This is a genomic window from Pseudoalteromonas rubra (genome assembly GCF_004212645.1).
GTDB classification, from domain to species: Bacteria; Pseudomonadota; Gammaproteobacteria; order Enterobacterales; family Alteromonadaceae; genus Pseudoalteromonas; species Pseudoalteromonas rubra_G.
In genome coordinates this window covers 1-57,671 of sequence record NZ_PPUZ01000080.1, presented here as the reverse complement: position 1 = coordinate 57,671, position 57,671 = coordinate 1, and the positions used below count along the sequence as shown (strand labels likewise).

At 48.1% G+C, this 57,671-nt stretch carries 52 protein-coding genes (1 of these 52 running past the window's edge); 31 read left to right on the top strand and 21 right to left on the bottom strand.

Features of this window, described 5'->3' with window-relative positions; genetic code table 11:
- The 6 genes in view from lepA to pdxJ are tightly spaced (at most 11 nt apart) and all read left to right on the top strand, a layout consistent with a single transcriptional unit that may run on beyond the window.
- Positions 1 to 730, top strand: the final stretch of a protein-coding gene (gene lepA / locus C3B51_RS20970; RefSeq protein WP_125716355.1) for a translation elongation factor 4. It extends 1,058 nt beyond the left edge of the window; only the last 730 of its 1,788 coding nucleotides appear in the window; the start codon falls outside the window, past its left edge; its stop codon occupies positions 728 to 730.
- 11 nt (positions 731 to 741) lie between these two features.
- Complete coding sequence (gene lepB, locus C3B51_RS20965) at positions 742 to 1,677, top strand: signal peptidase I (protein WP_046006770.1); 936 nt, start codon at positions 742 to 744, stop codon at positions 1,675 to 1,677.
- Between the two features lies 1 nt (position 1,678).
- Positions 1,679 to 2,356, top strand: a complete 678-nt coding sequence (gene rnc, locus C3B51_RS20960) for a ribonuclease III (protein WP_046006769.1) — start codon at positions 1,679 to 1,681, stop codon at positions 2,354 to 2,356.
- A complete protein-coding gene (gene era / locus C3B51_RS20955; protein WP_130246289.1) occupies positions 2,346 to 3,248 on the top strand; it encodes a GTPase Era in 903 nt (300 codons plus the stop codon). Before rnc ends, era begins: the two co-directional genes overlap by 11 nt.
- Positions 3,249 to 3,956 (top strand): DNA repair protein RecO, encoded by a 708-nt coding sequence (gene recO / locus C3B51_RS20950; RefSeq protein ID WP_125716357.1) that lies wholly within the window; start codon positions 3,249 to 3,251, stop codon positions 3,954 to 3,956.
- Between the two features lie 5 nt (positions 3,957 to 3,961).
- The gene (gene pdxJ / locus C3B51_RS20945) at positions 3,962 to 4,693 is read left to right on the top strand and encodes a pyridoxine 5'-phosphate synthase (RefSeq protein WP_130246288.1); all 732 of its coding nucleotides are present in this window, start codon (positions 3,962 to 3,964) and stop codon (positions 4,691 to 4,693) included.
- Positions 4,694 to 4,744: 51 nt separating this feature from the next.
- On the opposite strand, the gene bcp is transcribed toward pdxJ, so the two are convergent.
- Both bcp and C3B51_RS20935 read right to left on the bottom strand, forming a co-directional pair.
- Positions 4,745 to 5,215 (bottom strand): thioredoxin-dependent thiol peroxidase, encoded by a 471-nt coding sequence (bcp, locus tag C3B51_RS20940; protein ID WP_125716359.1) that lies wholly within the window; start codon positions 5,213 to 5,215, stop codon positions 4,745 to 4,747.
- Between the two features lie 10 nt (positions 5,216 to 5,225).
- Positions 5,226 to 5,759 (bottom strand): glycine cleavage system protein R, encoded by a 534-nt coding sequence (locus C3B51_RS20935; RefSeq protein WP_046006764.1) that lies wholly within the window; start codon positions 5,757 to 5,759, stop codon positions 5,226 to 5,228.
- Positions 5,760 to 6,082: 323 nt separating this feature from the next.
- Between C3B51_RS20935 and bamC the strand changes: the two genes are divergently transcribed.
- Positions 6,083 to 7,150 (top strand): outer membrane protein assembly factor BamC, encoded by a 1,068-nt coding sequence (gene bamC, locus C3B51_RS20930; RefSeq protein ID WP_125716360.1) that lies wholly within the window; start codon positions 6,083 to 6,085, stop codon positions 7,148 to 7,150.
- A gap of 98 nt (positions 7,151 to 7,248) precedes the next feature.
- On the top strand, positions 7,249 to 8,619 hold the full coding sequence (locus C3B51_RS20925; RefSeq protein ID WP_130246300.1) for a YjiH family protein: 1,371 nt from the start codon (positions 7,249 to 7,251) through the stop codon (positions 8,617 to 8,619).
- A 33-nt stretch (positions 8,620 to 8,652) separates the two neighbouring features.
- Here the strand turns inward: C3B51_RS20925 and C3B51_RS20920 are convergent, their stop codons facing one another.
- Positions 8,653 to 8,829 carry a DUF2897 family protein gene (locus tag C3B51_RS20920; protein ID WP_125716361.1) on the bottom strand — a complete coding sequence of 59 codons (177 nt, stop codon included), beginning with the start codon at positions 8,827 to 8,829 and terminating at the stop codon, positions 8,653 to 8,655.
- Positions 8,830 to 9,196: 367 nt separating this feature from the next.
- Between C3B51_RS20920 and C3B51_RS20915 the strand changes: the two genes are divergently transcribed.
- Positions 9,197 to 10,534, top strand: coding sequence for an ankyrin repeat domain-containing protein (locus C3B51_RS20915; protein ID WP_130246287.1), 1,338 nt, complete (start codon positions 9,197 to 9,199; stop codon positions 10,532 to 10,534).
- A gap of 44 nt (positions 10,535 to 10,578) precedes the next feature.
- On the opposite strand, the gene C3B51_RS20910 is transcribed toward C3B51_RS20915, so the two are convergent.
- Positions 10,579 to 10,938 (bottom strand): outer membrane protein assembly factor BamE, encoded by a 360-nt coding sequence (locus C3B51_RS20910; protein WP_046006761.1) that lies wholly within the window; start codon positions 10,936 to 10,938, stop codon positions 10,579 to 10,581.
- Positions 10,939 to 11,068: 130 nt separating this feature from the next.
- On the opposite strand from C3B51_RS20910, the gene C3B51_RS20905 reads away from it, so the two are divergent.
- Complete coding sequence (locus C3B51_RS20905; RefSeq protein WP_125716363.1) at positions 11,069 to 11,377, top strand: GIY-YIG nuclease family protein; 309 nt, start codon at positions 11,069 to 11,071, stop codon at positions 11,375 to 11,377.
- Here the strand turns inward: C3B51_RS20905 and C3B51_RS20900 are convergent.
- The 4 genes from C3B51_RS20900 to ilvC form a co-directional block, all read right to left on the bottom strand.
- Positions 11,317 to 12,207 (bottom strand): M20/M25/M40 family metallo-hydrolase, encoded by an 891-nt coding sequence (locus C3B51_RS20900; RefSeq protein ID WP_165389214.1) that lies wholly within the window; start codon positions 12,205 to 12,207, stop codon positions 11,317 to 11,319. The two genes, C3B51_RS20905 and C3B51_RS20900, sit on opposite strands and share 61 nt — an antisense overlap.
- Positions 12,188 to 13,393, bottom strand: coding sequence for a tetratricopeptide repeat protein (locus C3B51_RS20895; RefSeq protein WP_130246285.1), 1,206 nt, complete (start codon positions 13,391 to 13,393; stop codon positions 12,188 to 12,190). The genes C3B51_RS20900 and C3B51_RS20895 overlap by 20 nt, the downstream gene beginning before the upstream one ends.
- A 201-nt stretch (positions 13,394 to 13,594) precedes the next feature.
- The gene (locus C3B51_RS20890) at positions 13,595 to 15,502 is read right to left on the bottom strand and encodes a methyl-accepting chemotaxis protein (RefSeq protein WP_125716366.1); all 1,908 of its coding nucleotides are present in this window, start codon (positions 15,500 to 15,502) and stop codon (positions 13,595 to 13,597) included.
- A gap of 219 nt (positions 15,503 to 15,721) precedes the next feature.
- Positions 15,722 to 17,194 (bottom strand): ketol-acid reductoisomerase, encoded by a 1,473-nt coding sequence (ilvC, locus tag C3B51_RS20885; protein WP_130246284.1) that lies wholly within the window; start codon positions 17,192 to 17,194, stop codon positions 15,722 to 15,724.
- Between the two features lie 126 nt (positions 17,195 to 17,320).
- On the opposite strand from ilvC, the gene ilvY reads away from it, so the two are divergent.
- The 6 genes from ilvY to C3B51_RS20855 all read left to right on the top strand — a co-directional run bounded on the left by ilvY (position 17,321) and on the right by C3B51_RS20855 (position 25,815).
- Positions 17,321 to 18,211: an HTH-type transcriptional activator IlvY gene (ilvY, locus tag C3B51_RS20880; RefSeq protein ID WP_046006758.1), complete on the top strand. Its 891-nt coding sequence runs from the start codon at positions 17,321 to 17,323 to the stop codon at positions 18,209 to 18,211.
- Positions 18,212 to 18,272: 61 nt separating this feature from the next.
- On the top strand, positions 18,273 to 18,983 hold the full coding sequence (locus tag C3B51_RS20875; protein WP_125716369.1) for a response regulator transcription factor: 711 nt from the start codon (positions 18,273 to 18,275) through the stop codon (positions 18,981 to 18,983).
- A gap of 321 nt (positions 18,984 to 19,304) precedes the next feature.
- Entirely contained in the window at positions 19,305 to 21,131 is a 1,827-nt protein-coding gene (locus C3B51_RS20870) for a DUF4856 domain-containing protein (RefSeq protein ID WP_130246283.1), read from the top strand.
- Positions 21,132 to 21,215: 84 nt separating this feature from the next.
- On the top strand, positions 21,216 to 22,490 hold the full coding sequence (locus C3B51_RS20865) for an imelysin family protein (protein WP_130246282.1): 1,275 nt from the start codon (positions 21,216 to 21,218) through the stop codon (positions 22,488 to 22,490).
- Positions 22,491 to 22,500: 10 nt separating this feature from the next.
- On the top strand, positions 22,501 to 24,729 hold the full coding sequence (locus C3B51_RS20860) for a TonB-dependent receptor family protein (protein ID WP_240701941.1): 2,229 nt from the start codon (positions 22,501 to 22,503) through the stop codon (positions 24,727 to 24,729).
- Between the two features lie 108 nt (positions 24,730 to 24,837).
- Positions 24,838 to 25,815 carry a sterol desaturase family protein gene (locus tag C3B51_RS20855; protein WP_125716373.1) on the top strand — a complete coding sequence of 326 codons (978 nt, stop codon included), beginning with the start codon at positions 24,838 to 24,840 and terminating at the stop codon, positions 25,813 to 25,815.
- A gap of 56 nt (positions 25,816 to 25,871) precedes the next feature.
- On the opposite strand, the gene C3B51_RS20850 is transcribed toward C3B51_RS20855, so the two are convergent.
- The gene (locus C3B51_RS20850; RefSeq protein WP_125716374.1) at positions 25,872 to 26,156 is read right to left on the bottom strand and encodes a hypothetical protein; all 285 of its coding nucleotides are present in this window, start codon (positions 26,154 to 26,156) and stop codon (positions 25,872 to 25,874) included.
- A gap of 284 nt (positions 26,157 to 26,440) precedes the next feature.
- Positions 26,441 to 28,012 (bottom strand): cation:proton antiporter family protein, encoded by a 1,572-nt coding sequence (locus tag C3B51_RS20845; protein ID WP_130246280.1) that lies wholly within the window; start codon positions 28,010 to 28,012, stop codon positions 26,441 to 26,443.
- A 214-nt stretch (positions 28,013 to 28,226) separates the two neighbouring features.
- Between C3B51_RS20845 and C3B51_RS20840 the strand changes: the two genes are divergently transcribed.
- Positions 28,227 to 28,970 (top strand): sporulation protein, encoded by a 744-nt coding sequence (locus tag C3B51_RS20840; protein ID WP_046006750.1) that lies wholly within the window; start codon positions 28,227 to 28,229, stop codon positions 28,968 to 28,970.
- 51 nt (positions 28,971 to 29,021) lie between these two features.
- Positions 29,022 to 29,456, top strand: coding sequence for a GNAT family N-acetyltransferase (locus C3B51_RS20835; RefSeq protein WP_130246279.1), 435 nt, complete (start codon positions 29,022 to 29,024; stop codon positions 29,454 to 29,456).
- 48 nt (positions 29,457 to 29,504) lie between these two features.
- Here the strand turns inward: C3B51_RS20835 and tpx are convergent, their stop codons facing one another.
- Complete coding sequence (tpx, locus tag C3B51_RS20830; RefSeq protein WP_130246278.1) at positions 29,505 to 30,092, bottom strand: thiol peroxidase; 588 nt, start codon at positions 30,090 to 30,092, stop codon at positions 29,505 to 29,507.
- A gap of 203 nt (positions 30,093 to 30,295) precedes the next feature.
- Here tpx and C3B51_RS20825 point away from each other — a divergent pair, with 203 nt between their 5' ends.
- Entirely contained in the window at positions 30,296 to 31,300 is a 1,005-nt protein-coding gene (locus C3B51_RS20825) for a response regulator (RefSeq protein WP_125716379.1), read from the top strand.
- 4 nt (positions 31,301 to 31,304) lie between these two features.
- The gene (locus C3B51_RS20820) at positions 31,305 to 32,276 is read left to right on the top strand and encodes a sensor domain-containing diguanylate cyclase (RefSeq protein WP_130246277.1); all 972 of its coding nucleotides are present in this window, start codon (positions 31,305 to 31,307) and stop codon (positions 32,274 to 32,276) included.
- Positions 32,277 to 32,332: 56 nt separating this feature from the next.
- Here C3B51_RS20820 and C3B51_RS20815 read toward each other — a convergent pair whose 3' ends face one another.
- The 4 genes from C3B51_RS20815 to C3B51_RS20800 all read right to left on the bottom strand — a co-directional run bounded on the left by C3B51_RS20815 (position 32,333) and on the right by C3B51_RS20800 (position 38,112).
- Positions 32,333 to 33,844: a SpoVR family protein gene (locus C3B51_RS20815; protein ID WP_130246276.1), complete on the bottom strand. Its 1,512-nt coding sequence runs from the start codon at positions 33,842 to 33,844 to the stop codon at positions 32,333 to 32,335.
- A 14-nt stretch (positions 33,845 to 33,858) separates the two neighbouring features.
- A complete protein-coding gene (locus C3B51_RS20810) occupies positions 33,859 to 35,139 on the bottom strand; it encodes a YeaH/YhbH family protein (protein ID WP_125716382.1) in 1,281 nt (426 codons plus the stop codon).
- A 24-nt stretch (positions 35,140 to 35,163) separates the two neighbouring features.
- Positions 35,164 to 37,086 carry a PrkA family serine protein kinase gene (locus C3B51_RS20805; protein ID WP_130246275.1) on the bottom strand — a complete coding sequence of 641 codons (1,923 nt, stop codon included), beginning with the start codon at positions 37,084 to 37,086 and terminating at the stop codon, positions 35,164 to 35,166.
- A gap of 444 nt (positions 37,087 to 37,530) precedes the next feature.
- Positions 37,531 to 38,112 carry a Fe-Mn family superoxide dismutase gene (locus tag C3B51_RS20800; protein ID WP_046006742.1) on the bottom strand — a complete coding sequence of 194 codons (582 nt, stop codon included), beginning with the start codon at positions 38,110 to 38,112 and terminating at the stop codon, positions 37,531 to 37,533.
- A gap of 273 nt (positions 38,113 to 38,385) precedes the next feature.
- Between C3B51_RS20800 and C3B51_RS20795 the strand changes: the two genes are divergently transcribed.
- The 3 genes from C3B51_RS20795 (at position 38,386) to C3B51_RS20785 (ending at position 45,145) form a co-directional block, all read left to right on the top strand.
- Positions 38,386 to 38,733: a Grx4 family monothiol glutaredoxin gene (locus tag C3B51_RS20795; RefSeq protein WP_046006741.1), complete on the top strand. Its 348-nt coding sequence runs from the start codon at positions 38,386 to 38,388 to the stop codon at positions 38,731 to 38,733.
- A gap of 527 nt (positions 38,734 to 39,260) precedes the next feature.
- The gene (gltB, locus tag C3B51_RS20790; protein ID WP_130246274.1) at positions 39,261 to 43,721 is read left to right on the top strand and encodes a glutamate synthase large subunit; all 4,461 of its coding nucleotides are present in this window, start codon (positions 39,261 to 39,263) and stop codon (positions 43,719 to 43,721) included.
- A gap of 8 nt (positions 43,722 to 43,729) precedes the next feature.
- Positions 43,730 to 45,145 (top strand): FAD-dependent oxidoreductase, encoded by a 1,416-nt coding sequence (locus C3B51_RS20785; protein WP_130246273.1) that lies wholly within the window; start codon positions 43,730 to 43,732, stop codon positions 45,143 to 45,145.
- 110 nt (positions 45,146 to 45,255) lie between these two features.
- On the opposite strand, the gene recN is transcribed toward C3B51_RS20785, so the two are convergent.
- From recN to nadK, 3 genes are all read right to left on the bottom strand, one after another.
- Complete coding sequence (gene recN / locus C3B51_RS20780; protein WP_125716386.1) at positions 45,256 to 46,932, bottom strand: DNA repair protein RecN; 1,677 nt, start codon at positions 46,930 to 46,932, stop codon at positions 45,256 to 45,258.
- A 91-nt stretch (positions 46,933 to 47,023) separates the two neighbouring features.
- Entirely contained in the window at positions 47,024 to 47,599 is a 576-nt protein-coding gene (locus C3B51_RS20775; RefSeq protein WP_125716387.1) for a hypothetical protein, read from the bottom strand.
- Positions 47,600 to 47,661: 62 nt separating this feature from the next.
- Positions 47,662 to 48,546: an NAD(+) kinase gene (gene nadK / locus C3B51_RS20770; protein ID WP_130246272.1), complete on the bottom strand. Its 885-nt coding sequence runs from the start codon at positions 48,544 to 48,546 to the stop codon at positions 47,662 to 47,664.
- A gap of 92 nt (positions 48,547 to 48,638) precedes the next feature.
- On the opposite strand from nadK, the gene C3B51_RS20765 reads away from it, so the two are divergent.
- The 3 genes from C3B51_RS20765 to C3B51_RS20755 all read left to right on the top strand — a co-directional run bounded on the left by C3B51_RS20765 (position 48,639) and on the right by C3B51_RS20755 (position 51,173).
- Positions 48,639 to 49,583 (top strand): HrcA family transcriptional regulator, encoded by a 945-nt coding sequence (locus tag C3B51_RS20765; RefSeq protein ID WP_235411461.1) that lies wholly within the window; start codon positions 48,639 to 48,641, stop codon positions 49,581 to 49,583.
- A gap of 58 nt (positions 49,584 to 49,641) precedes the next feature.
- Complete coding sequence (gene grpE, locus C3B51_RS20760) at positions 49,642 to 50,253, top strand: nucleotide exchange factor GrpE (RefSeq protein WP_125716389.1); 612 nt, start codon at positions 49,642 to 49,644, stop codon at positions 50,251 to 50,253.
- Between the two features lie 122 nt (positions 50,254 to 50,375).
- On the top strand, positions 50,376 to 51,173 hold the full coding sequence (locus tag C3B51_RS20755) for a M48 family metallopeptidase (protein WP_130246271.1): 798 nt from the start codon (positions 50,376 to 50,378) through the stop codon (positions 51,171 to 51,173).
- A gap of 4 nt (positions 51,174 to 51,177) precedes the next feature.
- Here C3B51_RS20755 and C3B51_RS20750 read toward each other — a convergent pair whose 3' ends face one another.
- Positions 51,178 to 51,699: a M48 metallopeptidase family protein gene (locus C3B51_RS20750; RefSeq protein ID WP_125716391.1), complete on the bottom strand. Its 522-nt coding sequence runs from the start codon at positions 51,697 to 51,699 to the stop codon at positions 51,178 to 51,180.
- Positions 51,700 to 51,770: 71 nt separating this feature from the next.
- Here C3B51_RS20750 and C3B51_RS20745 point away from each other — a divergent pair, with 71 nt between their 5' ends.
- A complete protein-coding gene (locus tag C3B51_RS20745; protein WP_130246270.1) occupies positions 51,771 to 52,178 on the top strand; it encodes a GFA family protein in 408 nt (135 codons plus the stop codon).
- 35 nt (positions 52,179 to 52,213) lie between these two features.
- Here C3B51_RS20745 and C3B51_RS23680 read toward each other — a convergent pair whose 3' ends face one another.
- Together C3B51_RS23680 and C3B51_RS20740 are read right to left on the bottom strand one after the other, a co-directional pair.
- Positions 52,214 to 52,378, bottom strand: a complete 165-nt coding sequence (locus C3B51_RS23680; protein WP_164519171.1) for a hypothetical protein — start codon at positions 52,376 to 52,378, stop codon at positions 52,214 to 52,216.
- Positions 52,379 to 52,445: 67 nt separating this feature from the next.
- Positions 52,446 to 53,294, bottom strand: coding sequence for a DUF72 domain-containing protein (locus C3B51_RS20740; RefSeq protein WP_125716393.1), 849 nt, complete (start codon positions 53,292 to 53,294; stop codon positions 52,446 to 52,448).
- Between the two features lie 178 nt (positions 53,295 to 53,472).
- On the opposite strand from C3B51_RS20740, the gene aspS reads away from it, so the two are divergent.
- From aspS to ruvB, 4 genes are all read left to right on the top strand, one after another.
- On the top strand, positions 53,473 to 55,248 hold the full coding sequence (gene aspS, locus C3B51_RS20735) for an aspartate--tRNA ligase (protein WP_125716394.1): 1,776 nt from the start codon (positions 53,473 to 53,475) through the stop codon (positions 55,246 to 55,248).
- 123 nt (positions 55,249 to 55,371) lie between these two features.
- Positions 55,372 to 55,893, top strand: coding sequence for a crossover junction endodeoxyribonuclease RuvC (ruvC, locus tag C3B51_RS20730; protein WP_046006729.1), 522 nt, complete (start codon positions 55,372 to 55,374; stop codon positions 55,891 to 55,893).
- Between the two features lie 2 nt (positions 55,894 to 55,895).
- Positions 55,896 to 56,513: a Holliday junction branch migration protein RuvA gene (ruvA, locus tag C3B51_RS20725; RefSeq protein WP_046006728.1), complete on the top strand. Its 618-nt coding sequence runs from the start codon at positions 55,896 to 55,898 to the stop codon at positions 56,511 to 56,513.
- 20 nt (positions 56,514 to 56,533) lie between these two features.
- Complete coding sequence (ruvB, locus tag C3B51_RS20720; protein ID WP_130246269.1) at positions 56,534 to 57,541, top strand: Holliday junction branch migration DNA helicase RuvB; 1,008 nt, start codon at positions 56,534 to 56,536, stop codon at positions 57,539 to 57,541.
- The last annotated feature ends 130 nt before the right edge of the window (positions 57,542 to 57,671 follow it).

Sequence of the window (57,671 nt, the reverse complement as noted above, 5' to 3'; positions counted from 1 at the left end):
ACGCCTTGAACGTGAATACGATATGGATCTGATCACAACGGCACCGACGGTAGTGTACGAAGTGGAAACCAAAGATGGTGTTATCCAGATTGATAACCCGTCTGATCTGCCACCGGTTAACGACATCATTGAAATTCGCGAGCCGATTGTAGAGGCCAATATTCTGGTGCCTCAGGAATACCTGGGCAATGTCATTACGTTGTGTGTTGAAAAGCGCGGCGTACAGACCAAAATGAGCTATCACGGTAAACAGGTTGCGGTCACTTATGAGTTGCCTATGGCCGAAGTAGTAATGGACTTCTTTGATAAACTGAAGTCAACCAGCCGTGGTTTTGCGTCACTAGATTACAACTTCAAACGTTTCCAGACGTCTGATATGGTCCGTGTGGATATCCTGATCAATGGCGATCGAGTCGATGCACTGGCCATTATTGCCCACCGTGACAACTCGCAAAGCCGCGGACGTCAGCTGGCTGAAGCACTGCGTGAACTGATCCCGCGTCAGATGTTTGATATCGCGATTCAGGCGGCGATCGGTAACCACGTGATTGCACGAAGCACTGTTAAACAGTTACGTAAAAACGTCATCGCGAAGTGTTATGGTGGTGACGTCAGTCGTAAGAAGAAACTACTGCAAAAGCAAAAAGAAGGTAAGAAGCGTATGAAGCAGCTGGGCAACGTTGAGGTGCCGCAGGATGCTTTCCTTGCGATTCTTAAAGTAGGTAAGTAACAGGAATTATTATGGCAGGTTATTTTTCAGTATTTTTGGTGTTATTGACGCTCGGCTCGGGCTTGATATGGCTAATCGATCATTTGCTTTACGCGCCTAAGCGTAAGGAGCGTATCGCATTAGCACAAGGCGCGTCTGAGCAGCCGCTTGATGAGGAAACCATTGAGCAGATAGCACCTGTGCCTGCCATCACTGAAAGCGCAAAATCCATCTTTCCGATGATTGCTGCGATCACAGTGTTCCGCTCATTTATTTTTGAACCCTTCCAGATACCCTCTGGTTCAATGATGCCAACGCTGCTTGACGGCGATTTTATCCTGGTACAAAAATACGCGTATGGCATCAAGGACCCGGTCTGGCGCAGCCAGTTGGTTGAAGTGGACGACCCGCAGCGAGGCGACATCGCAGTATTTAAGTTCCCGCTTGATGAGCGCATTGACTTCATCAAGCGCATCATCGGCCTGCCTGGCGACCGTATCGTGTATCGCGATCGTCAGCTTTATATAAAGCCACATTGCAATGAAGGTGAACAGCAGCGCGATGGACTGGCATGTGGAGAGTTTAATAAGATTAACCTCGATATCGTCAACCGTGATGAGTTTAAACAAGGTGCGATGCAAATGGTTCGGCTAACCGAAAGCCTGCCCGGTGTGACGCATGATGTACTGGTGACACCTCAGTTGCCTGAACTGACCGAGCGTTATTACCAGCAACCAGGCACTCGACGCGATGAGTGGGTGGTGCCTGAGGGCAGTTATTTTGCCATGGGTGACAACCGTAACAACAGCCAGGACAGCCGTATGTGGGGCTTCGTGCCGAAAGAAAACCTGGTTGGTAAAGCCGTATTTATTTGGATGAGTTTTGATTTTGAAAATGGCCCGGACAGCATTTTGCCTTCCTGGGTTCCAACAGGAGTTCGTTTTGAACGCCTAGGTAATATTCAGTAGCATGAAAAAAAACGTCACAGAATTATATAAGAAAATCGGTTACGAGTTCTCAGATCAAAGCCTGCTTGAGCAGGCTATGACACACCGTAGCCATAAGGGACAGCACAACGAACGCCTGGAGTTTTTAGGCGACTCGATCCTGAGCTTTGTTATTGCAAATGCCCTGTACAAGCAGTTTCCAAAAGCGCGTGAAGGCGATCTTAGCCGCATGCGTTCAACCCTGGTACGTGGTCAGACACTGGCCGAGTTTGGTGTTGAGTTTGGTTTGGGTGATTACCTGAGATTAGGTCCTGGCGAGTTGAAAAGTGGCGGTTATCGTCGCGAGTCAACTTTGGCAGACGCGGTTGAAGCGATTATTGGCGCGGTGTTTTTAGATTCAGACATCGAGACCTGTAAGACGTTGGTTTTAAAATGGTATGACACGCGTTTGGCGGCAATTTCTCCGGGACACAACCAGAAAGATCCGAAAACCTTGTTACAAGAGTACTTGCAGGCACGCAAGTTACCTTTACCCGGTTATACTGTAATTGATACTAAGGGACAGGCGCACAATCAGACCTTCACGGTTGAATGTATTGTGGAAGGGATGGAAAGTATTATCTCAGTAGGCAGCTCACGTCGTAAGGCGGAGCAAAAGGCCGCTGAAAAAGCACTAAAGATTTTAAAGAATGACTCCTAATACCCATTGTGGCATGGTCGCGATTGTCGGGCGGCCCAACGTTGGTAAATCAACGTTACTGAACAAGCTGGTTGAACAAAAGGTCAGCATTACGTCTCGCAAACCGCAAACAACCCGACACCGTATCATGGGGATCCATACCGAGGATAACTACCAGGCGGTGTACGTGGATACACCCGGATTGCATAGCGAAGAAAAACGCGCGATTAACCGTTTGATGAACAGGGCAGCCTCCAGCTCCATCGGTGATGTTGAGTTGGTGATTTTCGTCGTTGAGGGCACTTTGTGGACCAAAGACGATGAAATGGTACTGAACAAGGTCAAAGACAGCGGTCGTCCGGTTTTGGTGGTGATCAATAAAAGCGATCAGGTGAAAGACAAAAGCGAAGCGCTGATGCCGCACCTGCAATGGTTGTCAGGGCAGGGCGACTTTGTCGGGATCATTCCTATTTCGGCCAAACAAAACCGCAATGTGGATATGGTTAAAGCCGAAGTGCACAAGCATCTTCCTGCGTGCGAATTCTTCTTCCCGGATGACTATGTCACAGACCGCTCAATGCGCTTTTTGGCCGCTGAGATTGTGCGCGAGAAACTGATGCGTTTTATGGGCGACGAGTTGCCCTATTCCGTGACCGTTGAAATTGAGCAATTTAAGTGGCTCGACAACGGGGTGTGGCAGATCAATGCATTGATCCTGGTAGAGCGCGAGTCGCAAAAACGCATGGTGATCGGTAATAAGGGTGAAAAGCTCAAAGTCATTGGCCGTGAAGCACGCCGCGATCTCGAAGAGATGCTGGATAATAAAGTGTTCCTCGAATGCTGGGTCAAAGTGAAGTCCGGCTGGGCAGACGATGAGAGGGCACTGCGTAGTCTTGGCTACGGGGAAGACTAATTGAACAATGACTTTCGACAAGCGTATTTGTTGCATCGCCGAGCGCACAGCGACTCACAGGTGATGCTCAATATGCTGGTCGAAGGGGTGGGCCAGTTGATGATGCTGGCTCGCATCAAAGGGCGCCAGGCGCTCAGGCACAACGCACACCTGCAACCCTTCAGCCTGCTGTTAGTACGCTACAGTGGCCGCCACGATTTAAAATATCTGAACGACATCGAATTACATACCCAGCCTTTGGCATTAAAAGGACAGGTGCTCTATTGCGGCTTTTACCTCAATGAGCTGAGTGCGCGGGTTATTCCCGTCAATGAGCCACTCGAATCAATGTTCTCGCTTTACCACCAACATTTATCTCAGCTACACGCCCTTAGTGACAGCGTCAGTAGGCAGCAGTTTGAGCTGACCTTGCGCAGCTTTGAGTTTCAGCTATTAGAGCAGCTGGGGTTTGGCGTCGAATTTGACTGTGACGCCGATGGTGAGATGATTGTAGAAAATGCGTATTATCAATATACCCGAGAGCTGGGGTTTGTCCGCACGGATGACAGGCATATTGGCTTTTCGGGCCGGGTACTTCACCAGATTGCTCAGCATGATTTTTCTGACGATCAGGTCAGGCGTCAGGCGAAAGGCTTAAGCAGATACTTACTCAGGCCATTACTTGGCCATAAACCGCTGAAAAGCAGAGAGCTATTTCAATCAAGGTAATAACAATGAAAGAGATATTATTGGGCGTAAACGTCGACCATATTGCCACATTGCGCCAGGCAAGAGGCACCAGCTATCCGGATCCGGCCCATGCTGCGGCTGTGGCTGAACATGCCGGCGCTGATGGCATCACTATCCATTTGCGTGAAGATCGTCGTCACATTCAGGATCGGGATGTGTATGTGATGGCCAAAACCATTCAGACACGCATGAACCTGGAAATTGCAGTCACCGATGAAATGCTGGATATCGCCTGTGAGGTTAAGCCTGAATATGTTTGCCTGGTACCGGAGAAGCGTGAAGAGCTGACTACAGAAGGTGGTCTGGACGTGATTGCGAATAAAGATAAGATCACACAGGCTGTGACGCGTCTGGCCGATGCGGGCATTAAGGTATCTTTGTTCATCGACGCGGATCCTAAGCAAATTGACGCTGCGAAAGACACGGGCGCGCCGTATATCGAGATCCATACCGGTGCCTATGCTGACGCCGAGTCAGACGCAGACATGCATGCAGAGCTGGAGCGGATCCGCAGTGGTGTTAAATATGCGCATGGTTTGGGTATTGTTGTTAACGCAGGGCATGGTCTGCATTATCATAACGTCAAACCCATTGCTGAAATGCCAGAAATTTATGAACTGAACATTGGCCATGCGATCATTGCCAGAGCCGCCATTGACGGGCTTGAGAAAGCAGTAAGAGACATGAAACGTTTAATGCTGGATGCTCGCAGCTAACGTTTTGACGCGAAGAATGTAAAAAAGGGGCTCAATACAGCCCCTTTTTTGTTACTGGGCAGCCAGATAGTCAATCACGACCTGGTGATGCTCTTTGGTCTTAAACTTATTGAATACGTGTTTAACGGTGCCATCCTGGCCAATCAGAAAGCTGATGCGGTGGATCCCGTCATATTCTTTACCCATGAACTTTTTCAGTCCCCAGACACCAAAAGCATCGGCAATGGCGTGATCTTCATCAGACAACAAGTCAAAGTTCAGCTCTTTTTTGGTTTCGAAGTTTTTTAATTTCTTAACCGGATCCGGGCTGATTCCAACCGCCACAGTATTAAACTGGGCCAATTGTTCTTTATGGTCTCTGAGCTGTTCAGCCTGGACCGTACAACCCGGTGTCAGCGCTTTTGGATAGAAATACACCAGCACCTGGTTTGATTCCAGCAGTGTGCTGAGTGAAATGCTTTCACCATCTTGATTTTGTAGAGTAAATTGCGGGGCCTGAGCGCCTGCTTGTAGCGTATTCATAGGATGCTCCTTAACGAATGCGTCGAAAAATATAATCCAGATTTAGTGAGTTTGAGAGATGCTCGAACTGTATTTTAAATGCGTCGGCATCTACTTCAATGGGAATGTTAACCTCGATTTCACAGCGCATATGCAATGCGTCATTTTCTTCATAGGTATCAGATTTTAATGAACTAATACTGATATTTTGCTCTGCAAAAAAGCGTGTCACTTTACTCAGAGTACCAGGCGCATCGAGTCCATTGTACTCCAGGGTATAGCCGGCACTGAACTCGTTTTGTTGATGGCTGGCTGTACGCTTCATCATGGTCAGTAAGCCCAGCTCCATGCCTTTGGTCGGCAAGGTATGCTCAACACGGCTAATTGCCGCCATGTCGCCTGACAACAACATAATGAAAGTGAATTCGTTACCGAGTATCGCAATGCGGCTGTCGATAATGTTGCAATTACATTCACTGACCAGCTTAGTCAGTTCACTGACGATCCCCGAGCGATCTTCTCCGATTGCGGTCAAAACCAATTGTTGGTTGGCAAATGTGGTCATTTAAGAACACCTTATACGCTGAGAATAGGGTAATGCCTGATGGCAAGTTTTAGATGTATAGCCGTAAATACTAACATAACTTAGTAACTTGGGATACTGGCAGAGGGTTTTGGTGGCTCAGATATTGCGTCGCGCAGGCTCACATCTTGTGTTTACAGGGCGAGGCAAGTAACATAGGGCAAATTTTGCAAGTTGTTTAGGCTCGCCGGACGCAGATAAAAAGTTGTTCCGGCAGTGAACCAAATCGGCAATCCCCACTCATATAATGACGATATTCGTTTACCGTAAATAAATATAACAGGGTTTGCTAAGGAGTTTTATTCGTGCAGTATTGGGTTCCAAAAGCACTGACTTTAGGTGTTTTACTTGGTTTAACGGGATGTAGTGTATTTCCAAATGATGCACATCACAGCAAAAACTACCGCGTTAATGAAGGAATTAACGTGCCTAGCGGGCTTGAGCAGCCATATCAGGATCCGAAGTACAAGATGGCGGTAGCTGTTTATGACAACAACTCGGATAGTGACAATAAGCTGTACCGACCGCCTCAGCAAGTACTGACCCTGGCGCAGGGGAGTTGGGCTGAGAGCAAAGACAAAATCGCCCGAGTTTATTTTGATAAAAACGATGGCATCGAAGATTTATCTGCTTTTATCTGGGAGTCTGTGGATGGCGTGTTGGTTAATCATAATACCGGCATTGTTAAGGACGCCCGTCAGGAAGGTACAATAGAAACCGACTGGTACTCACTGATCAGAAAAGATGAGGGCTGGCTGTGGGAAGATATCGTTGAGGTTTCACGTCAACGTTTCGCCTTTACAGTGGAGCAAAAAGAGCACCAGCGTACCGCGTCTTTGAGCGCCAAACTGCTAGACTATCAAAGTGATGAACAGCCGCTGACCGACACTTTGAAACAGCAGTTAGAAGTGCGCGCGCTGAATGAAGTGATCGCAGAATTTGACTATCGCTACAGACTGCTGGCCGTTGAGTTACGTAAGCAACAGGGGCTATTGTCCTTGCAAGGTGGCTTTGATCAGGATGGTAATGCTGCCATGCTGACGCTGGTCGAAAAGAGTGCCGTGATGGATCGCCTGTCGAATTTCCTGGAGCGAGTTAACTTTACGGTTATTCGCTTAGACAGAGATCTCGATCAGGTGAAAATACGTTACGAAGCACCGGATCAAAGTGTCTGGGATTCTATCTGGGGCGAGGAAGCCACAGTACTGCCGTTAGCTGACGGTGATTATATCGTCAAAGTATCGACAACGGACGATGGTCAAACGGCATTGACCTGGTTGGACAGTGAGGAACAGGTGCTGGATGCACAGACTATGGAGCTGTTGTTGCAATCTCTATTAGAGGTGCTTCGCAGTCGAGGTCTGCAAATATAATATTTTAAATAAATCAAAATATTAAAATAAAAACAATGAGTTGAAGTAACATGAAAAAGAGCCTTACGCTCTTTTTCTTTTTAGTGGGTAATCATATGATGTCAGAATCTACGGGTTCAGCGTCGCCAAACTGGCGCACGCTATTTGCGTTTCTCGTGCCTTCCCTGATTGGGGTGTTTTTATTTATGACACCTGTGGCAATCGGTGAGGCAATGACCATTCCTATTGCGGTAATGGCCAAAACATTACAGAGCTGGATAGCCCCCTTTGCACATGCCATGATAGTAACCATAGTGTGTATCACCGGGGTGATGAGTGCATTTGTTGCACTGACGAAGCCCAGACAGCTGCTAAAGAATCATTTGTTCCGGCATTTATTTGCTGTGAGTCCCATCTGGCTGGCAACTCGCCTGGCAGGTATGCTGTTTATTCTGATGACTTACTTTAAGGTCGGTCCCGAAGCAATTCATTCCTCGGAGACGGGCGCACTGGTGCTGAATGATCTATTACCTGTGTTGTTTTCTGTGTTTGTCTTAGCCGGTCTGTTACTGCCTTTGTTACTTAACTTTGGTTTACTTGAGCTGGTTGGTACTTTGCTGACCAAAGTAATGCGGCCATTGTTCGGTGTACCCGGCCGAAGTGCTGTGAATTGCGTCGCGTCGTGGCTCGGAGACGGTAGCGTGGGTATCTTGATGACCTCTCGCCAATATGAAGACAAACACTACACGCAAAGAGAAGCGGCCATCATTGGCACGACTTTCTCGGCAGTGTCGATCACTTTCTGTCTGGTGGTGATTGGCCAGGTGAAACTGGAGCACTTGTTTGCCCCATTTTATTTGACCGTGTGCGCCGCGGGGATTGCCGCCGCCATTATCGTGCCACGTTTACCCCCGCTTCGCTGGAAGAAAGACTGCTATGTTGATGGCAGTGCTGCCAACCCAGGTGCCGAGCTGGTGCCAGAGGGAAAAACACTGTTTGGCCATGCGCTGGATGTAGCACTGGCAAAAGCAGAGAAAGCGCCAGGCGTTAGAGGAACATTGAAAGAAGGCGTGCACAATGCGTTGGATATGGTGTTTGCGGTATTGCCTGTGGTTATGGCAGTCGGCACGTTTGCACTGATAATCGCTGAACATACGCCGGTGTTCCAGTTCCTCGGTAAGCCGTTTGTTCCCTACCTTGAGTTGCTTCAGGTGCCAGAAGCGGCCAAAGCGGCTGAAACCATCGTGGTTGGATTCGCAGATATGTTTATTCCGTCTATTCTGGCGGCAGGAAACATTGAGAGTGACGTTACCCGTTTTATAGTGGCGGCGCTGAGTGTGACCCAATTGATTTATATGTCAGAAGTCGGTGCGTTACTACTGGGCAGTAAGATCCCTGTTAACTTGTTTGAGCTGTTCTGTATCTTTATCTTGCGTACTCTGGTGACATTGCCGGTGATTGCGCTGATGGCTCATTGGTTGGTGGGCTAACCAAACGGAGCGGGGCTGGTGTGAAAGCCAGCCCTACTTATCTTCTTTTTCTTCTTGTTCGGCTTCAGGTTCTGGCTTGGTTTGTTTATCGAGCTTGCCCTTCACATCAAAGCGGGTCATATATTTTAACAGCATAATATTACTGATGATGAACCCAAGCACCATCACAATAATCAGTATCACGTGCCAGGTTGGTAAAGTATTTTCCATCTTGACTTGCTCCCTATCACAGGGCCTTCATTGGACGTTCACTTCTATTGTATATCTTAAGTCTTCACTATCTCAAGTTTAGCGCTTTGTGAATTGCTGCATCGAAAAGTCTGGTCATTCAGAAAATGCTCAATTTTTGAATAAGAACAGAGAGATAAGAGGCCTCGAGGGAGTGATACCAGTCCACTACAATGCCGTGGTACGTTTGCGTGCCATGTTTTTGTATCTATATTGGTTAAATGAGATGGATTCTTGAGATCAGCAGCAGCTTTTTTAAGATGCAATTGGTATCATTCCGCTAACAGCACTGCGACACTATCAAGGGCACTTAGCGCGTGATATGACAAATAAGGTGGTTAATTCTTTAATGGAGCATGTTTTAATTTGGCCGGCTCAATATCCTCTGCTACTCAAAGGGTTGGTTGAACATAATGGGGCGTTTATCCTGGATGCACTCGAGTCTTGGCCAGAGTGCGAAACGGTCACAGATCAGCAGGGGGTACGCTCGTCGGTTCTACCTCCACTGATGTATATTTTGTGGCTTAAACCGCTTGAGCCATTTGAATCTTGTTGTTATCAGCATATTGACGACTATGACGAAGCACATCAGAGTTACTGTGATGAATTGTTGGCACATATTGCCGATGCAGGAATAAGCCAGGATGAGCTGATCGCTAAGCTGCTCGGGGTGTTTGCCCAGTATGCGGATATAAAAGCGCAGCTGGCTTATCACAGTGAGGTATCCCCTGCGACACTGCTGCTCAATAAGTCCTACACGTGTGCCATACAGGTACTTCTGCAGCATGGTTTAACACTCACAGCACAAGAAGCTTGTGATTTATGGTGCGCTGCGGATGAAGACACCCGCCAACACGTAAGTGCTTTACTCAAAGCGGCTTTACAAGATAGCGTCGCCACCTTGAATCTGGCGGTAGAGCGCCTGCAAAGTGATGAAGCCTATGTTGGGCTGTTGCAGCTTCTATGCGATGGTGATGAGGTTGAGCGTTTGCTGGATCAGGCATTGTTGGCGCATGTGATGTCCAAGACTGCCAAGCAATCTGTGGCCCTGAAGCTCATTGAACAAGGTGCGAGTGGGCAAAGTAAAGACAAGAATGGAAAGTCGGCGATGATGTGGCTGGTAGAGCAAGGCTTTGTCAGTGCTGTCCAGGCATTAAAAGAGCACCATGAACAACAACAGTCTCTTGATGATTTGGGGCGTAACCTGATGCATTATGCAGTGTGCTCTAATTCAACTGCCATGCTCGAATTAGTTGAATCGATGGAAGTTGACCCAAGACTTGCGGATGTGAATGGCATGACGCCTTATCGTCTGGCAAATCAGGCACAGGCGGTTGCGGCAAAGAAGTTTCTGGAAGCGCGAGGGATCATTGAACTATCGTTCGCTGCCAAGTACGAAAAAGTGGCCCGGGTGTATAGTCTATACGCTTTAGTGGCGCTTTTGATGCCCGTACAACTGAGCTTCTTTTTTAATGAGTCACACAGTAATAAGCTGTCTGCCACCATTATGATATCAAGCCTGACGCTGCTATTTTTTGCCCTGGCACGCTGGCAAAAGCGCAGCCCGCTATACCCTCAGGATGCATCTCCCTGGAGTCTGATCGGTGTGAATGTATTGGCGTGGCTGAGTATGTCACTGCAATTCTTGTTTAGTATTGTTGTTTTGATTGCGGTAGTGGGAAGCTAAAAAGCAGAGCTTTGGCTCTGCTTTTATGAGTCGGGTATTGCTGTTTATTCACTCAGCGGGGTGTTGAATTCTGCCGGCTTATCAAAGTCTCCTGAAATATCATTCAGTGTATCTTCTTTGAAATAAACCACCAATTCCCGGCGTTGCTCTGAGTCTCGGCCCAGATTGAACACATAAGAGTAATGCCAGATTTCGCTGTTAAACGCGTCTTTAGCAACAGGCGTGCCCAATACATATAAAACTTGCTCTTTTGTCATAGCAATTCTGAGCTTATCGACATCGGATTGCTCCAGGAAGTTACCCTGAGGCACATTTATCCGGTATACCCAGCTGGAACAGGCAGACAGTAATGTCGTCGCAAGAATAATACTAAGCCAAACAAAAAGGCGCTTTTTTAACTGCATGTATGTGTATCCTTATTTTTGGTTGTATGAATGATACAGAATGGATAAAGAAGGTAAAGTAGAATTATTGGTAAGTTTGGACTGTTCGCCGTTAAAATAGTTCCATCCATGGTAGTGAGTAGTCAAAGCGATGAGTAAAACTGAGCAACTCTGGCACTTGTATATAGTAGAAAACCGGTTTGGTCATTGGTATACCGGGATCACCAATGATGTCGCGCGTCGTTTCGCAGATCATACCGCCGGCAAAGGGGCCAAAAATTTGCGCGGCAAGGGGCCGCTCAAGCTCGTTTACACCCTGGCTGTGGGAGATAAGCGCGCGGCAGCACGGTTAGAGTGGCGCTTTAAGCGCTTATCCAAGTCGCGTAAAGTTGCCTTGGTTCAGGGCGCTGCGGCTACTGATAATGCGGATATAAAAGCATTAATATGCTCTGAAACCTGAGCGAGTTTAGGCAGGTCGACTTTATCAAATTGATCTTTGTGGGTGTGATGAAATGGGTCAATACCAATACCAAAATAGGCAAATGGGATCCCGACTTTGTGAAAAGCATAATGGTCGCTTGCTCTGAGCCAGTCTACTCTGGGTGTGTCCAAACGCCGTGCCATACTGGCGGCTGAGGTGTAGATAAAAGCACGGATCTGGTTGTCAAATGCCGGCCCGATAGCCTGAGTAAAGGCATTTGCCTGTTTGGAGGCAAGCACATAGAGCCGGTTTTTACCGCTCACCGCGAGCATATCCAGATTAATGTTAAGCGCTACCTGATCCGAGTTTAATGTGGCTGCGAAAAAGTGTGCCCCATACAGGCCTTTCTCTTCTGCATCGGTAGCGACAAAAATGATTTCACGATGTCGCTGCTGCGTGGCCAGGCGCTGTGCAATATCCAGCATGACCACCACGCCTGAGGCATTGTCGTTGGCACCTGGATAATAACGCGATCCCCGGCTGCCAAGGTGGTCGTAATGAGCGCTGATCACCAGCGATTTGTCGCAGACTTGTACATTACAGGGTAAAGTGGCGACAACATTGTGGCCATACCCCAGTTTTCCCAGACCCTGACGAAAGCGAAAAGATTGATAGTAAGTCTCAAGGCCAGCCTCAGTGAAGCGTGCGTGAATATAACGTGCGCTCGCGTTCAACTCTATATCACCGGATCCTCTGCCTGCATGTTCTGGGCTAGTCAGGACTTTAAGGTCGGTTGCCAGTTGCGTGCTAGCCTGTGCGACTGTGATTATAAAACACAGCCACACCAAGTTAATTTTTAGCCACAGCACTGAGCCACTCCAGTTTGTTACGGTAACGTTTTTTATCATGGTTGAAGCTGGCGTGACTCAGTGCCCGGTTAAGAAACGTTCTGCTCAGTTCCAGGTCGCCCTGAACATAGTAGACTTTAGCGAGGCCAAAATAACCCTCATGGATCGATGCTGATAACTTGTTTGCGGTACGATAATGCTTCAATGCTTTATCATAGTTTTCATTTTCAAACGCCTCATCCCCGAGCGCAATCTGATAATAGGGGTTATCCTTGCGCAGGGCATGAAGTTGCGTTCTGATCTCCTCAGCCTTTTCGGGCCGGTCTGTTAATTCATAGAGCAGCGCCAGATTGCCAAGCGCTGTTTTATTTTCATCGTTTATCAATAGCGCCTGTTGATACAGTGATTCGGCCTGCTGAGTGTGATCGTTAATACGATAGAGGACTGCCAGGTTACCCCAGGCTGCGGAGTAGAGCGGATCAATGTCTATGGCTGCCCTGAAGTAACTGTAGGCCATATCCATTTCCTGATTGATCATATGCATCGCGCCTTTATTACTGTAAAACATGGCGGTGATGCGCTCTTTACTGATCTTAGAGGTGGCGAACTTCTGCTGCCGACTGTTGGGGTCAAAGTCTATGACAACCCGTGCCGGGCGGGTATATAGCACCTCGCGATTATCGCTGTTTTTTCGGGCACCGGAATTGGTCTGAGTGACTACCAAATTCACATGTCCGGTCAGCAAGCTGTAGCCTTTGGTTTGTGCCCAGTACTCTGGAATATGTACACGCTGAAATTGACCTTTAAAACCGAGATAGTCCGATAAACTATAAGCGAGGATCGACAGCGACAGACAATTGGCATTGAGATCATAAAATGCCGCAGCGGCACTTAGGTTGGCACCTCGCATATAAGACAGGCTCGAATCGCCATTTTTGACTAGAAACTGGAGTAGCTGTTCTGCGACTTTAATATTGGAGCCGTTGTGCCGGTCCAGATAGCGGTCAAGCGTCGCCCGAATATTGGCATCCAGCGCAAAAATTTCGTCTTGTGTCTCAACGTTATGTTGGCTGAAAGGGGCATTGTCCAACAGTAACATGTTGACTTGTGGTTCTACCTTGGTTGATTCACAGCCGCTGAGTAACAAGGTTGAGATGGCCAGCAAAAGGCAGAAATAGCGACGGGCAAAACGAGCATAGGATAACATAAGGGCGTTCCTGAATTTTACAGCTTTCTTTCAGTGTAGCTATTTTGGCCTGTTAAGGAAGCAAAAATTGTTACAATCCGTTGCAATAAACGGGCGCTGAGGTAGGTCAGAAAGCTTGGCGAGCAGGGCGGCAGGAGGTGCGTATCAGGCTGATTTGAATATCAAAGTAAGCGGCCACATACGAGTGACCGCCCATGTAATCTAAAAGCTGGCAACCAGTTTGTCGAGCGCTTTGGCTGAATTAGCCAGCTGCTGGATTGCCTGTTCGGTGTCAAGCTGTTCACTCATAACGGCGTCACTGATCACGCTGATCTGCTCAATGCTGCGTCCCACATCGGCTACCACGTTGCTTTGCTGCTCCGTAGCAGTGGCAATCAAGGTTGTCATATCATTGATTTGATCGGCGGTTTCTGTGATGGTGTTCATTAACTCCACAGACGTTTGCATATTCGTGACACTCTGTTGTGCTTGATCGGATGACTGTGCAATCTGAGTCACAATGGAATCCGATGCCGCGGTAAGCTCCTGAATCGTCGCCTGAATTTCGTCCGTTGACTGAGACGTCCTGCTTGCCAGTGCCCTGACTTCGTCGGCAACCACGGCAAAGCCGCGACCATGCTCTCCTGCGCGGGCTGATTCAATGGCGGCGTTAAGTGCCAGCAGATTGGTTTGCTCAGAAATCCCCCGGATCACATCTAAAATACTGGCGATGGATTGAGTTTTACTGGCTAAAGTGGCCACCTGATCTGCCATTTGCTGAATATCTAATGCCAGCTGATGCAACGTTGACTGGCTTTGCTGCACGCAGCTGTGGCTGTGTTTGGTGTGCTCGCGGCTCTCGTCGGTGAGCTTGGCGGTATTATTGGCACTACCGGCAATCTCCTGCACGGTCGCGGCCATCTGATTTATCGCTGCGGCCACAGAGAGCGTCTGAGATTTTTGTTCATCCAGTGACAATGAGTTCTTCTTTGCCTGCGCAAAGACATGCTCGCTGGCAATACGTATGTCACTGCTTTCTTTGGCAACATTGCAGATGGCGGCTTCGATTTTTTCGATAAACTGATTAAAGCCCTGGCCCAGCGCCTGCAGCTCAGGTTGCTCCGCATTGGGCACCCGGTAATTAAGTTTTGCATCGCCATTGCCCAGCTGACGGAACACATCAGCCATTTTTAGCAAAGGTGCGCTAAGACTGCGCGCCATGAGCATACTGGCAATGCACACAGCCGCAACGACTGCCAATGACCAGATCACGATTTGCCATTGCAAAGAAGAAACCTGAGCGAATACTTCCGCTTTAGGGACCTGTGCAATGACCAGCAGATCGGTGCCTGCAATTGGGCTGGCGGCCACCAAAGAAGGGATGCCGTCGGCTTCAAGATCCAAAACAACAAAGTCGCGGCTAGTGCGCAGCTGGCTGGCCGCTTGTGAGCCATATAAATCAAGCAGCTTTGTTTTAGCTACTTTATTTGCATCAGGGTGAAGCTGGACAATCCCTTGTGCTTTTTCAACAACGAATACAAAGCCGCTTTGCTCAATAGTCATATTGGCCAGCATGGTTTGCATGGCATCAATACTTTTCGCCAGGCCCGCTAAGCCAATGCCATTCGTTTGTTGATGATTGACGAACATTTTCACGTCTCCAGGTGCTTCCTGGTAGATGCTGATTGAGTATTCCTCAGCGCTTTGCGTGAACTGGAAAAACCAGCCATCCTGTTGCTGATTGAGCACGCGCAAGAACCCGTTTTGGTTCCAGTATTGTCGTGTTTCTCTGTTTGCCCAGGAGGCGGTAACCAGGGCGTATTGATTTTGCACGCGTGCCAGCTCGCTGAGCAATACTTGCTCATCCAGCTGACCTTTGTTGACTGCATCGAGCAGAAATTGGTTGCTCGAAAGCTGTTTTGCAGCACTCTTTAACTGGCCAATTTGCTGACTAATCGATTTGTTGATGCTCTCAACCTTGCTGGGCAATTCAGAGCCCAGCATGCGGGTTTCGATCATAGACTTAGCCTGATAGGTTGAAATAAAGCCAATCAGACAAGCGACAACAACAGCGATTAGGCTGCCCAGTAGAGTAATTCGTTGTGTAATTGTTAAACCAGTGTTATGCATTAAACTCACTACTTCTAGATCCCGTGTGTCATAATTTTAGCATGGTCAATAATTAACACCTATAGGTATAAAGTCACTGTCATAATAGTGTCATGTTTTTAATAGTAAAAAAGCCCACTGCATAGCAGGTGGGCCTTGGTTTCTAACAAGCGAACTAAAATGGCAAAGAATGGAGAATAGCGAGTGCTCAACTGCGCTATCCTGCTATTTTTCAATTGCTTAGATTATTTTCTTCATGGCAGACATATAGCCACGCAGGGTATTGCCAACCACTTCAACCGGGTGATTACGGATAGCGGCATTGACGTTGATCAGTGCCTGGTTATCTACTTCATTAGAGCTGTCGGGTAACCCTTCACCAATGACATCTGTACCGATTTTTTCCATAAATGGCTTCAGTAACGGCAAACAGGCATGGTTGTACAAGTAGCAACCGTATTCCGCCGTGTCTGAAATAGTGCGGTTCATTTCAAATAGCTTTTTACGTGCTATGGTATTGGCAATCAAAGGCGTTTCATGCAAAGACTCATAGTAGGCGGATTCCTCAATGATGCCCGCGGCGGTCATGGTTTCAAACGCCAACTCTACACCTGCTTTGACCATGGCAACCATCAAAATGCCATTGTCAAAAAATTCCTGCTCGGCAATCTCTTGCTCACAGTTGGGCTGTTTTTCAAACGCGGTTTCAGCAGTTTCGGCACGCCAGCTAAGTAACTTAGCATCATCTTCATGCCAGTCGGCCATCATGCCCTGTGAAAACTCGCCACTGATGATGTCGTCCATATGCTTGTTGTAAAGCGGACGCATAATGGTCTTGAGCTCTTCGCTCAATTCAAATGCCTTGATTTTTGCCGGGTTAGACAGGCGGTCCATCATATTGGTGATACCACCATGCTTGAGTGCTTCGGTGATCACTTCCCAGCCATATTGGATCAGCTTGGAGGCATAACCCGGCTCTACGCCTTGTTCGACCATTTTATCGAAGCACAGTAATGAGCCGGTTTGTAACATGCCGCACAGTATGGTCTGCTCACCCATAAGATCAGATTTAACTTCGGCGATGAATGAAGAGTGAAGTACGCCGGCTCGGTGGCCACCCGTGCCTGCGGCATAGGCTTTTGCCTGTGCAAGACCATGGCCTTGCGGATCATTTTCGGGGTGTACCGCAATCAGCGTTGGTACGCCAAAACCGCGTTTGTACTCTTCGCGCACCTCAGTGCCCGGGCACTTAGGGGCAACCATGATGACGGTGATGTCCTCACGTACCTGCATGCCTTCTTCGACAATATTGAAGCCGTGTGAATAGGCCAGTGTCGCACCTTGTTTCATTAGCGGCATCACCGCTTCAACAACCGCCGAGTGTTGTTTATCTGGGGTCAGGTTCAGCACCAGATCAGCCTGCGGGATCAGGGTTTCGTAGGTGCCGACTTCAAAGCCATTGTCACTGGCATTCAAAAACGATTGGCGCTTCTCGTCAATGGCTGACTGACGCAGCGCATAGCTCACATCCAGGCCTGAATCACGTAAGTTCAGGCCCTGGTTCAGACCCTGAGCGCCACAGCCGATGATCACCAGCTTTTTACCAAGCAGGACGTTCACGCCGTCCGCAAATTCTTTAGGGTCCATGAAATGGCACTGAGCCAGCTGGGCCAGTTGCTCGCGCAGCGGCAATGAGTTGAAATAGTTCGCCATGATTTATCCTGTCTGATTGGTCTGAATAAGAGATAGGTTCTAGACTAGTGATAAGTTTAAGTTGCGTAAAATGATATATTTAAACTATTGTATTTCACATTATGAAATATACTGAGTAACTACAGGATGGACCACAAACAACTAAAGTACTTTCTGGCGCTGGCGGACACGCTGCATTTTTCTCGCGCCAGTGAGCGCTGCTACATTAGCCCGCCAACGCTAAGCCGTCAGATCAAGCAGCTGGAAGAGGAGGTCGGGGCGCCGCTATTTATTCGTGATAATCGCAGTGTCGCTCTGACACCACAAGGGCAGGCGTTTATTCAGTATGCACAGGCGACACTGGCAAGCTGGCGTCAGTTTAAAAGCGAGTGCCTGGATGAAGACAAGCCGCTGAGCGGCGAGCTGAGCCTGTTTTGCTCTGTCACCGCTTCCTATAGCTTTATTTATGACCTGTTTGCACGGTATCGTCAGGACTTTCCGCAGGTTGAACTGAATTTGTTGACCGGCGACCCAGCCAACTCTATCGCACAGGTGCAAGGAGAGGTGGTTGATGTGGCCGTGGCCGTTCGGCCTCGCAATCTGCCACAGGGTCTGGAGTATCTCAGTATTGGCCGCTCAAGGCTGCTGTTTATTGCCCCGACAATGAAATGCCCGTTGAGTGACTTACTGGCGCAGCATCGCGGCGAGTTGCCCTGGCACCAGGTGCCTTTTATTGTGCCGGAACATGGTGTTCTGAAAGAGCGCCTGGATGTGTTTTTCAAGAAAAAAGCGCTGCAACCCAAAATCTATGCGCATGTGTCGGGTCATGAAGCCATGGTGGCGCTGACCAGTTTGGGTTTTGGTGTTGCCTATGTCCCTGAAGTGGTGTTAGAGCAAAGTCCCTTTAGAAACCAGGTACAGACACTGGGGTTGCAAAGCGAAGAAATAGAAATTGGTCTGGTATGTAAGAAGAAGCGCCTTCAGGACCCTGTGGTCAGTGCTTTATTTCGGGTTGCCGCACGTTTGTTTGCTGCGTAAAGCGTTTGTTCAGCTAAGTCCACTAGACTAGCCGCATAAATAGTTCGAACGAGGCTTTTTCGTGTCAACGGTATTAATCGCACAAGATGAAAAAGGACACAGCATCGCACCTTTTGAGGCACTGCAACAGCATGGCTTTACCATGCGGTTTATCAATATTCATGAGGCAACCAGTAAAGAGTATCCGGCTCAGCAGGTAGATAGCATAATAATTGGTCAGGCGCTGGCAACCAGTGCTCAGTACGACACCATCAACACACTCAAAAGCTGCTTCGACGCGCCTCTGATGGTTTCTCTGGACGAGGACAATGAAGACCTGCAAAGTCTCATGCTGGAGCTGGGCGCCGATGATGTGATTCCAAGTATGGCTAAACCCCGGTTATGGCGAGCCCGGCTTGACGCTTTAGTACGTAAGCGCCCATCTCTTTTGGCAGCCAGGTCTGACAGCCCAACCGAGCTGCACTTTGGTCAGCTATACCTGAACCTGAACGAGCGCAGTGTGTCACTGGCCCAGCAACCGGTTAGTTTGACCAGTCATGAGTTTGAGTTGTTGTGGTTGCTGGCTTCGCGTGCGCCTGAGGTCGTCAGTCGCGAAGAAATCTACAAAAAGGTCGTCGGGCAGCATTATCAGGCTAACAGCCGCACCGTAGATGTGCGTGTTTCATGCTTGCGCAGAAAGCTGGGGGATACGGCAGTGGGCGCAGAAAAAATTAAAACGGTTTGGCGTAAAGGTTATTTGTTTGTAAAAGATGCCTGGTTAACCCTTGAGTAAAGTCACATATTGGCGAAATTTCCACAATGGATAGTTCCAATTATTCGAACTATCCATTCGTTCTCGATTGTACATAGCCAACTCCTGGCGGTGTCTGCTTATCCTTAAAGAGATATTATAGTTCATATATATCATATTGTTATGTGAATTTTTCCAACATCCAAGTCATATCCTGCCGTATCTCAAAGCGGATAAATCTGCGTATTCCTTGATCTAAATCGTGCATTTAGCAACGTAAATAGAATTGATTGCTATTTAAAGCGGTGTATACTTAACGCGACTAAGAATAATTTTTAACATTGCTTTATTAAGGAATGCTCAATGATTTTCAAAAAATCTCTGCTAGCTACTTCTATTTTAGTTGCCACTTTAGGTCTGACTGCCTGTGGCGGTTCAAGCTCAAATGACAACAATGTTCAGACCCCGGATCCGACCACACCAACCACACCCACGAATGCAGCGCCTACCGCTGTAACTTTGAAGAGTAAGGATGCAGACGCAACCGAAGTCACAGTGACTGAAAACATGGTTGCGGTGGAGATTGGCACTTTATCAGTGACTGACAGCGACGACGAGAAGCACACAATCACAGTTTCTGATGAGCGTTTCGAAATAAAAGAAGGCGGCATTCTTGCACTTAAAGCTGACCATTACCTGGATTATGAGCAAGAACAATCGGTAACTGTAACTGTAACTGTGACTGATAGCGGCGAAAATGAGAAGAGCTTTGACGTAACGTTTAAGGTTATTGATGTAGAAATGGACTACGACTTCATCAGCCGTTTTGAGGAAGGCAAATCGAGTGTTGCTTACTCAGGTCAGATTGCCCGCCATGTGTTGATCAAAGAGCTATTTAACTATATTAAGAGCGACGAGTTTGTGACTGTCTCGCAAAAAGGCAAAGATGCCATTTTAACAGAGCTCAATAAGTTTTATGCGGTTTCTGAAGAAAATTATGAAAGTGTTTGGGAAAGCCGCCCACTGACGGTTACCACTGCAGAACCAACTGCTAAGCAGACTACCTTGTACGCGATTTCATCTTCGCACAAAAACCTGAGCGGTAAAGTTGCGGGTAACGACGCAAAAGGCCAGTACAAAGGTACTTGGTCTAAGGCAGAAGACTTTGCAGGGTGGGACGTTGAAGTACCTGAAGGTAATACAACGCCGGTACCTGAGTTAGTCGTTGAACAATTGTTTGCAATGTTGGCCGAAAATGCCGCATTGGTCAATAATGGTGCAGCATTCGCGCCGGGTGAAGACCAAATCGATACAGTGTATGTCACACCAACCGGTGTTGATTTGAATCAGATGATCCAAAAGTTCTTGTACGGTGCTTTGGCTTTCTCTCAGTCGGCCGATGATTACCTAGATTACGATACAGAAGGTAAAGGCCTGCTGACCGACAATACGGTAGCGGTTGAAGGTAAAGCTTACACCAACCTTGAGCACCAGTGGGACGAAGGCTTCGGTTACTTTGGTGCAGCGCGTAACTACATGAGCTACTCGGATGACGAGATTGCCGGTAAAGGCGGCCGTGACGGTTTCAGTGCGGGCTATAACGACGCCAATGGCGATGGCAAAATCGACTTCAATTCAGAGTACAACTTTGGTAACTCGACCAACGCCGCCAAGCGTGACCGTGGTACTGTAGACAATGCTAAGCCAACTGACCTCACCAAAGAAGCATTTGAAGCATTCTACAACGGCCGTAAGTTGATTAACTCAACTGAGGGTGCACTGAGCGATGCGCAAATGGAAACGCTGAAAGGCCATGCGAAAGCGGCATTACTGGCGTGGGAAAAAGCCATTGCTGCTACGGTTGTACACTACATCAACGACACAACAAAAGACTTGCAAACACTGAAGGCAGGTGTGACTGCGGGTGAGTACAAAGCATCAGACTTCGCGACTCTGGCTAAGCACTGGTCAGAAATGAAAGGCTTTGCACTGAACTTCCAGTTTAACCGTCACTCGCCTTTCTACGCCGAGGGCAATGTCGGTCAGTTTGAAAAAATGCATGAGCTGATGGGTACACAACCTGTGATCGAGCCAAATGACGTTGATGCTTACATTGAGAAGCTGGATCAGGCGCGTGATATCCTTCAGGCTGTTTACGAATTTGATGCAGAGAATGTTGCTAACTGGTAAGTTATAACGATTCACCGAACTGTCAAAAGGTTAGCAATGTTTGCTAGCCTTTTGCGTATCTAGACTATTCATTTGAGGCAAATAATGAGAATACACCCCAGACCTATTTTACTGGCAACGGCCATTGGTTTGGCATTAAGCGGATGTGGCGAAAGTACCTCCAGCTCTGCGGGCCCGGGATATAATCAGGGGACGCCGGTGGTAGAGCCCACGACGTTCGATCAGAAAAAGCTGGTTGCTAACCTGACCGACAATGTGTTTACCCCCACGTTCCAGCAGTTTGCAGACAAAGCCAGCGCACAGCCGGCGATAGTGAAAGCCTATTGCGACCTCGAAAGTACATTTGATCCAACCTTGCAGGACGAAGCGGCCAAAGCGGCACGAGATGAAGCGAAGCTTGCTGCGCAAAATGGCTGGAAAGAAGCGATGGTGAGCTGGCAACATGCTGAACTAATGATTGTCGGTCCATTGCTGGCCGATGACAAAGCATTGCGCAAAGATATCTATTCCTGGCCGGATACCAACTACTGTAATGTCGATCAGGATGTGGCTTATTTTGCACAGGGCGACATCAATGGCGTGCCTTACGACATCAGCAAACGCAGCGATAAACGTCGTGGTTTGGATGCTCTGGAGTACTTGCTGTTCAATAACGATTTAAATCACAGCTGCTCAGCTGCGGCTAGTGGCGACATCCTGGCACGGTGGAATACGCTTGATGAGCAGCAACGACGCACAATGCGTTGTCAGTATGCGGTCGCGGTGTCGACTGATCTAAAAGAAACCTCAGAACGCTTGATGTTCGAGTGGGCGGGCGAGCAAGGCTATGCGGCTAAGCTTAAAAATGCCGGTGAGGCAGGCAGTGAATTTAGCACGGTCACCGAGGCCGTTAACCTGATCTCCGATGCCTTATTCTATATGACGGAAGAGCTGAAAGATTACAAACTGGCAACGCCACTGGGCTTGTTTGCGAACCAGTGCGGCACTGAGGTGTGCCCGCAGGCAGTCGAATCACAGTTTGCCAAACACTCTTTAGAGAATATCCAGGCTAACATTGCTGCCTTTGAGCAAATTTTCCTGGGCCAGGGCACAGACAGTGAAGACACCACCGGATTTGATGATTTCCTTGATGAACAGGATGCCAGCCAGACCAAAGAAATCATGTTGCAGGGGATAGCTGATGCCAAAGCTGCGACAGAGGCACTCAATGGCAGCTTGCAGCAAGCCTTGGAAGAGGACACTGCCGGGGTGACAAACACCCATGCTAAGGTCAAAGATGTGACCGATCAGCTTAAGAATGACTTTATCCAAAAACTGGCTCTGGAACTTCCAAAAACATCGGCAGGTGACAATGACTAAAGGGTTCATGATGAAACGATCTGTGTTGGCCATGGCTGTGGCGCTTGCTGCGCCTCAGTCACTGGCAAATGATGATGCAAAAAATGACGACATGGAGCACATTCAGATCCTGAGTCATTACGATAAACTACGTACTGAGGCAGGCTCTGCAACACTGCTTAGCGAAGAGCAGCTGGCTGAATTTGAGTACGACGATATTCACCGTATTTTAGCTTCTGTGCCGGGCGTCAATATCCGTGAGGAAGATGGCTATGGCCTTCGTCCTAACATTGGCTTTCGTGGTGTTACCCCGGAGCGGAGTAAGAAAATTACCATTATGGAAGATGGTGTACTGATTGGCCCGGCGCCTTATTCAGCACCCGCAGCCTATTATTTTCCGGTAACAACCCGTATGACGGCCGTTGAAGTATTCAAAGGGCCGGCGGCGATTAAGCATGGTCCTCAGTCTGTTGCCGGGGCGCTGAACCTGGTTACGCGTGCTGTCCCTGAGTTTTCTGAAGGTGCCATTGACTTGGCAACGGGCAGTGATGGCTACAGCAAAGCGCATGCTTACTTCGGCTCAGTGGTTAACAACGTTGGCTTCTTGCTCGAAGGCGTGAATCTGCAAGCGGATGGGTTTAAAGACCTGGATGGTGGTGCAGATACCGGGTTTGAGAAAAATGACTTGCTGGCCAAGTTTAACTACAAACTACAGCAAGGTGAGTTTGAGCACACCTTTGGGCTTAAGCTCAGTTATGCGGATGAGCTGTCCAATGAAACGTATCTGGGCCTGACTGATGCAGACTTCGATGCCACACCTTATCGTCGTTATGCCGCGTCTCAGCCCGACAATATGGACACTAAGCACACCCAGGTGATGTTTTCTCATCACCTCAAGTTTCAGGACGTAAGCCTGACTTCCCGGGTGTATCGTAATGACTATGAACGTGCCTGGCTCAAGCTTGATGGCTTGACCAACACGGATGCGACTTTATCTGAGATCCTGGCCAACCCGGAAGATGAGCAATATCAACGTCTGTATCAGGTGATCAGTGGCACGGCAGACTCTATTGCTGATAATGGTCGTCCGAACTATCTGTCGATGGGTACTAATGATCGTGAGTATTTCTCGCAAGGGATCCAGGTAGATGGCTCTGCGAAGTTTCAACTGGGAGGCCTCGACAATACCTTGTCGTTCGGCGTGCGCTTCCATGAAGATGAGATTGAGCGTAAGCACTTCAAAGAAACTTACGGGATGAGAGACGGCAGTGCCTTTAACCTTGGACTGGATAAGGTTTATACCTCTCAGAATACCGAAAATACCCAAGCCTGGTCTGTTTACCTTGAAGACAAGGTGACAATCGATGCCCTGACTTTGGGCCTGGGTGTGCGTGGCGAGCTGATGGACATGGCCTATCAGAATAATGCGAATGTGGATGACTGGCAGAATAAAACCACGCGCATCTGGCTACCTGGCATGAGTGGTTTTTATCAGTTATCGGAAGATTCAGGTATTTTATTCGGTGTTCATCAGGGGTTCTCTCCGGCATCGCCGCAGCAGTCCGTGGATATCGAAATCGAGAGAAGCACCAACTATGAATTTGGTGGACGCTTTAACGATGGGGTGACCCAGCTTGAAGTTGTCAGCTTCTTTAATGATTACAGCAATCTGAAAGAGAGCTGCGGCCAGTCTAACTGTGGTGCTCTGGAAGTGGGCAGAGAGTTTAACGGCGGTGAAGCACATGTGTACGGACTGGAAGCTCAGTTCAGTCAGCGCTACCCACTGAACCTGCAGATAGATATCCCTTATGGCTTTGTTTACACCTATACCAAAGGTGAATTCAAAAATGACCGATACACGAACTTTGCGCAATGGGGCCATGTGAAAAGCGGCGATGAGCTGCCTTATCTGCCAGAGCATCAGGCCAGCTTTAACATTGGTGTTTCGGCACCGGACTGGCGTGTATCGCTGGCGGTAAAGTATGTGGGTTCTATGTCGGAAGCGGCAGGGCGTAGCTGGGATAGCGGCACAGACGCGAATGCGCCGACTGGTAGCTACAACCTGGTACTTGAGGGCAAAGAAGTGTCGGCGATTACAACCGTTGATCTGTCAGCGGTTTATGAGCTGGGTAAATATGGCCAGGTGTACGCCAAGGTGGATAATCTGCTGGACGAAACGAAGATTGTCAGTCGTCGTCCTTACGGGGCTCGACCGGGCAAACCTCGCCAGTTTTCGCTGGGCTATAAGTATTCATTCTAACTCGAATGAGCCTGTGCCAGATGCACATTCAGCTGTGTATCTGGCATAATTGCGTATACTTACAGGGCCGCTAATCAGCGGCCTTTTTTACAGGAGTCTGTCCATTTTATGGTAGAAACGCTCTGGCAAAGCTTGTCTTCTTTGCCCGGTTACTTACTGGATGCAAATAAACGCATTTACTGGTTGTATTTACTCAGTGCCGTGTTGATGGCAGGCCTGGTCTACAGCAAATTGCACGGCCCTCGTTCACTGAAAGGGTTTTTGGGTTTTCTGTTTCCTCGCGATGTCTGGCTATCAGACAGTGCCAAACTGGACTACGGTTTATTTGTGGTTAACAAGCTGATCAAAGCACTGACCTTTGCGCCTATCGTCCTGACTATGGTGCCAGTTGCGATTGCTGTTTCAGATGCGCTGGAATGGTTATTTGGCGCCCCGTTACATTTGGCCTGGGATGAGTCTGTGGTCATTTTTCTGTTTACTCTGATGCTGTTTCTGGTCGATGATTTTACCCGCTACCTGTTGCATCTGGCGCTACATAAAATTCCATTTTTATGGGAATTCCATAAAGTACACCATTCGGCAAAAGTACTGACGCCGTTTACCATCTACCGCTCTCACCCGGTTGAAAGCTATCTGTATGCATGCAGGATGGCGCTGACTCAGGGAATTGTGGTTGGACTGGGCTATTTTGTCTTTGGCACCGCGCTGAGTATGTTTGATATTTTGGGGGCGAATGCATTTGTCTTTTTGTTTAACATCTGTGGCTCGAATCTGCGCCATTCACATATCTGGCTAAGCTGGGGAGACAAGGTAGAAAACTGGTTTATCAGCCCGGCACAACACCAGATCCACCACAGTGCCGATCCGGCGCATTTTGATACTAACTTAGGGTCAGCGCTGGCTATCTGGGACCGGCTGGGACGCTCACTGATCCGTGCCTCGCAAGTCAGGGACATTGAAATTGGTGTCGGTCGATACGATGCGGGCCATGATAGCTTGAGTGCAATCTATTTGAAGCCGCTGCGAGAAGCGTGGTTGAGTCTATTGCCAAAACGCGCGCATGGAGTAGTGAAGAGAGAGAAATAGGCTGGCGACGGGCATTGCCAGCCTATAAGGGAGAGTAGGCTCCCATAAATTGAAACTTAGTGTACCTGATTTGGTGAGGTGCGATAGAAACCCAACTCATTTAGTTGCTCAATAATGGCTGGGTCGTCTAAGCGGTCAGGCGTTGCCTGATCGCGTAAAAAGTGTTCTTTAGGTACTGCATGCATGTCTAGCATTTTATGAAAAAGTATGTCCCTAATTGTCAACGCTGTCATTCCTGAATCTTGAATAGCATCCAACTGCGCTTGCAATTTTGCGAGCGGGCCCGCGTTTACATCATCCACCGCTGCTGGAAAGTAAGAAGCCGATTTATTTTTTAACATGCGTGCCCTCCCGAATAATATCGTCCCCGCTCAATGTTCCTGATTGAGGGGTATAAGTACCAGATTTAAATTGAGAAAATAGATTAGTGCAACTAACCTACTGAGGTCAGTGTACTTCGAATTGAGGGGCAATTACCAACGATGATGTAAAGCTTTGTAAATCGTGTAGTTACAAAACACCCAGAGTTATGTGCCTGATTTTTAGACGTCTAGATGCAAGTGCATGATGCGGAATTAGAAATAATTCTCAGTACCGCTATTGATACTGAGAATTATTTTTTCGACTATGAAAATAATTTTTCTTTCACGTGTTCTGCGAAGCCGCTACCGGCCTCAAGATAGAAGTTGTAAGTTGAATGTACGCCCAAATCTTCAAGTTCTTTTTGTTGGTCCGGGTAGTTTGCGATGGCGGTGACCTGACCTGAGAAACCGGATGCTTTTAGCTGCTCAAGCGCGTAAATGTTTTGCATGTGCTTGGGCATGGCCAGCATGACCATATCAACATTGGAGTGGTTTACCCGCTGCCAGAAATCGGGGTCAGTTGCATCAGCGAGTAGCACACGGCGATCCAGGCTGATATGCTTTTCAACCACCTCAGGCTTGATGTCGACACCTGCCACGGAGCCAGGGTGGGTGGCGTGTATCGTCTCATAAGCACCGGTACCAATGCGGCCCATGCCAAAGATGACTATCCGCGTGTCGGTCAGGTTAACCGGCAGCTCTTCTTCTAGTCGCTTATCGCTTTCGAACTTGATCAGTAATGGTTCCAGTTTGACATAGATTTCATTCGCCTTTTTATTGAGCGGAGTGGCCAGAACAAATGTAACTGAAACTGCCAGCGCAACTACGGCAAGCCAGTCGGCCGTGATCATGCCACTGCTGGCGGCAACTGCACAGACGATCAGGCCAAACTCACTGTAGTTTGACAGTGTAAAGGCACTGAGCAGGGAGGTCCGGGCACGCAATCTGAACATGTTGGTATACAGATAGTAAATAAACACTTTGACGGGCAACACGACTGCCAGCAACACAGCGATCAGCACAGCTTCAAGAGAGATATTGGCATTGAGACCTATATTCAGGAAAAAACCAACCAATAGAATATCTTTGACGTTGAGCAAAGCCTTCGACAGCTCGCCCGCTTTTTTATGCGGCGCAAATAGCATACCGATGATCAGTGCGCCCAGATCGCCTTTCAGGCCCGCGAATTCGAACCCGTGATAGCCGAGCACCAGTGCAAAGAAAAAGCCAAATAACGGCAACAACTCGCCGTGTTTAGAGCGGTTCAATACCCAGAACAAAAGTGGCCGTAACAAGGGTAAGCCAACCAGCAGGGCAAGTGCCCACAGGTTCGGCGACTTACCTGTGCTGATGGCCAGGAATATGACCGCAAAAATATCCTGCATAACCAGGATCCCGATGGAAATTTTACCATGCAGGCTGGCCATTTCTCCGCGCTCTTCCAGTACTTTGACTGCAAATACGGTGCTGGAAAAACTAAATGCAAAGCCTACCAAGCAAGCACTTTGCCACGACAGGTCGACAAATAAAGGTAAGCCAAATGCGCCTAACATCAGTAATAAAGAGGCAAAAGAGGCAATACTAGTGACTAAGTGCAGGCTCGCGGGTGCCCAAACCTGAGGCTTAATCAGATTGGATACTTTCAGTTTTAAACCAATACTGAATAACAGTAGGGTCACACCTAAATCAGCCAGTTGAGTGAGCAAGTCGGTACTGCTGTGTCCCAACAGGTTAAGCACAAACCCCGCTAACAAAAAGCCAATCAGCGGCGGAAGTTTGAGTTGATAAACAGAAAAGCCACAGGCAAAGGCAACGGCAAAGTACAGTAATTCCATAGTGATTCAGTCAAGTCGTAGGTGATAGCAGTGTAACAAAACAAACTGATTTATAAATGAAAAATTAGTAACCTGAGTGACTAACAAGTGTCATAAAGTGGATGTTTTGTAGTTTATCGTCAACTATTTAACTGATTACCATAAATTTTCGCTGACAAAGCTGAAAAAATGTGGTTAAGATGCGGATAAGGGGACATCCTCGAGAGGAGATAAGATGTTTAAAAAGCTCTTGGCATCCGTAGGTATTGGTGCCGCGAAAGTAGATACAATTTTAGAAACAGAACACCTGCATCCTGGCCAGAAATTCCAGGCGCAGATCGTGGTTCTGGGTGGCGATGTAGAGCAAGAGATCAGTGGCTTAGAGTTAGCACTGATGACGAAAGTGAAGGTCGAGGGCGAAAATGGCGAATACTACGCAAGTCAGGTCATTGAAAAGTGGCGTGTTGGCAGTCAGTTCACCATAGCACCCGGTGAGAAAAAAGTGATCCCATTTGAAGCGCGGTTGCATTCTGAAACACCGATCACGGAAATTAATGCACCGTATAATCACAGTTATGTTTGGCTGGAAACTGGCTTAGATATTGACCTGGCGTTAGATCCAAGCGATAAGGATCTGCTTCATATATATCCCAATGAAGCGGTTAAAAACTGCTTACTGGCCATGGAGAAACTTGGCTTTAGGATGGTTAAAGCAGACGTTGAGCGTGGTTATTTGAAAGCGTCGAATTTTCAGTCAGTCTCTGGCTGTTATCAGGAAATTGAGTATCGTCCTGCCAGTACCTCTTTGTTTGGTCTGCAGGAAGTTGAATTGTCATTTGTCCCGGAAGCACACCGTACCCATGTACTGATTGAGCTCGACAGAGCTTTTCGTGGCGATGGTTATGTCGACCTGACCATTGAGCATGACCACGTTAACCTGTCTCAGTTGTGCGACCAGCTCGAAAGGCTATTCGCCTGATTTATTACTACGCCTCGTCAGAGGCGTACCTTACCCACAGTGATAAACCTCATGCAAGTTAAAACTTTTTATCAGCTGTCACACGACGAGCTCTTCGCTATTTTTCAGACTCGAGTTGCCGTGTTTGTGGTTGAGCAAGCCTGTGCCTACCAGGAAGTGGATGATATCGATAAGGCACCGGACACCCTCCATGTTTTCTCAGCACACGAAGGCGCGCTTCAGGCTTACGCACGTTGCTACAAACCAGACGCCGCTTCCTGCGCAATTGGGCGAGTACTGGTGTCGGCTGAAAGTCGGGGTAAGGGGGTTGCGCAAACCCTGATGACCCGGGCGATAGAGACCTGCCGTAGCCACTACGGACAGCTGCCTATTAAGATTGCCGCACAAACTTACCTTACCCAGTTTTATCAGTCTTTTGGCTTCGAGCCATGCGGTGAGGCGTATCTGGAAGATGGCATTGAACACATAGACATGATCTTGCCTTAGTGAGTTGGTGCAAAGCTTTACGTATTGACTTTGCACCCACTACGCTCGTTAGAGCTGCTTTAGAGCTTCGATGGCACCCTGATAGTCCGGCTCGCTGGCCAGATTGCTAACGAGTTGCTTATACACTACTTTGTGATCTTTATCTAAGATCAGAACTGCTCTGCTTAACAGCCCCATATCTTTGATATAGAGGCCATATTTAGCACCGAAATCACGCCATACCGAATCTGATAGCGTATCAATCTGGTCGATGTTTTCTGTTTTACAAAAGCGCTTTTGGGCAAATGGTAGATCGGCACTGATCGTCAGCATCGCAACACCGGCAAACTCTTTGGCCACTTTTTCGTTAAAGTACTTAGTTTGTAAGCTGCAGATCCCGGTATCCAGGCTTGGCACCACGCTGATCATGACCGGCTTACCCTGATAGTTCGCCAAAGTAACAGGTACAAAATTGCCATCGACCACCTTAAAATCAGGGGCTGTGTCACCCACTCGAATGCCCTGACCCAGCAGGGTTACAGGTTTACCCTGAGCACTGACTTTGCCTGCGTCAACCTGGTTTTCTGGCAGTTCGTTGGCATATGATGGATTAGCCAGCGTCAGTAACGAGGCAGCGAGCAAGGATATGATTCGCATAACGTATTCCCTTTTTAATTTTTTGCAATTCTCGCCAGTGTATTATACTGGAATTATATAACCAACCTTTGCAGTAAATTGGATTGTAAATCGGCCGAGCTTTGATTAACATGTAGTTCCAGTAAATGCTGCTATGTCATAACTATAATTAGAAATTTTTCGACTTCTTACAACAAGTTAGTCGATAAGCGAAGAGAGCTTTTATGTCAACACCTGTCCTGATATGCGATGATTCTAAATTGGCTCGCCGGCAACTGGCGCGGTCATTGCCGGACGACTGGGATATTAAAGTGGAATTTGCTGAGCATGGCCTGGATTGCATTGAAAAGATAAAAGCGGTCTCTCCCGAGATTCTGTTTTTAGACCTGAACATGCCTCACATGGATGGATATGAGGTTTTACAAGCAATAAACGAACAAGGATTGAATGTTTTGACAGTCGTCGTCTCTGGAGATATCCAGCCAAATGCGCACCAAAGAGTTATGGAACTGGGTGCAATAGATTTTATTCGAAAGCCTTGTGATGCGGCAAAACTCGAAGAGATAATCACGCATCATGGGATCAAAGACAAAGCCATTCGGGCTAACCTGGTACATAAGCTCGGTGAGCAACTTGAGCCTGAAATCCGTGATATTTACCAGGAGATCACCAATGTCGCTATGGGGCAGGCGGGTGACTTGCTGGCCCGGTTATTGAATGTCTTCGTAGAATTACCCATCCCCAATGTAAACGTCTTGGAAGTCAATGAGCTGCATATGGCACTGCAAGCCATCGATGCCAGCGCAACCACATCGGGCGTATGCCAGGGCTTTATTGGTGGTGGGGTGTCGGGCGAAGCGCTGCTGTTGCTCAACGACTCAAGTTTTAAAGAAATTGCCTCTTTGATGAGCTATCAGGGCGAGCTGAACCAAAAAGTTGAGCTTGAGTTGCTGATGGACATTAGCAACATTTTGATAGGTGCCATATTGACCGGTCTGTCAAAGCAGCTTGATATGCCATTTAGCCAGGGCCATCCCGTGGTACTGGGTCAGCACTGCGAAGTCTCTGAGCTGGTGAAAGCGAACAAAGCGCGTTGGCAACGTACCTTAGCCATTGAAATTAGTTATGGAATTGAAAATCACGACATCAACTGCGATTTAATGTTGTTGTTTACCGAAGACTCACTTAAAACACTCAAATACAAAGTTGAGTATCTGCTAGAAGATTAGAATTATGCCTGCATCTGATTTTGACATGAATGAGATCCATTGGTTAATGGATATGTTTAACACAGTGGATGTTGGCCTGGTCGTGCTGGACAGGAATTATCGAGTGTGTGTTTGGAATGGGTTTATGGAAAACCATTCAGGGTTATTACCAAGCGCTGTGAAAGACAAAGATGTCTTTGATTTATTTCCCAGCATTGATGAAGCCTGGTTTAAAAGTAAGTCTGAACCTGTTTTCGTGCTGAAAAACCGCTCGTTTACAATCTGGGAGCAGCAGCCCTACATTTTCCGCTTTAAGAATTATCGGCCGATAACAGGCAAAGCAGATTATATGTATCAGAACGCGACTTTTATTCCACTGACGACCGTGACCGGTGAAGTGGCACACATCTGTGTGATCATATACGACGTTACCGACGAAGCCATGAATAAGCTCGAGCTTGAAAAGGTTAATAAAAAGCTGGAAAAAATGAGCCGAACAGACAGCCTGACTAAGCTGGCCAATCGGGGGTACTGGGAGCAAAGCTTAAGAACGGAGTTTAAACGCTTACAGCGCAGTCATGGCAGCAGTAGCTTGCTGATGTTTGACATAGACTTCTTCAAGCGCATCAATGATGCCTATGGCCACAGTGGCGGTGATGAGGCCATTCGCCATATCTCAGATTTGCTGCAAAAGACCCTACGTGAGACAGACGTGGCAGGGCGCTATGGCGGCGAAGAATTTGCGGTCACTTTGGTCGACACTGACGCTGAGGGAGCCAAAGTGTTTGCAGAGAGATTGCGCAGCTTGATTGAAAACTCAGTCATTTATTATGACGACAAAGAGATAAAGCTCACCGTGAGTTTGGGGATTGCCTGTTGCGACGACAATTTCGAAAAGTACGAGCAATGGATAGAAGCAGCGGATATTGCACTGTATCACTCAAAGGAAAATGGCCGTAATGTCGTTACTGTTTACGACCCGTCAATGGCGCACTAGTCTTGACTGACACACACTTGCGTATGCTAAAAAGCCCTTGTTAAAAGGGCTTTTTGCTATAGTGAGTCTTCTTTGTTTTCCTGAGGGCACTGACCCAGCGTTGTGACTGTGCCATCGTCCTGAAGTTCTTCCAGCTTAACCGGGAAGCCCCATAAGCGATACAAATGTTTAAGGACCTCTTTTTTTGAATCAGCAAGGGGAACCTTGTTGTGCGGTACATACCTTAGAGTGAGTGAACGATCTCCTCTGATATCCACGTTGTAGACCTGAATATTTGGCTCATGATTACTGAGATTATAATGTGCCGACAAACTATTCCTGACTTTTTGATAGCCGGATTCATCGTGGATCGCACCGACTTCCAGGTGCGGAGACTTTTCCTCATCAATGATTGTAAAGAGCTTAAAATCACGCATGATCTTTGGCGATAAAAACTGGCTTACAAAACTCTCATCTTTAAAGTTCTCCATGGCAAAGTGCAAGGTATCCAGCCAGTCTTTACCTGCAAATTCAGGAAACCAGTATTTATCTTCTTCAGTGGGGCTTTCACAGATGCGGCGAATATCCACCATCATATTGAAGCCCAGCGCGTAAGGATTAATGCCCGAGTAGAACTTGCTGTTGTAAGGGGGTTGGTAAACGACATTGGTATGACTTTGTAAAAACTCCAGCATAAACGCATCGCTTAATTTACCTTCGTCATAGAGGTGATTCAGAATTGTATAGTGCCAGAATGTTGCCCATCCCTCGTTCATCACCTGGGTTTGTCGTTGGGGGTAAAAATACTGAGATACTTTGCGCACAATACGGATGATTTCACGCTGCCAGGACTCCAGCAGGGGGGCGTTTTTCTCAATAAAATAGAGAATATTTTCCTGAGGTTCAGACGGGAACTTAATGTCTTCACGTTCGTCCTGTTGTTTACCCTTGGGAATGGTCCGCCAAAGTTCGTTAACTTGAGATTGCAAGTAGTCCTCGCGCTCTTTCTGGCGCTTTTGTTCTTCATACATGGAAATCTGTTGCGGGCGTTTGTAACGATCAACACCATAGTTCATCAGCGCATGGCAAGAATCCAGCAGGTTCTCAACCTCGTCTATGCCATATTTTTGTTCACATTTTGCAACATAATTCTTCGCAAAGACCAGGTAATCGATAATTGATGAAGCATCAGTCCAGGCTTTGAACAGGTAATTGCCTTTAAAAAAGGAGTTATGACCGTAACATGCATGCGCCATCACCAACGCCTGCATAGGCATGGTATTTTCTTCCATTAAATAGGCAATACAGGGGTCTGAATTGATCACAATCTCATACGCCAGGCCCATTTGCCCACGTTTGTAGGTTTGCTCAGTCTGAATGAACTTTTTGCCATAAGACCAGTGCGCATAGCCAATGGGCATACCCACGCTGGAGTATGCATCCATCATTTGCTCGGCGGTGATCACTTCAATCTGATTCGGATAGGTATCCAGTCTGTAATGGGCCGCAACGCGGGCAATTTCAGCCTGATACTCTTCAAGCAGGTCGAATGTCCAATCCGGGCCATCATTAAGCGGGTTATATGTCATAGGCACTCCCCCTGTTAAGCTGCGTTTTGTTGTCGGTTTTTCTTAAACAACTCTCTGAATATCGGATAGATATCTTCGACCGACCTAATATGTTGCATGGCAAAGTTATCAAAGGTGTCTGCAATACCTTGGTATTCGCGCCACAAGCTCTGGTGCGCACGAGTGGTGATCTCGATATAGGCGTAGTAACGCACCACTTTCAATAGTTTGTTCGTTAATATGTCTGTGCAGTGTGGTGAATCATCCGCCCAGTTATCACCATCTGACGCTTGTGCAGCATAGATATTCCAGTCTCCCTGAGCATAACGATCGGCAATGATCTCATCCATTAATTTCAATGCACTCGACACTATGGTGCCACCCGTTTCCTGAGAGTAAAAAAACTCCTGCTCATCGACCTCTTTGGCCTGGGTGTGGTGTCGTATATAAACAACTTCGATGTCTTTGTAGGTGCGTGTTAAGAACTGATACAGCAAAATATAGAATCGCTTCGCCATATCTTTAGTCGCCTGATCCATAGAGCCTGACACATCCATCAAGCAAAACATGACGGCCTTGCTGGTGGGGTGCGGGCGCTTTTCGTAATTTCTGAAGCGCAAATCGTAGTTATCTATAAAGGGCACTGCGTCTATTTTACGCTTGAGGTCAGCTATCTCCTGTTCAAGTTGCTGTATCTGCGTTTGCTTAGGTACAGGCTCTTGTAACAGGAGCGCCAGACTTTCTTCCAACTCTTTAAGCTGCTTTCGTTTACTGGCTGTCATGGCAATTCGCCGCGCAACCGAGCCTTTTAAAGAGCGCACTATGTCCAGGTTACTGGGCATACCGTCATTACAAAAGCCGGCACGATGCGTTTTCATTTGTACCAGCTTATCGAGTTGGCTCTTTTGCAGGTTTGGTAATTCAAGATCCTCAAATAAGAGGTCAAGGTATTCATCTTTTGAAATAGAGAAGACAAAATCATCCTGACCTTCACCTTGATCACTTGCATTGCCTTCTCCTGCACCACCGCCCTGGCCAGAAGGCGGACGCTGTATTTTGTCACCCGTCGTGAACTGATCGTTACCAGGGTGAATATGTTCACGATTCCCGCCTTTGCCTTGATGAAAAATCGGCTCACTGATATCCCGCTGTGGTATAGAAATACTCTCTCCGCTGGATATATCAGTGACGCTCCTTTTGTTAATGGCGTCAGAAACGGCTTCCTTGATCTGTTTCTTGTAGCGTCTGATAAAGCGCTGACGATTCAGCGTACTTTTATTCTTGCCATTCAGTCGACGATCGATGAAATGTGCCATAGAAACACCCTCCAACCGCTAATGTTATTGAGATTTTCTCACCCGCAGATACCACTCAGACAGTAAGCGGACTTGTTTTTGGGTGTAGCCTTTTTCCATCATTCGATTGACAAAGTCTTCGTGTTTTTTCTGATCTTCAGCTGAAGTCTTCGCATTGAAAGAGATCACGGGCAGTAGCTCCTCAGTGTTAGAGAACATTTTTTTCTCGATCACGGTTCTGAGCTTTTCATAGCTGGTCCAGACAGGATTTGCACCATTATGATGAGCACGGGCTCTCAATACAAAGTTGACGATTTCATTACGAAAATCTTTGGGGTTCGAAATGCCCGCAGGCTTTTCTATCTTTTCGAGTTCCGCGTTGAGCGCTGCTCTGTCGAATAGTTGACCTGTATCTGGGTCTCGGTATTCCTGATCCTGAATCCAAAAATCGGCATAGGTGACATAGCGGTCGAAGATGTTTTGCCCATACTCTGAGTAGGACTCCAGGTAAGCTGTTTGTAGTTCTTTACCGATAAACTCAACATATTGCGGGATCAGGTAGCCCTTGAGGTGACTCAGGTAGCGCTCCTGCACCTCGGCACTGAATTGCTCGCGCTCAATTTGCTGCTCCAGCACATAAAATAAATGCACCGGGTTCGCTGCAACTTCGGTATGGTCAAAATTGAATACACGTGAGAGTATCTTAAAGGCAAACCGGGTCGACAGACCTGTCATGCCCTCATCGACACCTGCGTAGTCTCGATATTCCTGATACGACTTGGCTTTTGGATCTGTGTCTTTGAGGCTCTCGCCATCATAAACACGCATTTTTGAATAAATGCTGGAGTTTTCCGGCTCCTTAATACGTGACAGGGTTGAGAATTTCGCTAATGTCTCGAGCGTGCCCGGCGCACAAGGTGCCGATCTCAGCTCGCTGTTTTCGATAAGTTTTTTGTAGATTTTCACTTCTTCAGACACGCGCAAACAGTAAGGCACTTTGACAATAAAGACCCGATCTAAAAACGCTTCATTGTTTTTGTTATTCTTAAATGACTGCCACTCTGATTCGTTGGAGTGAGCCAGAATAATGCCATTGAAGGGCAGTGCTGAGATACCCTCAGTACCGTTATAATTTCCTTCCTGTGTGGCAGTTAACAGCGGGTGTAGCACCTTGATGGGTGCTTTAAACATTTCAACAAATTCCATTAACCCCTGGTTAGCCAGACACAACGCACCAGAATAAGAGTAGGCGTCCGGATCGTTTTGGGCATAATGTTCGAGCTTGCGAATGTCGACTTTACCAACCAGCGCCGAGATATCCTGGTTGTTTTCGTCGCCAGGCTCTGTCTTGGCTATCGCTGTTTGGTCCAGAATAGACGGATAACGTTTAACTACCCTAAATTTAGAAATGTCGCCATTATATTCGTGCAGACGCTTGGTTGCCCAAGGCGACATCACAGTTCTTAGATAACGGCTATTAATGCCGTACTCTTTATCCAGTAGCTCTCCATCTTCGAGCGGATTAAACAGACTGAGCGGGTGATCGTTAACCGGCGAGTCTTTAATGGCGTATATAGGCACCTGCTGCATCAGGTATTTGAGTTTTTCTGCAATCGATGACTTACCACCACCCACAGGGCCCAATAAATAGAGCACTTGTTTGTACTCTTCGAGGCCTTGTGCTGCATGTTTCAGATAAGACACGATTTGCTCAATAGCGTCTTCCATGCCATAAAACTCATGAAATGCCGGATAACGTGCAATCACCCGGTTCGAAAAAAGGCGGCTAAGTCGTGCATCTGTGGAAGTATCGACCATTTCGGGTTCACCAATTGCCATCAGCAGGCGCTCCGGCGCGCTCGCATAGGCTGCTTTGTCTTCTTTACATATATCCAAATATTCCGCGATGGTGAACTCTTCTTCTTGGGACGCTTCGTATCTGGACTGGTAATGCTCAAATATACTCATAATGAACTCCAATAACCTGTTGATGATGCGGTCTCTTAATGCAAGGCTACTTAAAGCTTAGTCGGGATATTCAAAAATTGCCTAAAAATTCCAGTAATTTAATGTCTGTTGAGTACAGTGCAATGGCGCACGAATTAGATACCGAATGAGGGTTACGGCGCTTTATTCGAATACTTGGGTAGAAATGGCTAAATTAGGCTGCTAAAGCCGCAAACTCACTATCAAATAGATACTCTACAAGGGAGGTTTTAGCCGTTGTAAATTGATACAAATGAGCAAAGAAATGGCGGGTATATGTGTGTGTTTTGTTGCGCTATCGGTTGCTCAGGATTTTATCAATACAGTAAAAGCCGAGTGAAACCCAGGCATTTCTCAGAGCGATAGTCAGGGTCAAAAGTCGAAAAAAAAGGCGCTACAAAGAGCGCCTTTTTGGATTATCTGATATTAAGCAAGGTTTTCGTTTGCAAAATCCCAGTTAACCAGTGCCCAGAAACCTTTCAGGTAATCTGGACGAACGTTGCGGTAATCGATGTAGTAAGCGTGTTCCCACAGGTCTACTGTGATGATTGGCGTTACACCTTCTTCAGTAAGCGGAGTCGCTGCGTTAGACGTGTTAACGATGTCTAAAGAACCGTCTGCAAGCTGTACCAACCAAGTCCAGCTAGAACCGAAGTTGTTAACTGCTTTGTCGTTGAACGCTTCCTGGAATGCAGCGAATGAGCCCCATTTAGCGTTGATAAGCTCTGCTACTTTACCAGTAGGCTCGCCACCACCATTTGGTGCCAGGCTGTGCCAGTAGAACGTGTGGTTCCAGATCTGTGCTGCGTTGTTGAATACGCCGCCTTCTGAGTTACATACGATTTCTTCTAAAGATTTGTTCTCAAGGTCTGTGCCCTGGATAAGGCCGTTCAGTTTTACAACGTATGTGTTGTGGTGTTTACCGTGGTGGAACTCAAGTGTTTCCTGAGAAATATGCGGCTCAAGCGCGTTGATAGCATAAGGAAGTGACGGTAGTTCAAAAGCCATGTTAATCTCCATTTCGTTGTTAAATTGCCAAAACAATAGAAGCAATCTCTATCTTAGCTTACATTTCTATACGATTTGACGGCATATAGTGATACTATAATTCCTGAGTATTTTACTCAAGTTTTGGCAAACAGCAATGGCAATAGCCAAGACTTGTAGAATGAATGGCTCAGATTGCATTCATTTTGTACCGCCGCACTGTGCTACTGACAGCGGCTGCGCGGCAAAATGGGTGATATGATGAGTTATGCTATCGTCATTTTGAGGTAAATAATGGAAACCATTGAAAAGATTAAACAGCAAATCGCAGAGAATCCGATCATCCTATACATGAAAGGATCGCCCAAGTTACCTAACTGCGGTTTTTCTTCGCAGGCATCTCAAGCGCTGATGGCGTGTGGCGAGCAGTTTGCTTACGTCGATATTTTGCTTAACCCGGACATTCGTGCTGAGCTGCCTCATTATGCTAACTGGCCGACTTTTCCGCAGTTGTGGGTTGAGGGTGAGCTGATCGGTGGATGTGACATTATCATCGAGATGTTCCAAAAGGGTGAGCTGCAGCCATTGATTGCTGAAACTGCCGCGAAATATAAAGAAGACGACGCTGAAAAAGCAGAGTAAGTCTGATATCGCTCGTATTTGGGGCATGTGAGCACCTGGTCACATGCCTTTTTTGTATCTCTCTTCCATGCCTGAGAGCCTTGCCTTTATAGCCATCACACGTTTTTTACCATAGATATTTCCCTCAAGCTTCACGCCATATTTTTAGTTTTGCAACACCGAGTTTACGCACACGTCAAGCGCGTGTGCGGCATAAAATAAGGAATTGCCAAATTCACGGGGTGAATAATGAATATTTATTCACTGCTTGGTCGTTCGTTACGTTTACGTAAACTTCCTCTTTTCTATGTTTTTATTCGCGGTTTTTTGATTTGATACCGGTGTCATTTTGTGGTTTTCTACCTTTAATTGATATTTTTAGAAATGAGAAGACGTGTTCCAAGTACCTTTTTTATGAGAAATATTCATGTGTGTGAATAACTATTCTTTATTGTATTGACTCGAATACTAATCAAGGCTAGCTTTGATTATCTGCCAGTAATTCGTCTGACATTACCTGCTGGCAGTTGTAGCAAGGGGAGGAGTCCATGTTATATGACTCGGCATTAGAAAAAGAAAACTGTGGCTTTGGTCTGATTGCACATACGCAAGGTCAGGCAAGTCATAAGCTGATCCGTACGGCAATTACTGGCCTGGATAGAATGCAGCACCGCGGGGGCATTGCTGCGGATGGAAAAACTGGAGATGGTTGTGGCTTGTTGCTGCAAAAGCCTGACAGCTTTTTCAGGGCAGTGGCGGCCGAAAACGACTGGCACCTTGGTAAAAACTATGCAGTGGGTATGGTATTTCTTAACCAGGACTCGGTACTTGCCACGCAAGCCCGTGACATCATCAACGAAGAATTAGAAAAAGAAACATTAACCCTAGTGGGTTGGCGAAGCGTACCTACCGATCCGAGTATGCTTGGTCCCATTGCAACAGAGCAGTTACCTCAATTTGAACAGGTTTTTGTGTCTGCTCCGGAAGGGTGGCGACCGAAAGACCTCGAACGTCGGTTGTACATTGCGCGCCGCCGTATTGAAAAACGTCTGAGCTCAGATCCTGACTTTTACATTGCCAGTTTGTCCGGTCTGGTTACCATTTATAAAGGCCTGATGATGCCGGCCGATCTGCCAAATTTTTACCTGGATCTGGCGGACATACGCATGACCAGTGCGATTTGCGTTTTTCACCAGCGCTTTTCTACCAATACGCAACCTCGCTGGCCGTTGGCGCAGCCATTTCGCTATCTGGCGCATAACGGCGAGATAAACACCATCACCGGCAACCGACAATGGGCTAAGGCACGGGCTTATAAGTTTGCCTCGCCTTTGCTGCCCGACTTGCAAAGTGCTGCCCCGTTTGTAAACGAAAGTGGGTCTGATTCATCCAGTCTCGACAACATGCTGGAATTATTTCTGGCAGGTGGCATGGATATCTTTAGGGCAATGCGTATGCTGGTGCCGCCTGCGTGGCAGAAAAACCGCGCTATGGATGATGAGCTCAGAGCATTTTACGATTTTAACTCTATGCATATGGAGCCCTGGGATGGTCCGGCGGGCATTGTGATGTCTGATGGCCGGTTTGCGGCTTGTAATCTAGACCGAAATGGCCTGCGTCCGGCGCGTTATGTGATAACGCAGGACGGTTTTATTACCCTGGCTTCCGAGGTGGGGATCTGGGACTATGAGCCGGATGAAGTCATTGAGAAGGGACGTGTCGGGCCTGGCGAACTGCTGGTGGTGGATACATTGCATGGCAAAATCTGGCAATCCGATGAGATTGACGAGGACCTAAAAGCACGTCATCCATACAAAACCTGGCTGGAACAAAATGTTAAGCGCCTAACACCCTTTGAAGCATTGGATGAAGCTGATGCCGGGCAACGCGATTTTGACAGTGAAACTTTACTGACTTATCAAAAGTTATTTGCGTATAGCAACGAAGAAATTGAGCAGGTGATCCGGGTGATGGGCCAGAATGGCCAGGAAGCCACGGGCTCTATGGGTGATGACACCCCGTTTGCTGTATTGTCCGAGGGGATCCGCTCACTCTACGATTACTTTAGACAAAAGTTTGCTCAGGTAACCAACCCGCCTATTGATCCACTTCGTGAGAATCACGTGATGTCACTTGCCACCTGCATCGGTCGCGAGCAGAACGTGTTTAACGAAACGACGGGCCACGCGAAACGCTTACAGTTTGATTCGCCGGTCCTGACCTATTCCGATATTCAGCAGCTGTTAGCGGCAGATGATGATCACTACAGCGTGTGTCGTATTTCGTTGAACTACGATGCGGATACGGAAAGCCTCAAAACGGCCATTGAGCGGATCTGTGATGAAGCGCAGGAAAAAGCCGCATCTGGTTGTGTCATGTTACTGTTAAGTGACCGATATATCAGCCAGGACACCATGCCAGTTCCAGCCGCAATGGCGGTTGGGGCCGTGCAGCAGCGGCTGGTTAATACCAATTTACGCTGCGATTCTAATATCATAGTTGAAACCGGCAGTGCGCGGGATCCGCATCAGTTTGCCGTACTGCTTGGTTTTGGCGCTACCGCTATCTACCCCTACCTGGCCTATGAAACTTTGGTTGCGCTGTGCGACAGCAAAGTCATCGACAAAACTTATCGCGAGGTGACGCTGGCCTATCGCAATGCCATCAACAAAGGTCTGTACAAGATCATGTCTAAGATGGGGATCAGTACAGTTGCTTCTTATCGTTGCTCTATGTTGTTTGAGGCGGTGGGCCTGTCAGACGAAATTGTTGAATTGTGTTTTAAAGGTGTTAGCAGCCGTATTCAGGGGGCTGGATTTGCTGAATTCGAGGCTGATGGTGCGCAGTTACATAAGCTGGCATATAGCAGGCGTAAATTACTGTCCCACGGTGGTTTACTGAAGTTTGTCCACGGCGGCGAGTATCATGCTTATAACCCGGATGTGGTGCAGTCCCTGCAAGTTGCGGTGCGCTCGGGCAAGTATGAGGACTACCAGAAATATGCCGCTCTGGTAAACAATCGTCCAGTCACCAATTTGCGAGATCTTTTAAAACTCAACACACAAGGGCCCGCAATTGACCTGGACGAGGTGGAGCCTGCTACAGAGCTGTATAAACGCTTTGATTCAGCGGCAATGAGTATTGGTGCCTTATCGCCGGAAGCCCATGAAGCATTGGCGATTGCCATGAACCGTCTCGGCGGCTGTTCCAATTCAGGAGAAGGCGGGGAAGACAAATTACGTTTTGGCACGGAGAAAAACTCGCGGATTAAACAAGTGGCGTCGGGTCGCTTTGGTGTAACGCCCCATTATTTGCAAAGTGCTGATGTGATCCAGATAAAAGTCGCACAGGGTGCGAAGCCCGGCGAAGGTGGTCAGTTGCCAGGTGAAAAGGTGACTCCATACATTGCCAAACTCAGATACTCGGTGCCGGGCGTAACGCTCATTTCACCCCCGCCGCACCATGATATCTATTCCATTGAAGACTTGGCGCAGCTGATCTTTGACCTTAAGCAGGTTAATCCCAAGGCGATGATCTCCGTTAAGCTGGTCTCTGAGCCTGGCGTCGGTACCATTGCCACGGGCGTGGCAAAGGCCTACGCAGACTTAATCACTATTGCAGGTTACGATGGTGGCACAGGCGCAAGTCCGCTCACATCCGTTAAGTATGCGGGCAGCCCCTGGGAGCTTGGTCTGGCCGAAACTCAGCAGGCGCTGGTCGAAAATGGCCTGCGTCATCGCATTCGTTTGCAAACGGATGGTGGCCTTAAAACCGGTCTGGACATCATCAAAGCGGCTATTTTGGGTGCAGAAAGCTTTGGCTTTGGCACTGGCCCCATGGTCGCACTCGGTTGTAAATATCTGCGGATCTGTCATCTGAATAACTGTGCTACGGGTGTTGCTACGCAGGATGAGACTCTGCGACAGAAGCACTACCATGGCTTGCCGGAAATGGCGATGAACTATTTCCGTTTTATTGCCCAAGAAGCGCGCGAGATTATGGCGTCTATGGGTATCAGCAAACTGACTGATTTAATTGGCCGAACGGACTTACTTGAGGTACTGGATGGCACAACCGCAAGACAGCAAAAGCTCGATCTTCAACCTTTGTTGGCAAAACCGGCGAACCCGTCGGGCGAAACGCTCTATTGCAGTGCGCCGAACACGTCGCACTATCAGGGTCAACTCAATGAGAGCCTGCTTGAAAAAGCGAAACAGGCGATAGATGACAAAACAGGTACTTCTTTGGTGAGCCGGATCAAAAATACCGACCGCTCTGTGGGTGCCATGTTGTCTGGCTATATTGCCTCTCGTCATGGTAACCAGGGCATGGCCGCAGATCCTGTGGTGATCGAATTACACGGCACTGCCGGGCAGGCGTTCGGAGTGTGGAATGCCGGTGGCCTTGAAATGACACTGGTGGGTGATGCTAACGACTATGTTGGTAAAGGCATGGCGGGCGGAAAACTGGTACTGCGCCCACCGGTAGGCTCGAGTTTTCAGACTCATCAGGCCACCATTGCAGGTAATACCTGCTTGTACGGGGCGACTGGCGGCAAGTTGTATGCCGCAGGGCGCGCTGGTGAGCGCTTCGCAGTGCGCAACTCTGGCGTGCAGGCCACCGTTGAGGGGTTAGGCGATAACGGCTGTGAATACATGACAGGTGGTGTGGTTTGTGTGTTGGGTCAGGTAGGGGTTAACTTTGGCGCCGGTATGACTGGGGGATTTGCCTACGTACTCGACGAGGCCGGTGACTTTGATAAACGTTATAACCCTGAGCTGGTTGAAGTACTGCCTCTGGATGGCTTGGATACCATGCAGGAGCATTTACGAGGCCTGATAGCTGAACACCTGGAGCATACCGCGTCGTGTCGGGCAGAGCAGATCCTGGCGAACTTTGAATTGTATGTGCCTATGTTCAGGCTGATTAAACCAAAATCAAGCGACGTAAAGAGTTTGCTGGGACACCGTGCACGCAGTAGTGCTGAATTACGTGTGCAAGCACAATAGGGGGAAGTATGAGCGAAAATGTCTATCAATTTATCGATGTTCAGCGCATCGACCCGAGAAAGAAGCCAATTACAACACGCAAAAGCTCTTTCGTCGAAATTTATGAGCCCTTTTCAAAGCAGCAGGTGAGCTCTCAGGCCGATCGCTGCCTGGATTGCGGTAACCCCTATTGCGAGTGGAAGTGTCCGGTGCACAATTATATTCCGCAGTGGCTAAAGCTGATCCGTACGGGCAGGATCCTGGAAGCTGCGGAGTTGTCGCACCGGACCAATAGCTTACCAGAAGTGTGTGGTCGGGTTTGTCCGCAAGATCGGCTGTGTGAGGGGTCCTGTACGCTCAATGATGAATTTGGTGCCGTAACCATCGGCAATATTGAGAAATACATCACAGATACAGCGTTTGCCCAGGGCTGGAAGCCTGATATGTCTTATGTCACCTGGACTGATAAAAAGGTCGCGATTATTGGCGCGGGCCCCGCCGGGCTAGGTTGTGCGGATATTTTGGTGCGCAACGGTGTGAAGCCCGTGGTGTTTGATCGAAACCCCGAGATCGGTGGTTTGCTGACATTTGGTATTCCATCATTCAAGTTAGAAAAGTCCGTGATGGAAAAGCGCCGCGAGATATTCACGGAAATGGGAGTTGAATTCCGCCTTAATACAGAGATAGGCACCGACATCAGTATGGACGACTTGCTGTCTCAATACGATGCGGTCTTTATCGGTGTGGGCACTTATCAGTATATGCGGGCCGGACTGGAGAACGAGGATGCAGAGCATGTCTATGATGCCCTGCCGTTTTTGATCGGTAACACCAACCGGGTTATGGGCTACGACGAGAGTAAACAGGCATATATCGATATGGCTGGCAAGCGCGTTGTGGTACTTGGCGGCGGTGATACCGCAATGGACTGCGTGCGGACATCCGTGCGCCAGGGGGCAAAATCGGTAACCTGTGCGTATCGTCGGGATGAAGCCAATATGCCGGGGTCACGCCGGGAAGTTAAGAATGCCAAAGAAGAGGGCGTTAAGTTTAGCTTCAACGTTCAGCCTAAGGGCATTGAACTTGACCAAAATGGTCAGGTTTCAGGCGTTCGTATGGTGCGAACTGAGCTCGGTGAGCCTGATGAAAATGGCCGCAGGCGCGCGCAAGAAGTCGCAGGCTCTGAACACGTGATTGAAGCGGATGCAGTGATCATGGCGTTTGGCTTTAAACCGCATAACCTCGACTGGCTGGCAGCGTATGATGTCGCAATCAACGAGTGGGGCGGTATCATAGCACCGGAAAAAGGCGCATTTACACATCAAACCAGTAATGAAAAAATCTTTGCAGGTGGCGATGCTGTACGTGGCTCTGACTTAGTGGTGACCGCGATTTTTGAAGGTCGCAATGCCGCAGAGGGGATCATGGATTATCTTGGGGTATAAAGCGGTGGAACTGCACTAAGCTTTGGGTGCCCCAAAACAAGCCTACCGTGAACCAGTTGTACTGGCAGGTAGGCTTGCTTGTTGTTAAATAAAAGGTTCTAATTTGCCCGTTATACCCCTTGTACCTCGAGCAGCTCTTTCGCACTGGCGCGTGTGGTGCTGCTTACTTTATCGCCGCCAAGCAAACGGGCGATTTCGTCAATACGTTGTTCCTGAACTAGCGGGAGCATCGATGTAAAGGTTTCACCGTCTTCAACGCGCTTGGACACAAAGAACTGATGGTGGCCACTACAGGCAACCTGAGGCAAGTGAGTCACACAGATCACTTGGGTTGAGTTACCTAGCTGACGCAGCTGTTTACCCACCTGAGAAGCCGTGGGACCGGAGATACCAACATCCACTTCATCGAAGATCAGGGTTGGGGTAGTGACCCGGTTCGCAATAATCACCTGGATTGCCAGGCTGATCCGAGACAGTTCACCACCAGAGGCCACTTTGGCCAGGGCTTGGAGAGGTTGACCGGGGTTAGTCGAAACCAGAAAGTCAATTTGGTCCATGCCCAGTTCATTGGGGCGCCTGTCTTCATGCTGGTTAAGCTGGATAGCAAACTGACCATTTTCCATAGACAGCTCATGCATGCTTTCACTGATCAGCTCATTTAAGGTCAGCGCTGCCTGTGATCGGCTTTCGCTAAGCTGTGCCGCAGAGATTTGATAGGCGTGCAGGGCCTCTGCTATTTCATGCTGCAGATCTTCTATACGCTCGTTGTTGGAACAAATGGATGCCAGCTCTTCATGTAATTGTTGGTGGTGCTGATGCAGCAACTCGGGGCTGATTTGGTGCTTACGCGACAACGCCATGGCCTGAGCCAGTCTATCTTCGACGCTTTGCAGGCGCTCCGGATCTTGCTCAATATTTTCTCCGTAGGCGCGCAGCTCACGACAGCCCTCTTCGAGTTGCACCGCGGCCTCGCCTAATAATTGACTGATCTCCTGTAATTTAGGGTCGTAGTTACTCAATTCAATGAAGGTTTGTACGCTATGCTGAAGCTGGCCTAAAACGGTTTGATCATCTTGCTCAGACAAACACATTAACTCGCGCTGGCAGCTTTCGGCCAGTGTCTGGCTATGACTCAGGCGTGTATGCTCAGTTTCAATTTGCTCATATTCGCCTTCTTCCAGGGCAAACTCATCCAGCTCCTGAACCTGATATTCCAGCAGTTGTTTTTTGGCTGCCTGAGCTTGCTGTTGTTTGATAAGCTCGGCATGCTCCTTCTGTAAGGTATGATAGTGCTGGTACTGAGCACGCACAGCGTGCAGCAGGTTATCGTGCCCGGCGTAGGCATCCAGCAACCGTAGCTGATGTTCAGGCTTCAGCAGTAACTGGTGGGCATGCTGGCCATGAATGGCTATAAGGCGCTGGCCTAATTCCTTGAGCTGGGCAGCGGTCACGGAGTTACCATTGATAAAGCTCTTACTGCGGCCATTTTGCATAACGACACGGCGTAAAATACAGTTTTGCTCTTCATCATCGAGCATCAGGTCGCTGAGAAATTGCTGCGCGTAGGGGAGTTGCCTGATATCAAATTGAGCTGTGATCTCTGCTTTGGCCGCTCCCGGGCGAATGCTGGCAACATCCGCGCGCTCGCCCAGACACAGAGAAAGTGCATCGATCGCAATAGATTTACCCGCACCGGTTTCACCAGTGATGGCTGTCATGCCTGAGCGCCAGTCGATGGTTAATTCGTTGACAATGGCAAAGTTTTTAATTTGCAGACTGATAAGCATGCTGTATATCCAAACAGTACAATTACTGTTAATTTATACAGCATTCTTGGGAAATGCAACTTGAAATTGCGTTTTGTTGTACGCGGCCTGTTTAGAGTGCCGCGGCTTTTTGCTGTTGCATGGAAGGGTCGTTATTCTCTGTTTGCGCTGCGGCGTCTTCCTCGCTCTGCACTGTTTCTTGCGTGTCGGTTTGAGCCGGTGTATCCGGCGTCTGGATCCGCGAGATCAGAGCTGGCAAAATTTCACTGTAAAACGCCTTATTGTAGGCAATACCGGCAGAAGGCAGCTCACTGACAAACATAAACAGCTGATCGGCTAATAGCTCCATGTTGCCATTTTCACGACATTTATTCAGTTCGTTACCAATGGTGGCAAGTAAGTGATCGGTGACACGTTCCAGTGCTTCTAAGTTTTCATCATTATGTGCCTGGACAACAAAAAAATTGCCGACAATGGCATTAAACTGCGGTGCGTGTTTGGGCCGGATCAGCTTATAACTTACAAATTCACTAATTTTACTTTTAAAGTGACTGCTGATCTCTTTCAGGCGTTCATTAAACACCCGTTTTTCGGCTTCGCGTGCTTTTTTGCGGTTATTCTCAATCACCACATAGACCCCTAAAATGGTGATCAATAAGGTGATAGATACGAAAACAACGTAGCTCATGTTGGTTTACTTTTCCCTAAAATAGAAAACAAATTTCACTTATTCTGCTGAACTTGTGGCGCTTAGTAAAGCCTGCTGCCCCAATTTAATTTTTGTCTCAGAACATTGTAGTAGGAATAGCTCTCGGGGTGGATCAAACGGAGCTTTTTTTCTGCTTTTTTAATGACCACTTCATCTCCAGGAAGCAATGCGAGTACTACATGACTGTCGCAACTGACCTGTAAGCTGGCGGTGTTCTCCGGGCTGAGTTTGAGTTTGACCTGTTTACTGGCATCGACCACGAGCGGTCTGCTAGACAGGGTATGTGGAAACATAGGGACCAAAGCCATGGCGTTGAGTTCCGGCGTTAAAATAGGGCCGCCACCGGACAAAGAGTATGCGGTAGAGCCCGTGGGGGTGGTGACTATCAGACCATCTGAGCGTTGCGAAAAGACAAATTGTTCGTCAATAAAGGCTTCAAATTCAATCATGTGGGCAACTTTATCGGCATGCAGCACGGCTTCATTGACGGCTAAGTTGGCACTTTTCAATTCGGCATGACGAAAGACTTCGACTTCCAGCAAAAAGCGCTGCTCGGCAACAAATTTACCACTCAGCACTTGTTCCAGTTCGGCTTCAAAGTCGTCCGGGTCGAGATCGGTTAGAAATCCCAGGTTGCCTCGGTTTACCCCTATGACGGCCACATCAAACCTGGCCAGCACCCGGGCTGCACCCAGCATATTACCATCGCCGCCAACGACTACGGCCAGGTCGCAGCGCTCGCCCAGCGCAACCACATCGAGTATGTGTGAGTCGGGCAGTTCAGCGATTTGTTTGCCAACCCGTTGCTCCACAAAAACTTCATAGCCAAGTGCTTGCAAAAAAGTGTACAGGCGTTGTAATGTCAGGGCTGCGCCATCATGGTTTGGTTTTCCAATCAGGCCGATGGTTTTAAATGGTGCGCTCATTCAGTGAGTTTCCTTGGCAAAATATCTATTGCCAAGATTATCTTAAAATGAATTCGCTTGAAACTCGCAAATTTAACCTTATTTATGATGTTATGAAACTTAGTGCACGTGATAAACAAGTCTTCTCTGCTGTGATGAGTCTTTACTGTAATGGTGAAGGTCATCCCGTGGCCTCGAGTAAGATAGCAAAACTAAAAGGGATGGCGGTGTGCTCAGCCACGGTCCGCAATGCCATGGCACGCCTGGAAAACCAGGGGTTGCTATTTTCGCCGCATACGTCGGCTGGGCGTGTCCCGTCTGATCAGGGGATCAAATACTGGTTACAGGAATATTTTGGACTGGAAGAGATTGCCCCTTACTGGGAACCAGAGCGTGAACAGCTCACAGGCTTTGCCCACACGTTAAGTCAAAAATATCAGGTTTGCTGTATTGTTGGTTTGCCACAGGTGAGTGAGCAGACTATTTTCCGTGTTGAGGTGTTGGATTTTGACCGTAAGCACTGGCTGGTATTACTGATTGACCGCACGGGCCAGTCTAACAACATTCTCATCAATAAGCCTGAGTCTAATTCTGATCCCGTGCGCTATCAGTTTGCAGCCTGGATGAACACGGTGTTTAGTCAGCAAACACTGAAAGAAGGGTTACATCGAATGCGGGCCATGGCGAAAAGTGCGATGGCCGATTGCCGTGGCTCTTTGATGCAGTGGAGCCGAGAGTTAAGCTTACAGCTGGGTACCGACAACAGCATAGTGGTTGGAGAGCGTTATTTGTATAACCGCCTCGAAGGGCACAATGAACTCAATCTGGGTGTGAGCTTTTTGCATCAGGTAGAAGACAGGTTGGCACTCAAGAACGGTTTGTCGGTATTACTGGGCAGTGAGCTGAGCTATCTGAATCTGGAACGGTTTGTGGTATTGAGTGTGCCTTACTTCACGGCCAGCGAGTATCAGAGTCGTTTTTGTGTGATCTGCCCGGCGGATGCGCCGATTGAGGCAATAATCAGCGAATTTACACAAATCCCAAAAAAAGAAGCTTGAATAACGAATTTGAATCCCCATAATTACGGCAGTTGTAAAGAATCGGAGAGAATTTTTCATGTCTGAGCAGACAAAAGCCCAAGAGCAGGAACAAGAGTTAGTGCAAGAAGACGTACAGGAAAATGCGACAGAGCAAGCTGAACAAGCGCAGGAGAGTGCACAAACTGAGCAAGCTGAGTTGAGCCCAGAAGAAGAGATTGCAGGCCTGTATGCAGAACTGGAAGCGGCTAAGCAAACAATCGAAGGTCAAAAAGATAGTGTGATCCGTGCTGCTGCTGACGCCGAGAACGTGCGTCGTCGTGCCGCACAGGACGTAGAAAAAGCACAGAAGTTCGCGCTGGAAAAGTTTTCAAATGAGTTATTACCTGTGGTTGATAACCTGGAGCGTGCAATTGAGTTTGCCGACAAAGAAAACGAAGCGACAAAATCCATTATTGAAGGCATTGAAATGACACTGAAGTCATTCAATGATGCACTGGCTAAGTTTGGTGTTGAAGCTGTAAGCCCTCAGGGTGAGGCCTTCAACCCTGAACTGCACCAGGCGATGTCGATGCAGCCTAGCAACGATGTGTCTCCAAACACTGTACTGGCCGTTATGCAAAAAGGATATACCCTGAACGGTCGTTTACTGCGTCCAGCGATGGTGATGGTGTCTAAAGCAGCAGACTAAGCCTCAGTAATAACGCACTGATTTAAAAGCCCGCAGATAGCGGGCTTTTTTAATGGTGATTTGCATAGGCCCAGCTCACCTTTTAAAATAAAAGATAATTTAGTTTCAGCAGGTACAGGGTGATGAACAAAAAGATTATGGCAGCGGTTGCCATTGCGGTGACGCTTATGGGATGTAAAACGTCCCCGACCGGGCGCACACAGATAGCGCTCTACTCAGAGCAGAAAATGGATGAAATGGGTACAGCCAGTTTTGAGCAAATGAAGCAGGAACAGACGATTGAACAAAACGCAAAAACCAATCGTTATGTGCAGTGTGTTGCTGATGCATTGATAGCGCAGCTACCGGCGCAGTACGCGCAGCAGCAATGGGAAGTGGTGGTCTTCAAGGAGCCCAGTGCCAATGCGTTTGCTTTGCCCGGAGGAAAGATAGGGGTGCACACTGGCCTTTTAAGTGTTGCCAAAGATCAGCACCAGCTGGCAGCTGTAATGGGCCATGAAGTGGGTCATGTTATCGCTCAGCATGCCAATGAGCGGGTCTCACAAAACAGCTTATTGCAAATTGGCTTGCAGGCAGGCAACGTGGCGCTGGAAATGGGCAATGTGCAATACCGTAATGCCATAATGCAGGGACTGGGTTTGGGCGCACAGTACGGCGTTATGTTGCCTTTTAGCCGCAGTCACGAGAGCGAGGCGGATGTCATTGGTCTCGATCTGATGGCCAAAGCCGGGTTTAATCCTCAGGGGGCTGTTGAACTTTGGCAGAATATGGACAAGGCGGGAGGAGAGCGGCCGGCGGAGTTTTTATCAACGCACCCCTCACCTGAAAACCGCATCGCTTTGTTGCAAAGCAAGATGACACAAGCGAATTCAAAGGCTGCGGAGGCCAAGCGTCAGGGGCGCAATCCAGTCTGCAAATAAGCGACTATTGCTGGGCGCTGCTGTGATACAAGTTTGCGCCCAGTCTGTCGAGCACAATAAATAGCCTAAGATCCAGCTCCAGCTGATGGTAATCCGGTTCCATATGACAGCAAAGCTGATAAAACGCTTTGTTATGCTCCAGCTCTTTGAAGTGAGCCAGCTCGTGTACAACCAGCGCCCTTAATACCGCCTCCGGGGCATATTTCAGTTGCTGGGACAGGGCAATTTCATAACGAGTTTTGACTTTTCCGCCGTGCTGTTGACGTGTTTGGCTGTGATGCCCCAACGTTCCCGTCATCAGATCCCGGCCCTTTGCATAGCTTACCTTATGCAGACGAGGTACATTTTTAAGGTACTTGTTTTTATAGCTATTGCAGTAATCATAAAGAGCTTGTGTATTTTGTAGCTGATGACCTTGCGGATATTTACCTTTGAAATACGCTGCAAGTCTATCCGGTTCCAGTAAGGCTTTAATTTGGGACTGCAACGCAGCAGGGTAATGCTGAAAATACTGCAAATAATTCATGATGACGGTAGTAATCCTGATTCGGAAATTTTAAGCTGGTGTACTCAAGATCATAACAGGAATAATAGTAAATGTATCAGGCAAGTTGTTTATGCGGTGCGGTTAAGCTTGCACTGCAGGGTGCCATTTCTAGCATCATCCATTGTCACTGTTCCTTATGTCGCAAGTCGTCTGGCACTGCTTATGCCACCAACGGATTTGTCAATCAAGATGAGTTAAAAGTGATTGCCGGAGAAGAGCATATCCGTCACTACGCGTTTAAACCCGGCAGGTTGCGTCATTTCTGTGGAATTTGTGCATCTCCTTTATACAGCTCTAATCAGGATAACCCCGAAAAACTAAGATTACGGCTGGGTATTTTGGATTGTGACATCACTGAGCGGCCAATGTCACACAACTATGTAACGTCTAAAGCGAACTGGGAAGAGTTGGATGCCGACTTGCCTCGCTTTGAAAGTAAAGAGCCGGGTCGGGAATAATAAGCAGGGCCGTTTCAGGCCCTGCGGCTAAGTGCTTAGTTACCAGTCATCGCACAGCAGTCAGATGCGCGTGAGTTACCACCGCTTTTCTGGAGCTCTGCTCTGCCTGCACCACCGACAGCTCGGGTTGCTTTGGCTGGCAGTGCAGACAGGTCATCAGAAAGTTGTTTTACAGGCTTTTTATTGAGTTTTAACCGCATGGTATTTTCCTTATTGTTGTTTTATTCACCTTCTAACATCCTGTAAAACTTAATATATGTCAAGTGCTTAAATTAATGCCTGCTGCTGTGGTTGGCGCTCTGCCGGAAATGGCTCGAGTACTTGATGCGCAACGCCCAGATCCTGAATAAACTGCCTGGCCAGCAGAGGTGCATCATAATTGTCGGCAGTGTGAAAGAACACATAAGGGGTACGCCCCTCGTTTAGCCAGTCACGAATTTTGTTGAGCCAGGGGGCATAAAAGGTGCGATTTGCAGCCAGGTCTGAGCACCCGACAAAACGCAACATGGGCGCCTGAGCCGTAGCAATCACATTGACGGGAACGCGCGGTTTCTTTTGCTGGGCATCAATAATAGCCGGGGTACTGGGCGGCTCACTAAACAGAGGCCGAGTATCCATAATAATGCGATTCACGCCATTGTGCATCAGCAGCTGGTTAAAGCGCTTTTCAGCGTCGCCTTTGGCAAAAAACGCTCTGTGTCTGACCTCGATACCCAGGGTCAACTCCTTGGGCAATTGTGCGATAAAATCGGCTATCCGGCCAAGATATTGTGGGCCACAGCTGGCTGGCAGTTGCAGCAATACCATTCCCAGTTGTGAAAATAAAGGCGAAAACAGCTCGAGCCATTGCTTGAGTTCTTGCTGACAATGAGTCAACGCCAGTTCGTGAGAGATCTGTTTGGGGATTTTAAAGGTAAAGCGAAAGTCTTCTGGCACCGCCTTTGACCAGGTAGCGATGGTGTCCGGTTTTGGGTTAGCGTAGAAGCTGGTATTGCCCTCAACACTATTAAAGATCTGCGCATATTCGCTCAACATATCCGCGGTTTTGCAGTCACTGCTGAAAAACCGACCTTTCCAGTGTGCAGAGCTCCACTGAGGACACCCCAAATACAGCATGAAATTTGCTCCCTAATTGACTTGAAGAAGAGTCTAACAAAGTCCAGATGGAGAAAAAATCGTAACAGCGAAAGAATCCCGGTTTTGTGGGATGACAAAGCGTGGCAATTTTATATAATTGGCGATTAAATTTATCATTCATTATGCCCTTTAGAGTAAGTAGGCAAATAGGATTATTATGCGCTCAATATACTGCGGAAAATTAAACAAGGACCATGTAGGTCAGGAAGTGGAGCTATGTGGTTGGATCAACAAACGTCGTGATCTGGGTGGCCTGATCTTCATTGATCTGCGAGATCGCGAAGGTTTGGTCCAGGTTGTGTTTGATCCTGAAGTAGATGGCCTGATGGATGTTGCCAACACCTTACGTCAGGAGTTCTGTGTTAAAGTAACGGGTACTGTTCGTGCACGCCCAGAGAGCCAAATCAATCAGGACATGGCAACGGGTGAAGTTGAGATCCTGGGCACAGGCCTGACAATAATAAACCGTGCAGAGCCGTTGCCTCTGGACTTTAATCAGGAAAACTCAGAAGAGCGTCGCCTGACCTACCGTTACCTTGACCTGCGTCGTCTGGAAATGAGCGACCGCATTAAACTGCGCGCAAAAGCATCCAGCTTTGTACGCCGCTTCTTAGACAGCAATGACTTCCTGGATATCGAAACGCCGGTACTAACTAAAGCTACACCAGAAGGTGCACGTGACTATCTGGTGCCGAGTCGTGTACATAAAGGCAGCTTCTACGCATTGCCACAGTCGCCTCAGCTGTTTAAGCAGCTGCTGATGATGTCTGGTTTTGACCGTTACTACCAGATTGTTAAATGTTTCCGTGATGAAGACTTGCGTGCTGATCGCCAGCCTGAATTCACCCAAATCGATTTAGAAACCTCGTTTATGTCATCTGAGCAGGTGCGTGATATCACAGAGCGCTTGATCCGTGAAATGTGGCAGGAACTACTTGACGTTGATCTGGGCCAGTTCCCGGTCATGAGCTACGAAGAAGCCATGCGTCGCTATGGTTCAGACAAGCCGGATTTACGTAACCCGCTGGAGCTGATTGATGTAGCCGACTTGGTTAAGGACGTCGAGTTCAAAGTACTGGCAGGTCCTGCAAACGATGAAAAAGGCCGCGTAGCGGTGCTGACTGTACCGGGTGGTGCATCACTATCTCGTAAGCAAATTGATGAGTACACCAAGTTTGTTGGCATCTATGGCGCAAAAGGCCTGGCCTGGATGAAGGTCAACGATCGGGACGCTGGCCTTGAAGGTATTCAGTCGCCAATTGCTAAGTTCCTGAACGAAGAAGTGATCAAAGGCATTCTTGAACGCACTAACGCACAGACCGGCGACATCATTTTGTTCGGCGCTGACAAGCGCAACGTGGTTAATGAAGCAATGGGTGCACTGCGTCTGAAAGTCGGTCTGGACCTTGAGCTGACCAACCTTGGTCAGTGGGCGCCACTGTGGGTTGTTGACTTCCCAATGTTTGAGGAAGACGACGAAGGTAACCTGCATGCAGTTCACCACCCATTCACGGCACCTAAAGACATTTCAGCATCAGAGTTGGAAGCCAATCCGGCAGGCGCTATTTCAGACGCGTATGACATGGTATTGAACGGCTATGAAGTCGGTGGTGGTTCTGTTCGGATCCACAACAACGATATGCAGCAGGCGGCTTTCCGTATCCTGGGCATTGATGAACAAGAGCAGCAAGATAAGTTTGGCTTCCTGCTGGATGCACTGAAGTACGGTACCCCACCACACGCGGGTCTGGCGTTTGGCCTTGACCGCCTGGTGATGTTGCTGTGTGGCACAGACAACATCCGTGATGTGATTGCGTTCCCGAAAACGACTCAGGCATCATGTCTGATGACCAATGCGCCGAGCGTTGCCAACCCGGATGCACTGAAAGAGCTCGCGGTGACAGTGACAGCACAGCAAAAAGACGCTGAATAAATACAGCAAAAAGAATGAAAAAGCGGCGATTGCGCCGCTTTTTTTTATTCTTCAAATCCTAGGTAACTGGAAATTCATACAGTATTTTGGCATGATAGCGAAAAAACAACGAGAGTATGCGCCTTGGCAGTAATTTTAGGCATAGATCCAGGCTCCAGGCTGACCGGGTATGGTGTAGTTCAGCGCCAGGGCAGTCAGTTTCAGTATCTGGGCAGTGGTTGTATCCGACTTGGCGATAAACCATTTCCACAACGACTGCAGATGATTTATCAGGGTGTTAGCCAGATCATCGAGCAGTTTAATCCGCAGGGGTTTGCCATTGAGCAAGTCTTTATGGCACATAACCCAGATTCTGCTTTAAAACTAGGTCAGGCACGTGGGGCAGCCATCGTTGCTGCCACCATGAAAGAGATTGAGGTGTTTGAGTACTCGGCCCGGCAGGTTAAGCAAGCTGTGGTTGGCACCGGCGGTGCGAATAAGTCGCAGGTTCAGGAAATGGTCAAACGACTATTAAAGCTTCCCGGCACCCCCCAGGCCGATGCCGCCGATGCGCTGGCCATCGCTATCTGTCATGCACATTCAGAGCAAAATCTGATCAAGCTGGCTGGTAATGCGAAAAAAACCGTACGAGGAAGATTGAGGTAATTATGATAGGCAGACTCAAAGGTCTTTTAGTAGAAAAACAGCCACCTGAGATCTTGTTAGAGGTGAGTGGCGTCGGCTATGAAGTGCAAATGCCGATGACGTGTTTTTATGAATTGCCGCAGACGGGTAATGAAGCAACCATCTATACTCATTTTGTGGTGCGTGAGGATGCGCAGTTATTGTTTGGCTTTAATCACAAAACTGAGCGGGCGTTGTTTCGTGAGTTGATCAAGGCCAATGGTGTTGGTCCGAAGCTGGCGCTGGCGATTTTGTCGGGTATGTCGGCGGAGCAGTTTGTTCATTGTGTCAATCAGGGCGATGCGTCTACTTTGGTGAAAATTCCCGGGGTAGGCAAGAAAACCGCTGAGCGTTTGGTACTTGAGATGAAAGACAAACTGAAAAACTTTGGCCATGATCTGCTGACCCCGTTCAGCGATAGTGCCGTGTTAGCGCCTCAGGAAGACCCCACGGTGGCGAATACGCCTGAAGATGATGCGCTGGCAGCACTACTTGCGCTAGGCTATAAACCCGCACAAGCACAAAAAGCCTTGAAAGCGGTGAGCAAACCAGGCATGGATACTGAAGGGCTGATCAAAGAAGCCCTGAGATCTATGATGTAAGAAAGGCTGATTAAGTAATTATGATTGAAGCAGACAGACTCATTGAGCCGGAAGTGCAGGGCAGTGAAGAGGCCGTAGACAGAGCAATACGGCCTAAACTACTGTCAGACTATACCGGCCAGCAGCATGTAAAGCAGCAGATGGAAATCTTCATCGAAGCGGCGCGCAGCCGTGAAGAAGCACTGGACCACCTGCTGATATTCGGCCCGCCGGGGTTAGGTAAAACAACACTGGCCAATATTGTTGCCAATGAGCTGGGTGTGAATATTAAAACCACCTCAGGGCCGGTGCTTGAAAAAGCCGGCGACCTGGCCGCTATGCTGACCAATCTGGAGCAGGGCGATGTGTTGTTTATTGATGAAATACATCGCCTGAGTCCCCAGGTTGAAGAGATCCTCTACCCTGCGATGGAAGATTACCAGCTCGATATTATGATTGGTGAAGGGCCGGCAGCCCGCTCAATCAAGCTGGACTTGCCACCTTTTACGCTGGTGGGGGCAACAACCCGAGCAGGATCACTGACCTCACCGCTGAGAGATCGTTTTGGCATTGTACAACGTCTGGAATTTTATTCTGTGGCTGAGCTGGCATCGATTGTGTCGCGCTCTGCACATTTCTTGAATCTTGAGATCAGTGACGCCGGGGCGGTTGAAGTGGCCAAACGGGCGCGTGGTACACCGCGTATTGCGAACCGTTTGCTCAGACGCGTCCGGGACTTCGCTCAGGTAAAAGGAGATGGCAGTGTCGATGAAGTGATTGCCAGTCAGGCGCTGGATATGGTCGACGTTGACAATTGTGGTTTTGATTACATGGATCGTAAGTACTTGCTTGCAATTATTGAGAAGTTTACCGGGGGGCCGGTTGGGCTGGATAACCTGGCTGCTGCGATTGGTGAAGAGCGCGAGACCATAGAAGATGTGATAGAACCTTATCTGATCCAGCAGGGCTTTATCCAGCGCACTCCCAGAGGGCGAATTGTTTCAGATCGGGCCTATCTGCATTTCGATCTAACGAAACCAAACGACTGATTGACCAGACTTTTCTAAATCCTACCTGGCTGCCAAGAAGCACATCATGTGTTTCTTGGGTCTTTCATTCTGCTGATCCATAACATACCAATTTCACTGAATACCTGTTCAATTTGACGGAGCAAATATG

What these genes read in the sequence shown, in the direction of transcription:
- lepB (WP_046006770.1), top strand. Translation starts at nt 742, where the DNA reads ATGGCAGGTTATTTTTCAGTATTTTTGGTGTTATTGACGCTCGGCTCG.
- rnc (WP_046006769.1), top strand. Translation starts at nt 1,679, where the DNA reads ATGAAAAAAAACGTCACAGAATTATATAAGAAAATCGGTTACGAGTTC.
- era (WP_130246289.1), top strand. Translation starts at nt 2,346, where the DNA reads ATGACTCCTAATACCCATTGTGGCATGGTCGCGATTGTCGGGCGGCCC.
- pdxJ (WP_130246288.1), top strand. Translation starts at nt 3,962, where the DNA reads ATGAAAGAGATATTATTGGGCGTAAACGTCGACCATATTGCCACATTG.
- bcp (WP_125716359.1), bottom strand. Translation starts at nt 5,215, where the DNA reads ATGAATACGCTACAAGCAGGCGCTCAGGCCCCGCAATTTACTCTACAA.
- C3B51_RS20935 (WP_046006764.1), bottom strand. Translation starts at nt 5,759, where the DNA reads ATGACCACATTTGCCAACCAACAATTGGTTTTGACCGCAATCGGAGAA.
- C3B51_RS20925 (WP_130246300.1), top strand. Translation starts at nt 7,249, where the DNA reads ATGTCAGAATCTACGGGTTCAGCGTCGCCAAACTGGCGCACGCTATTT.
- C3B51_RS20920 (WP_125716361.1), bottom strand. Translation starts at nt 8,829, where the DNA reads ATGGAAAATACTTTACCAACCTGGCACGTGATACTGATTATTGTGATG.
- C3B51_RS20915 (WP_130246287.1), top strand. Translation starts at nt 9,197, where the DNA reads ATGGAGCATGTTTTAATTTGGCCGGCTCAATATCCTCTGCTACTCAAA.
- C3B51_RS20910 (WP_046006761.1), bottom strand. Translation starts at nt 10,938, where the DNA reads ATGCAGTTAAAAAAGCGCCTTTTTGTTTGGCTTAGTATTATTCTTGCG.
- C3B51_RS20905 (WP_125716363.1), top strand. Translation starts at nt 11,069, where the DNA reads ATGAGTAAAACTGAGCAACTCTGGCACTTGTATATAGTAGAAAACCGG.
- C3B51_RS20895 (WP_130246285.1), bottom strand. Translation starts at nt 13,393, where the DNA reads ATGTTATCCTATGCTCGTTTTGCCCGTCGCTATTTCTGCCTTTTGCTG.
- C3B51_RS20890 (WP_125716366.1), bottom strand. Translation starts at nt 15,502, where the DNA reads ATGCATAACACTGGTTTAACAATTACACAACGAATTACTCTACTGGGC.
- ilvC (WP_130246284.1), bottom strand. Translation starts at nt 17,194, where the DNA reads ATGGCGAACTATTTCAACTCATTGCCGCTGCGCGAGCAACTGGCCCAG.
- ilvY (WP_046006758.1), top strand. Translation starts at nt 17,321, where the DNA reads ATGGACCACAAACAACTAAAGTACTTTCTGGCGCTGGCGGACACGCTG.
- C3B51_RS20870 (WP_130246283.1), top strand. Translation starts at nt 19,305, where the DNA reads ATGATTTTCAAAAAATCTCTGCTAGCTACTTCTATTTTAGTTGCCACT.
- C3B51_RS20865 (WP_130246282.1), top strand. Translation starts at nt 21,216, where the DNA reads ATGAGAATACACCCCAGACCTATTTTACTGGCAACGGCCATTGGTTTG.
- C3B51_RS20860 (WP_240701941.1), top strand. Translation starts at nt 22,501, where the DNA reads ATGAAACGATCTGTGTTGGCCATGGCTGTGGCGCTTGCTGCGCCTCAG.
- C3B51_RS20855 (WP_125716373.1), top strand. Translation starts at nt 24,838, where the DNA reads ATGGTAGAAACGCTCTGGCAAAGCTTGTCTTCTTTGCCCGGTTACTTA.
- C3B51_RS20850 (WP_125716374.1), bottom strand. Translation starts at nt 26,156, where the DNA reads ATGTTAAAAAATAAATCGGCTTCTTACTTTCCAGCAGCGGTGGATGAT.
- C3B51_RS20845 (WP_130246280.1), bottom strand. Translation starts at nt 28,012, where the DNA reads ATGGAATTACTGTACTTTGCCGTTGCCTTTGCCTGTGGCTTTTCTGTT.
- C3B51_RS20840 (WP_046006750.1), top strand. Translation starts at nt 28,227, where the DNA reads ATGTTTAAAAAGCTCTTGGCATCCGTAGGTATTGGTGCCGCGAAAGTA.
- C3B51_RS20835 (WP_130246279.1), top strand. Translation starts at nt 29,022, where the DNA reads ATGCAAGTTAAAACTTTTTATCAGCTGTCACACGACGAGCTCTTCGCT.
- tpx (WP_130246278.1), bottom strand. Translation starts at nt 30,092, where the DNA reads ATGCGAATCATATCCTTGCTCGCTGCCTCGTTACTGACGCTGGCTAAT.
- C3B51_RS20825 (WP_125716379.1), top strand. Translation starts at nt 30,296, where the DNA reads ATGTCAACACCTGTCCTGATATGCGATGATTCTAAATTGGCTCGCCGG.
- C3B51_RS20820 (WP_130246277.1), top strand. Translation starts at nt 31,305, where the DNA reads ATGCCTGCATCTGATTTTGACATGAATGAGATCCATTGGTTAATGGAT.
- C3B51_RS20815 (WP_130246276.1), bottom strand. Translation starts at nt 33,844, where the DNA reads ATGACATATAACCCGCTTAATGATGGCCCGGATTGGACATTCGACCTG.
- C3B51_RS20810 (WP_125716382.1), bottom strand. Translation starts at nt 35,139, where the DNA reads ATGGCACATTTCATCGATCGTCGACTGAATGGCAAGAATAAAAGTACG.
- C3B51_RS20805 (WP_130246275.1), bottom strand. Translation starts at nt 37,086, where the DNA reads ATGAGTATATTTGAGCATTACCAGTCCAGATACGAAGCGTCCCAAGAA.
- C3B51_RS20800 (WP_046006742.1), bottom strand. Translation starts at nt 38,112, where the DNA reads ATGGCTTTTGAACTACCGTCACTTCCTTATGCTATCAACGCGCTTGAG.
- C3B51_RS20795 (WP_046006741.1), top strand. Translation starts at nt 38,386, where the DNA reads ATGGAAACCATTGAAAAGATTAAACAGCAAATCGCAGAGAATCCGATC.
- gltB (WP_130246274.1), top strand. Translation starts at nt 39,261, where the DNA reads ATGTTATATGACTCGGCATTAGAAAAAGAAAACTGTGGCTTTGGTCTG.
- C3B51_RS20785 (WP_130246273.1), top strand. Translation starts at nt 43,730, where the DNA reads ATGAGCGAAAATGTCTATCAATTTATCGATGTTCAGCGCATCGACCCG.
- recN (WP_125716386.1), bottom strand. Translation starts at nt 46,932, where the DNA reads ATGCTTATCAGTCTGCAAATTAAAAACTTTGCCATTGTCAACGAATTA.
- C3B51_RS20775 (WP_125716387.1), bottom strand. Translation starts at nt 47,599, where the DNA reads ATGAGCTACGTTGTTTTCGTATCTATCACCTTATTGATCACCATTTTA.
- nadK (WP_130246272.1), bottom strand. Translation starts at nt 48,546, where the DNA reads ATGAGCGCACCATTTAAAACCATCGGCCTGATTGGAAAACCAAACCAT.
- C3B51_RS20765 (WP_235411461.1), top strand. Translation starts at nt 48,639, where the DNA reads ATGAAACTTAGTGCACGTGATAAACAAGTCTTCTCTGCTGTGATGAGT.
- grpE (WP_125716389.1), top strand. Translation starts at nt 49,642, where the DNA reads ATGTCTGAGCAGACAAAAGCCCAAGAGCAGGAACAAGAGTTAGTGCAA.
- C3B51_RS20755 (WP_130246271.1), top strand. Translation starts at nt 50,376, where the DNA reads ATGAACAAAAAGATTATGGCAGCGGTTGCCATTGCGGTGACGCTTATG.
- C3B51_RS20750 (WP_125716391.1), bottom strand. Translation starts at nt 51,699, where the DNA reads ATGAATTATTTGCAGTATTTTCAGCATTACCCTGCTGCGTTGCAGTCC.
- C3B51_RS20745 (WP_130246270.1), top strand. Translation starts at nt 51,771, where the DNA reads ATGTATCAGGCAAGTTGTTTATGCGGTGCGGTTAAGCTTGCACTGCAG.
- C3B51_RS23680 (WP_164519171.1), bottom strand. Translation starts at nt 52,378, where the DNA reads ATGCGGTTAAAACTCAATAAAAAGCCTGTAAAACAACTTTCTGATGAC.
- C3B51_RS20740 (WP_125716393.1), bottom strand. Translation starts at nt 53,294, where the DNA reads ATGCTGTATTTGGGGTGTCCTCAGTGGAGCTCTGCACACTGGAAAGGT.
- aspS (WP_125716394.1), top strand. Translation starts at nt 53,473, where the DNA reads ATGCGCTCAATATACTGCGGAAAATTAAACAAGGACCATGTAGGTCAG.
- ruvA (WP_046006728.1), top strand. Translation starts at nt 55,896, where the DNA reads ATGATAGGCAGACTCAAAGGTCTTTTAGTAGAAAAACAGCCACCTGAG.
- ruvB (WP_130246269.1), top strand. Translation starts at nt 56,534, where the DNA reads ATGATTGAAGCAGACAGACTCATTGAGCCGGAAGTGCAGGGCAGTGAA.